This window comes from Serratia sp. C2(1) (assembly GCF_036352655.1).
Classification (GTDB): domain Bacteria; phylum Pseudomonadota; class Gammaproteobacteria; order Enterobacterales; family Enterobacteriaceae; genus Serratia; species Serratia inhibens.
Genome location: NZ_JAZFBA010000005.1, coordinates 216527 through 272709, shown reverse-complemented (window position 1 = coordinate 272709; position 56183 = coordinate 216527). Strand labels below are relative to the sequence as shown.

At 58.1% G+C, this 56183-nt stretch carries 53 protein-coding genes (1 of these 53 cut by a window edge); 17 read left to right on the top strand and 36 right to left on the bottom strand.

Annotated elements, in window-relative coordinates:
• Positions 1-100 precede the first annotated feature (100 nt).
• The 11 genes from ugpQ to V2S86_RS22420 form a co-directional block, all read right to left on the bottom strand.
• Positions 101-847, bottom strand: coding sequence for a glycerophosphodiester phosphodiesterase (gene ugpQ / locus V2S86_RS22470; RefSeq protein ID WP_330764199.1), 747 nt, complete (start codon positions 845-847; stop codon positions 101-103).
• Positions 844-1920, bottom strand: coding sequence for a sn-glycerol-3-phosphate import ATP-binding protein UgpC (locus V2S86_RS22465; protein WP_330764198.1), 1077 nt, complete (start codon positions 1918-1920; stop codon positions 844-846). Before V2S86_RS22465 ends, ugpQ begins: the two co-directional genes overlap by 4 nt.
• 16 nt (positions 1921-1936) lie before the next feature.
• Positions 1937-2782, bottom strand: coding sequence for a sn-glycerol-3-phosphate ABC transporter permease UgpE (gene ugpE, locus V2S86_RS22460; RefSeq protein WP_006323078.1), 846 nt, complete (start codon positions 2780-2782; stop codon positions 1937-1939).
• Positions 2779-3666 (bottom strand): sn-glycerol-3-phosphate ABC transporter permease UgpA, encoded by an 888-nt coding sequence (ugpA, locus tag V2S86_RS22455; RefSeq protein WP_004950999.1) that lies wholly within the window; start codon positions 3664-3666, stop codon positions 2779-2781. Before ugpA ends, ugpE begins: the two co-directional genes overlap by 4 nt.
• Positions 3667-3801: 135 nt before the next feature.
• Positions 3802-5121, bottom strand: coding sequence for a sn-glycerol-3-phosphate ABC transporter substrate-binding protein UgpB (ugpB, locus tag V2S86_RS22450; protein WP_330764197.1), 1320 nt, complete (start codon positions 5119-5121; stop codon positions 3802-3804).
• 314 nt (positions 5122-5435) lie between these two features.
• The gene (locus V2S86_RS22445) at positions 5436-6623 is read right to left on the bottom strand and encodes an aminotransferase-like domain-containing protein (protein ID WP_330764196.1); all 1188 of its coding nucleotides are present in this window, start codon (positions 6621-6623) and stop codon (positions 5436-5438) included.
• Positions 6624-6761: 138 nt separating this feature from the next.
• Positions 6762-7463 carry a high-affinity branched-chain amino acid ABC transporter ATP-binding protein LivF gene (gene livF, locus V2S86_RS22440; protein ID WP_330764195.1) on the bottom strand — a complete coding sequence of 234 codons (702 nt, stop codon included), beginning with the start codon at positions 7461-7463 and terminating at the stop codon, positions 6762-6764.
• A gap of 269 nt (positions 7464-7732) precedes the next feature.
• Complete coding sequence (gene livG / locus V2S86_RS22435) at positions 7733-8503, bottom strand: high-affinity branched-chain amino acid ABC transporter ATP-binding protein LivG (protein WP_212556727.1); 771 nt, start codon at positions 8501-8503, stop codon at positions 7733-7735.
• Complete coding sequence (locus V2S86_RS22430; protein ID WP_330764194.1) at positions 8500-9771, bottom strand: high-affinity branched-chain amino acid ABC transporter permease LivM; 1272 nt, start codon at positions 9769-9771, stop codon at positions 8500-8502. Before V2S86_RS22430 ends, livG begins: the two co-directional genes overlap by 4 nt.
• Positions 9768-10694, bottom strand: coding sequence for a high-affinity branched-chain amino acid ABC transporter permease LivH (gene livH / locus V2S86_RS22425; RefSeq protein ID WP_065505711.1), 927 nt, complete (start codon positions 10692-10694; stop codon positions 9768-9770). Before livH ends, V2S86_RS22430 begins: the two co-directional genes overlap by 4 nt.
• A 115-nt stretch (positions 10695-10809) precedes the next feature.
• Complete coding sequence (locus V2S86_RS22420) at positions 10810-11925, bottom strand: branched-chain amino acid ABC transporter substrate-binding protein (protein WP_330764193.1); 1116 nt, start codon at positions 11923-11925, stop codon at positions 10810-10812.
• A 406-nt stretch (positions 11926-12331) separates the two neighbouring features.
• Here V2S86_RS22420 and panM point away from each other — a divergent pair, with 406 nt between their 5' ends.
• From panM to V2S86_RS22405, 3 genes are read left to right on the top strand one after another with little or no spacing between them, the layout of a single operon-like run.
• Entirely contained in the window at positions 12332-12724 is a 393-nt protein-coding gene (gene panM / locus V2S86_RS22415; protein WP_330764192.1) for an aspartate 1-decarboxylase autocleavage activator PanM, read from the top strand.
• Positions 12721-13938 (top strand): DUF3142 domain-containing protein, encoded by a 1218-nt coding sequence (locus tag V2S86_RS22410; RefSeq protein WP_330764191.1) that lies wholly within the window; start codon positions 12721-12723, stop codon positions 13936-13938. Before panM ends, V2S86_RS22410 begins: the two co-directional genes overlap by 4 nt.
• On the top strand, positions 13925-16003 hold the full coding sequence (locus tag V2S86_RS22405; RefSeq protein ID WP_330764190.1) for a hypothetical protein: 2079 nt from the start codon (positions 13925-13927) through the stop codon (positions 16001-16003). The genes V2S86_RS22410 and V2S86_RS22405 overlap by 14 nt, the downstream gene beginning before the upstream one ends.
• 65 nt (positions 16004-16068) lie before the next feature.
• On the opposite strand, the gene rpoH is transcribed toward V2S86_RS22405, so the two are convergent.
• The 4 genes from rpoH to ftsY form a co-directional block, all read right to left on the bottom strand.
• A complete protein-coding gene (gene rpoH, locus V2S86_RS22400) occupies positions 16069-16926 on the bottom strand; it encodes an RNA polymerase sigma factor RpoH (protein WP_004950979.1) in 858 nt (285 codons plus the stop codon).
• Positions 16927-17242: 316 nt separating this feature from the next.
• The gene (gene ftsX / locus V2S86_RS22395) at positions 17243-18196 is read right to left on the bottom strand and encodes a permease-like cell division protein FtsX (RefSeq protein WP_330764189.1); all 954 of its coding nucleotides are present in this window, start codon (positions 18194-18196) and stop codon (positions 17243-17245) included.
• Positions 18186-18857, bottom strand: a complete 672-nt coding sequence (gene ftsE / locus V2S86_RS22390; RefSeq protein ID WP_004950974.1) for a cell division ATP-binding protein FtsE — start codon at positions 18855-18857, stop codon at positions 18186-18188. Before ftsE ends, ftsX begins: the two co-directional genes overlap by 11 nt.
• Positions 18858-18862: 5 nt before the next feature.
• Positions 18863-20431, bottom strand: coding sequence for a signal recognition particle-docking protein FtsY (ftsY, locus tag V2S86_RS22385; protein ID WP_330764188.1), 1569 nt, complete (start codon positions 20429-20431; stop codon positions 18863-18865).
• 221 nt (positions 20432-20652) lie between these two features.
• Here ftsY and rsmD point away from each other — a divergent pair, with 221 nt between their 5' ends.
• Together rsmD and V2S86_RS22375 are read left to right on the top strand one after the other, a co-directional pair.
• Positions 20653-21273: a 16S rRNA (guanine(966)-N(2))-methyltransferase gene (gene rsmD, locus V2S86_RS22380; RefSeq protein WP_006317224.1), complete on the top strand. Its 621-nt coding sequence runs from the start codon at positions 20653-20655 to the stop codon at positions 21271-21273.
• Complete coding sequence (locus V2S86_RS22375) at positions 21263-21535, top strand: DUF1145 family protein (RefSeq protein ID WP_006317223.1); 273 nt, start codon at positions 21263-21265, stop codon at positions 21533-21535. Before rsmD ends, V2S86_RS22375 begins: the two co-directional genes overlap by 11 nt.
• A 29-nt stretch (positions 21536-21564) precedes the next feature.
• Here the strand turns inward: V2S86_RS22375 and V2S86_RS22370 are convergent, their stop codons facing one another.
• Complete coding sequence (locus V2S86_RS22370; protein ID WP_330764187.1) at positions 21565-21933, bottom strand: DUF2500 domain-containing protein; 369 nt, start codon at positions 21931-21933, stop codon at positions 21565-21567.
• 161 nt (positions 21934-22094) lie between these two features.
• Here V2S86_RS22370 and V2S86_RS22365 point away from each other — a divergent pair, with 161 nt between their 5' ends.
• On the top strand, positions 22095-22721 hold the full coding sequence (locus V2S86_RS22365) for a lysoplasmalogenase (RefSeq protein ID WP_330764186.1): 627 nt from the start codon (positions 22095-22097) through the stop codon (positions 22719-22721).
• A gap of 37 nt (positions 22722-22758) precedes the next feature.
• On the opposite strand, the gene V2S86_RS22360 is transcribed toward V2S86_RS22365, so the two are convergent.
• Both V2S86_RS22360 and V2S86_RS22355 read right to left on the bottom strand, forming a co-directional pair.
• Positions 22759-23136 carry an AprI/Inh family metalloprotease inhibitor gene (locus V2S86_RS22360; RefSeq protein WP_330764185.1) on the bottom strand — a complete coding sequence of 126 codons (378 nt, stop codon included), beginning with the start codon at positions 23134-23136 and terminating at the stop codon, positions 22759-22761.
• Positions 23137-23191: 55 nt separating this feature from the next.
• The gene (locus tag V2S86_RS22355) at positions 23192-24655 is read right to left on the bottom strand and encodes a serralysin family metalloprotease (protein ID WP_330764184.1); all 1464 of its coding nucleotides are present in this window, start codon (positions 24653-24655) and stop codon (positions 23192-23194) included.
• A gap of 693 nt (positions 24656-25348) precedes the next feature.
• Here V2S86_RS22355 and V2S86_RS22350 point away from each other — a divergent pair.
• Entirely contained in the window at positions 25349-27664 is a 2316-nt protein-coding gene (locus V2S86_RS22350; RefSeq protein ID WP_330764183.1) for a zinc/cadmium/mercury/lead-transporting ATPase, read from the top strand.
• A gap of 56 nt (positions 27665-27720) precedes the next feature.
• On the opposite strand, the gene tusA is transcribed toward V2S86_RS22350, so the two are convergent.
• Positions 27721-27966, bottom strand: a complete 246-nt coding sequence (gene tusA, locus V2S86_RS22345) for a sulfurtransferase TusA (RefSeq protein ID WP_004950955.1) — start codon at positions 27964-27966, stop codon at positions 27721-27723.
• A gap of 220 nt (positions 27967-28186) precedes the next feature.
• Here tusA and V2S86_RS22340 point away from each other — a divergent pair, with 220 nt between their 5' ends.
• The 3 genes from V2S86_RS22340 to V2S86_RS22330 all read left to right on the top strand — a co-directional run bounded on the left by V2S86_RS22340 (position 28187) and on the right by V2S86_RS22330 (position 29973).
• Complete coding sequence (locus tag V2S86_RS22340; protein ID WP_004950952.1) at positions 28187-28852, top strand: 7-cyano-7-deazaguanine/7-aminomethyl-7-deazaguanine transporter; 666 nt, start codon at positions 28187-28189, stop codon at positions 28850-28852.
• A gap of 42 nt (positions 28853-28894) precedes the next feature.
• Positions 28895-29329: a GNAT family N-acetyltransferase gene (locus V2S86_RS22335; RefSeq protein WP_330764182.1), complete on the top strand. Its 435-nt coding sequence runs from the start codon at positions 28895-28897 to the stop codon at positions 29327-29329.
• 80 nt (positions 29330-29409) lie between these two features.
• Positions 29410-29973, top strand: a complete 564-nt coding sequence (locus tag V2S86_RS22330) for a DcrB family lipoprotein (protein ID WP_330764181.1) — start codon at positions 29410-29412, stop codon at positions 29971-29973.
• Positions 29974-30021: 48 nt separating this feature from the next.
• Here the strand turns inward: V2S86_RS22330 and glpC are convergent, their stop codons facing one another.
• The 3 genes from glpC to glpA are packed head-to-tail and all read right to left on the bottom strand — an operon-like array spanning position 30022 to position 34122.
• Positions 30022-31221, bottom strand: a complete 1200-nt coding sequence (gene glpC, locus V2S86_RS22325; protein ID WP_330764180.1) for an anaerobic glycerol-3-phosphate dehydrogenase subunit GlpC — start codon at positions 31219-31221, stop codon at positions 30022-30024.
• Positions 31218-32489, bottom strand: a complete 1272-nt coding sequence (gene glpB / locus V2S86_RS22320) for a glycerol-3-phosphate dehydrogenase subunit GlpB (RefSeq protein ID WP_330764233.1) — start codon at positions 32487-32489, stop codon at positions 31218-31220. The genes glpC and glpB overlap by 4 nt, the downstream gene beginning before the upstream one ends.
• Positions 32479-34122 carry an anaerobic glycerol-3-phosphate dehydrogenase subunit A gene (glpA, locus tag V2S86_RS22315; RefSeq protein ID WP_330764179.1) on the bottom strand — a complete coding sequence of 548 codons (1644 nt, stop codon included), beginning with the start codon at positions 34120-34122 and terminating at the stop codon, positions 32479-32481. Before glpA ends, glpB begins: the two co-directional genes overlap by 11 nt.
• Before the next feature lie 362 nt (positions 34123-34484).
• Here glpA and glpT point away from each other — a divergent pair, with 362 nt between their 5' ends.
• Both glpT and glpQ read left to right on the top strand, forming a co-directional pair.
• Entirely contained in the window at positions 34485-35840 is a 1356-nt protein-coding gene (gene glpT, locus V2S86_RS22310; RefSeq protein ID WP_004950940.1) for a glycerol-3-phosphate transporter, read from the top strand.
• Positions 35841-35930: 90 nt separating this feature from the next.
• Entirely contained in the window at positions 35931-37010 is a 1080-nt protein-coding gene (glpQ, locus tag V2S86_RS22305) for a glycerophosphodiester phosphodiesterase (RefSeq protein WP_330764178.1), read from the top strand.
• Positions 37011-37045: 35 nt separating this feature from the next.
• Here glpQ and yigL read toward each other — a convergent pair whose 3' ends face one another.
• Complete coding sequence (gene yigL / locus V2S86_RS22300) at positions 37046-37846, bottom strand: sugar/pyridoxal phosphate phosphatase YigL (RefSeq protein ID WP_330764177.1); 801 nt, start codon at positions 37844-37846, stop codon at positions 37046-37048.
• An 11-nt stretch (positions 37847-37857) separates the two neighbouring features.
• Positions 37858-38895, bottom strand: a complete 1038-nt coding sequence (gene pldB, locus V2S86_RS22295) for a lysophospholipase L2 (protein ID WP_330764176.1) — start codon at positions 38893-38895, stop codon at positions 37858-37860.
• A 136-nt stretch (positions 38896-39031) separates the two neighbouring features.
• Between pldB and rhtB the strand changes: the two genes are divergently transcribed.
• Positions 39032-39652, top strand: a complete 621-nt coding sequence (rhtB, locus tag V2S86_RS22290; RefSeq protein WP_330764175.1) for a homoserine/homoserine lactone efflux protein — start codon at positions 39032-39034, stop codon at positions 39650-39652.
• A 126-nt stretch (positions 39653-39778) separates the two neighbouring features.
• On the opposite strand, the gene rhtC is transcribed toward rhtB, so the two are convergent.
• From rhtC to pldA, 3 genes are read right to left on the bottom strand one after another with little or no spacing between them, the layout of a single operon-like run.
• Positions 39779-40405, bottom strand: a complete 627-nt coding sequence (gene rhtC, locus V2S86_RS22285) for a threonine export protein RhtC (protein ID WP_330764174.1) — start codon at positions 40403-40405, stop codon at positions 39779-39781.
• Between the two features lie 12 nt (positions 40406-40417).
• A complete protein-coding gene (gene recQ, locus V2S86_RS22280; RefSeq protein ID WP_330764173.1) occupies positions 40418-42250 on the bottom strand; it encodes an ATP-dependent DNA helicase RecQ in 1833 nt (610 codons plus the stop codon).
• A gap of 48 nt (positions 42251-42298) precedes the next feature.
• Positions 42299-43177, bottom strand: coding sequence for a phospholipase A (gene pldA, locus V2S86_RS22275; protein ID WP_004950930.1), 879 nt, complete (start codon positions 43175-43177; stop codon positions 42299-42301).
• Positions 43178-43381: 204 nt separating this feature from the next.
• On the opposite strand from pldA, the gene V2S86_RS22270 reads away from it, so the two are divergent.
• Positions 43382-43852: a thioesterase family protein gene (locus V2S86_RS22270; RefSeq protein ID WP_330764172.1), complete on the top strand. Its 471-nt coding sequence runs from the start codon at positions 43382-43384 to the stop codon at positions 43850-43852.
• 64 nt (positions 43853-43916) lie between these two features.
• The gene (gene rarD, locus V2S86_RS22265) at positions 43917-44804 is read left to right on the top strand and encodes an EamA family transporter RarD (RefSeq protein ID WP_330764171.1); all 888 of its coding nucleotides are present in this window, start codon (positions 43917-43919) and stop codon (positions 44802-44804) included.
• Here rarD and V2S86_RS22260 read toward each other — a convergent pair.
• Both V2S86_RS22260 and corA read right to left on the bottom strand, forming a co-directional pair.
• Entirely contained in the window at positions 44796-45854 is a 1059-nt protein-coding gene (locus tag V2S86_RS22260; protein WP_330764170.1) for an AbrB family transcriptional regulator, read from the bottom strand. The two genes, rarD and V2S86_RS22260, sit on opposite strands and share 9 nt — an antisense overlap.
• A 202-nt stretch (positions 45855-46056) precedes the next feature.
• Complete coding sequence (gene corA / locus V2S86_RS22255; RefSeq protein WP_004950926.1) at positions 46057-47007, bottom strand: magnesium/cobalt transporter CorA; 951 nt, start codon at positions 47005-47007, stop codon at positions 46057-46059.
• Positions 47008-47455: 448 nt separating this feature from the next.
• On the opposite strand from corA, the gene V2S86_RS22250 reads away from it, so the two are divergent.
• The gene (locus V2S86_RS22250) at positions 47456-47929 is read left to right on the top strand and encodes a WbuC family cupin fold metalloprotein (protein WP_330764169.1); all 474 of its coding nucleotides are present in this window, start codon (positions 47456-47458) and stop codon (positions 47927-47929) included.
• A 228-nt stretch (positions 47930-48157) separates the two neighbouring features.
• Here the strand turns inward: V2S86_RS22250 and uvrD are convergent, their stop codons facing one another.
• The 6 genes from uvrD to lptM form a co-directional block, all read right to left on the bottom strand.
• Complete coding sequence (gene uvrD / locus V2S86_RS22245) at positions 48158-50320, bottom strand: DNA helicase II (RefSeq protein WP_330764168.1); 2163 nt, start codon at positions 50318-50320, stop codon at positions 48158-48160.
• Between the two features lie 78 nt (positions 50321-50398).
• Positions 50399-51115, bottom strand: coding sequence for a 5-amino-6-(5-phospho-D-ribitylamino)uracil phosphatase YigB (gene yigB, locus V2S86_RS22240; RefSeq protein WP_330764167.1), 717 nt, complete (start codon positions 51113-51115; stop codon positions 50399-50401).
• Positions 51115-52026 (bottom strand): tyrosine recombinase XerC, encoded by a 912-nt coding sequence (xerC, locus tag V2S86_RS22235; protein WP_330764166.1) that lies wholly within the window; start codon positions 52024-52026, stop codon positions 51115-51117. Before xerC ends, yigB begins: the two co-directional genes overlap by 1 nt.
• Positions 52023-52727: a DUF484 domain-containing protein gene (locus V2S86_RS22230; RefSeq protein WP_311994930.1), complete on the bottom strand. Its 705-nt coding sequence runs from the start codon at positions 52725-52727 to the stop codon at positions 52023-52025. The genes xerC and V2S86_RS22230 overlap by 4 nt, the downstream gene beginning before the upstream one ends.
• Positions 52724-53548: a diaminopimelate epimerase gene (dapF, locus tag V2S86_RS22225; protein WP_004950915.1), complete on the bottom strand. Its 825-nt coding sequence runs from the start codon at positions 53546-53548 to the stop codon at positions 52724-52726. Before dapF ends, V2S86_RS22230 begins: the two co-directional genes overlap by 4 nt.
• Positions 53549-53620: 72 nt before the next feature.
• Positions 53621-53824: an LPS translocon maturation chaperone LptM gene (gene lptM / locus V2S86_RS22220; protein ID WP_330764165.1), complete on the bottom strand. Its 204-nt coding sequence runs from the start codon at positions 53822-53824 to the stop codon at positions 53621-53623.
• A gap of 78 nt (positions 53825-53902) precedes the next feature.
• Here lptM and cyaY point away from each other — a divergent pair, with 78 nt between their 5' ends.
• The gene (gene cyaY / locus V2S86_RS22215; protein ID WP_006318320.1) at positions 53903-54223 is read left to right on the top strand and encodes an iron donor protein CyaY; all 321 of its coding nucleotides are present in this window, start codon (positions 53903-53905) and stop codon (positions 54221-54223) included.
• 35 nt (positions 54224-54258) lie between these two features.
• Here cyaY and V2S86_RS22210 read toward each other — a convergent pair whose 3' ends face one another.
• Positions 54259-56183 carry the 3' portion of a class I adenylate cyclase gene (locus V2S86_RS22210; protein WP_063202470.1) on the bottom strand. It continues 628 nt past the right edge of the window, so the window shows 1925 of its 2553 coding nt (coding positions 629-2553); the start codon falls outside the window, past its right edge — the gene reads right to left on this strand; its stop codon occupies positions 54259-54261.

Below are 56183 nucleotides of genomic sequence, written 5' to 3'. Positions count from 1 at the left end.
ATCCCTTCCGTTAGCGCGGCGGCAAGGGGCTGACGTCGCAAGAATCAACAGGCGCCGGCGAATTCACGGGCGCAGCAGACTGCGCCCGTAACAACGGAGATTATTCGTTGGGAAAATCCGGGCCGATCAAATCTATCCGGTCGGTACAAATACAGTCAACGCCCCAGTTCAACAACAGGCGCGCACGCGCCGGCTGGTTAACGGTATACACCAGAATGCGCAGGCCGGCGGCCTTCAGCGCCGCGACCCGCTCAGCGGTCAGCTCTTTGTGGTTGATATGCAGCGACACGCAGCCCAGCCGCTCTGTCAGCGCCTGCCAGTTGTCATCCCATTCATCCAGCAACAGGCCGCGCGGCAGGTCCGGCACCGTACGCTGTGCCGCCTCAAGCGCCTCAACCGAGAACGAAGAAAGCAGCGGTTCGGTCTGGCCTTGCCACAACAGCCGTGCCGCTAGCGCCACCACGCGGCCGGTTTCATCGTCAGCGCCGGTGGTAGGTTTGATTTCGATATTCGCCATCATGCCGTGCTGCCGGCAGCGCTCTGCGACCTCCAACAACAACGGCAGACGCTCGCCCTTGTAGGCGGAGTTGTACCAGTTGCCGGCATCCAACTGCACCAGTTTGTCCCAAGGCAGCTCGCCCGCCACGCCCCAACCGTCGCTGGTGCGATCGAGGGTATCGTCATGCAACAAAAAGATCTGCCCGTCCTGCGCCAGCTTGACGTCGAACTCAATCATTTTGTGGCCGTGTCGCGCGCCAACGTCGATCGCCGCCAGGGTATTTTCCGGTGCCAGTGAACCGCCGCCGCGGTGGGCGACGATATGAGGATAAGGCCAGGCTGTGGTCATTGTTCCATCCGTAATCCGCTGTTTGAATCAAAAAAGTGCAGCGCCTGTGCAGGCAGTTGCAAATATAGCGTGCTGCCCGCCGTCGGCATAGTTTCATGCGACAACCGCGCAATCACGCCGTGGCCGCCCCACTGCCCGTGCGCCAGGTTATCTGCGCCCAGCAGCTCCAGCGTTTGCAGTTCCAGCGGCACGCCGCCTTGCTCAAGGGTGGTCAGTTGAATATGCTCCGGGCGGATGCCGAGCGTCAACGGGCGGCCGCCCCACTGCGCTTTGGCCTGCGGTAAATTCAGCGTCATGCCACCGGCCAGCAACAGTTGGCTGCCGTCGGCGCTCAAGGTGCCGGGCAGCAGGTTCATCGCCGGAGAGCCGATAAAGCTGGCGACAAACAACGACGCCGGGCGCTGGTAGACCTCGCTCGGGGTGCCAATCTGTTCCGCTACGCCCTTGTTCATCACAATCACCCGCTGCGCCAACGTCATCGCCTCAACCTGATCGTGCGTGACGTACAGGCTGGTGGTTTTCAGCCGGCGATGCAATTGCTGCAATTCCAGGCGCATCTGCACGCGCAGCTTGGCATCCAGATTGGAAAGCGGTTCATCGAACAGAAACACTGCCGGTTCGCGCACGATAGCGCGCCCCATCGCCACCCGCTGGCGCTGCCCGCCGGAAAGCTCGCGCGGCTTGCGCTGCAACAACGGCTCCAGCTCCAGAATGCGCGCGGCTTCTTCCACCCGCTGCTGGATATGCTGTTTGCCGAAGCCGCGAATTTTCAGGCCGTAGGCCATGTTGTCGTACACGCTCATGTGCGGATACAGTGCGTAGTTCTGAAACACCATCGCGATGCCGCGATCTTTCGGTTCCATATCGGTCACGCGCTGACTGTCGATATAAATATCGCCGCTGGTGGTGCGTTCCAGCCCGGCGACCATACGCAGCAGCGTCGATTTTCCGCAGCCTGAAGGGCCGACCATCACGATAAACTCGCCGTCCGCCACGTCGAGATCGATTTGCTTAATCACCGGCGTTTTACCGTCGTAGGATTTGGTGACTGCCTGTAGTTTTAAACCTGCCATGTGAACATTTCTCTCGTTACTTCTCGCTGTCGACGAGACCGCGCACAAACCAGCGCTGCATCAGAAGAACCACCGTCAGCGGTGGAATTAAGGTCAGAATCATCGCCGCCATTACCTGATTCCACTGGGTCGGTGCACCGGAGGTGGAGATCATGCTCTTGATGCCCGCCACCGCGGTCCCCATCGAGGCGTCGCTGGTGATCAGGATCGGCCACAGGTACTGGTTCCAGCCGTAGATAAAGGTGATGACAAACAGCGCCGCCAGATTGGTTTTCGACAGCGGCAGCACGATGTCCCAGAAAAAGCGCATCGGGCCGGCACCATCGATGCGCGCCGCTTCCAGCAGCTCATCCGGCAGCGTCATGAAGAACTGGCGCAGCAGGAAGGTCGCGGTCGCCGAGGCCATCAGCGGCAGCGTCAGGCCGGTGTAGCTGTCCAGCAGGTTCAGGGTGGAGATCACCTCCACCGTCGGGAAAATACGCACCTCGACCGGCAGCATCAGGGTGAGAAAAATCAGCCAGAAAAACAGGCTGCGCAGCGGGAAACGGAAATACACGATGGCGTAGGCCGACAACACCGACACCACAATTTTGCCGAAGGTAATCGCCAGCGCCATGATCACGCTGTTCAGCAGCAGCAGCGAGAACGGCACCTTGAGGTTGCCCACGCCGCCCTGCCAGATATTGCGGATGTTTTCCCACAGATGGCCGCCCGGTATCAGGGTCATCGGCACCTGAAATACCTGCTTGTCGTCCAGCGTGGCGGCGACAAAGGCTACGTACAGCGGGAACAGCACCACCAGCACGCCGATAATCAGCATTACGTGGCTGAAGATATCCAGCCCGCGTCGGTTCTCAATCATTGGTAGCGCACCTTACGTTCGACGAAGCGGAACTGGATCACCGTCAGGCCAATCACCAGCAGCATCAGGATCACCGACTGCGCCGCTGAGCTGGACAGATCCAGGCCGGCAAAGCCTTCGCGGTAAATCTTGTAGATCAGCGTGGTGGTGGACTGAACCGGGCCACCGCCGGTAGCGGCATCAATCACCGGGAAAGTATCGAAGAAGGCGTACACCAGGTTAACCACCAGCAGGAAGAAGCTCACCGGGGTGATCAGCGGTAACACCAGGTTGAAGAAACGCCGCACCGGGCCGGCGCCGTCGATAGCCGCCGCTTCCACCAGCGAACGCGGAATCGATTGCAGCGCCGCCAGGAAAAACAGGAAGTTATAGCTGATTTGCTGCCACACCGAAGCCAGCACCACCAGGAACATCGCCTGCCCGCTGTTCTGCGCGTGGTTCCAGTTGTAGCCCAGTCCGCCAAGGAAATGGGTGATCAGCCCCAGGCCGGGGTTAAACAGGAAGATCCACAATACCGCCGCCACAGCGGGGGCCACGGCGTAAGGCAAGATCATCAGCGTCTGGTAAATCCGGCTGCCGCGCAGCACGTAATCCACCAACGCGGCGAAGAACAGCGACACCACCAATCCGATACCTGCCACCAGGAAGCTGAAAACCAGCGTGGTGTAAAAAGAATCGAGGTAGTACGGATCCTGGAACAATTGGCTAAAGTTATCCAACCCGACGAACTGGCTGGACAGACCAAAGGGATCGAGGCTCTGCACCGAATACCACAGCGCCTCGCCGGCGGGCCACAGGAAGAATATTGCGGTTATCAGCAACTGCGGCAGCACCAGCGCATAGGGCAGCCAGCTGCAGCCGAAACCGGGACGATGTGAGCTCATAATCAGGGACTCATGAAGACGAAAGACGGGTAAGCCAGTCTGTGCGGACAGCGCACGGCCCCCGGAACGGACACAAAGTCCATGAGGAGAGCGAACACTGCCCCATCCCAGACTGACGAAGCGCAGTAACCGTTATTACTTGGTCTGGGACTCGAAGCGACGCAGCAACACATCACCGCGTTGTACGGCAGCGTCCAGCGCCTGCTGTGGCGTTTTCTTGCCGGTCCACACGCCTTCCAGCTCTTCGTCCACCACGCTGCGGATCTGCGGCATATTGCCCAGACGCAGGCCCTTGGTGAACGGCAACGGCGGCTTGTTCAGCATTTGACGCGTCGCAACATCGGCGCCCGGGTTCTTGTCATAGAAGCCCTGTTGCTTGGTCAGATCGTACGCGGCGGTGGTAATGGGCAGGTAACCGGTTTTCTGATGCCATTCGGCGGCAATTTCCGGTTGCGCCAAATACTGCAGGAACTCGGCCACACCCTTGTAGGTGGCGGCATCTTTGCCGTTCATCACCCACAAGCTGGCACCGCCGATGATGGCGTTCTGCGGCGCATTCTTGGCGTCGGCATCGTAAGGCATCATGCCTACGCCATAGTTGAATTTGGCATAGTGTTTGATATCCGCCAGCGAACCGGAAGAGGCGGTAGTGATGGCGCAGTCGCCGCTGTAGAACTTCTCGGTCGATTCGTCCTTACGACCGAAATAGGTGAAATCACCCTTCTTGTTCATGTCCGCCAGCAGTTGGATATGCTTGACCTGCAACGCTTTGTTGAACTCCAGCTTGGCATTCGCACCGCCGAAACCGTTGTTTTCGGTAGCGAAAGGCACGCCGTGCCAGGCGCTGAAGTTCTCGAGTTGGATCCAGCCCTGCCAGCCGCTGGCGTAGCCGCACTTCATGCCGGCCTCACGCAGTTTGGCGGTGTCCGCCGCCAGCTCTTGCCAGGTTTTTGGCGGCTGATCCGGGTTCAGGCCGGCTTTTTTGAAGGCATCTTTGTTGTAATACAGCACCGGGGTGGAGCTGTTGAACGGCTGGGACAGCAGATGGCCGCTCTTGTTGTCGGTATAGTAACCGGCCACCGTCGGCACGAACACCGATTCGTCAAAGTTGATGCCGGCGTCTTTAAACACCTGATACACCGGTTTGATCGCTTTGCTCGCCATCATGGTGGCGGTGCCCACTTCGTAAACTTGCAAAATCGCCGGTGCCTTGCCGGAGCGGTAAGCCGCAATGCCCGCCGCCAGGCTCTGTTCGTAGTTGCCTTTATAAGCCGGAACGATTTTGACGTCGCTGTGCGACTGGTTAAAGCGGTCCGCCAGGGAGTCCACTTCTTTCCCCAGTTCACCTTCCATCGAATGCCAGAACGGGATCTCGGTCGCCGCCAGTGCCTGAGTGCTGACCGCCAGGGTCAACGCGACGCACAGCGTACTTTTGCGAATAGCGTAGGTGAGCATGCCTAACTCCTGAAAAAAGCTGGTGTATCCCCTGTATCTTTCAAGCCGCAGCTGCGTTGGTTTCCCTTCATCACCCCAGTCACTTACCCATGTAAGCTCCCGGGATTCTGGCGGTCGCCGCCTTGCTGCAACGTGAAATCTATTGGGGCAATAAGCGCGTGAGCGAAAAGAATCAGTTTTTTGTTCGGAAGCTAACATGCCATGCTCGGATGACAGAAAAATAACCGTTAGATGACAGCCATATGACGGGAGAGTGAAGTGCAGATTGCGGTTTGATGTCGGCGGCGGGGGAAAGTACCCCGCCGCAGCGGGGATTACAGTGAACGACGCAGGCGGGCGACCGCTTCCTGCATCTGTTGCTCAGTGGCGGTGGCGAACGACAGGCGGAAGGTTGAACGATCCGGGTTATCGGAGAAGAAATATTCCCCCGGCACGAACACCACCCCCTGCTGCAGGGTGGTTTTCAGCCATTCGGTGGCGTTGAACGGCTGACGGAAACGCGCCCACAGGAACATGCCGCCCTTCGGCATATCGAAGGTGATGTGTTCACCCAACTCTTTCTCCACCAGCTCGGCCAGGATCTCGCCCTTTTGCTTGTAGGCGGCACGGATCTTTTCGATCTGCCCCGGCAGACGATCCAGACCCAGGTAGCATTCGACGATGCTCTGCGACAGCGCGCTGGCGTGCAGATCCGCCGCCTGTTTGATGATCGCCACTTTATGCAGCAGGAACTCAGGCAAAATAGCCCAGCCCAGGCGCAAGCCCGGCGCCAGGATCTTGGAGAAGGTCGAGGTGTAGATAATGTTATCGGTATGGCCCAGCACCCGCTGCGAAACCTGATGCAGCGTGGCATTGCGCTCTTCGGTAAAGCGCAGCTCGCCGTACGGATCATCTTCGATAATCAGGAAGTTGTGCTCGGCCGCCAGTTTCACCAGCAGTTCGCGGCGCGGTGCGCTCAGCGTGAGGCCGCTTGGGTTGCCAAAGTTCGGCACCACGTACACGCCCTTGATACGCTGAGTTTTCAGCAGCTCGGCAAGCTCTTCAACCACCATGCCGTCGCTGTCGGATGACACCGACATGATATTGGCTTCCGCCAATTCCAGCGTCTGCAACGCCGCCAGATAGGTCGGGCGCTCCACCACAAACACGTCGCCTGGGTTGACGATAGCGCGCATCACCAGATCCAGCGCCTGCTGGGAACCGGCGGTCACCATCACCTCTTCGGCCGTGGCGGACACGCCACGCTGGGCGCACAGCTCGCAAATGCGTTCACGCAGCAACGGGCTGCCTTCGGTCAGGCCGTACTGGAAGGCGCTTTTTGGTTGTTCGGTGATCGCCTGGTGGGTGGCAATGCTCAGCCCTTCGAAATCAAACAGGGCATCAGAGGGGATGCCGCCCGCCAGCGAAATGACGTTTTCCATCTTACTGTGCTTGAGCAATTCACGGATTGCCGAGCTTTTTACGTTGACGATGCGCTGTGCGAGTAACCCTTCTGTCTTCATTTCTTATTCTCGTAATCGTTATACATTTTGTAGGGGCGCGGTACACGGCGACCAGGCTACTTGGGGCGACTCTATATTCGCCCCCCACAGGAAAGTGAGTGCAGCCAACAATGCTGTAGCCTGAAAGACGACGGGTATTTAGCCGCCCAGATACGCCGACCTTACTGCTTCGTTTGCTAACAATGCGGCTCCCGTATCTTCCAACACCACGCGCCCGTTTTCCAGTACATAACCGCGATCCGCCAATTTCAGCGCCTGATTGGCATTTTGCTCCACCAGGAAGATGGTCATGCCCTCTTCGCGCAGTTGCTGAATGATGTCGAAAATCTGCTGGATGATGATCGGCGCCAGCCCCAGAGAGGGCTCGTCGAGCAACAATAGCTTCGGCTGGCTCATCAGCGCGCGGCCGATCGCCAGCATCTGCTGTTCACCGCCGGACATGGTGCCGGAGCGCTGGTTGCGGCGTTCCAGCAGGCGCGGGAACAGGCTGAACACCCGCTCGATACGCTGCTGATACTGGTGACGATCGGCAAAAAAGCCGCCCATCGCCAGATTCTCTTCCACCGTCATGCGCGAAAATACCCGGCGCCCTTCCGGCACTATCGCCACTGCCTCACGCATAATGCGCGAGGTCTGCCACTGGGTAATGTCCTGATCGAGGAAGGTAACGCTGCCTTCGGTGGCGCGCGGCTCACCGCACAGCGTGCCGAGCAGCGTGGTTTTACCGGCACCGTTGGCACCGATCAGGGTGACTATCTCACCCTGCCTGATGTTGAGGCTGACCTGATGCAGCGCCTGGATTTTGCCGTAATGGGCGGAAACCTGATTAAATGACAACATTAAAGACTGTGCCCCATCATTGTGCGTGAGCATCGCTGGTGGTTATTTCGCTGCGCAGCAAGGCGCGAGCCGTGAGGTTTGGTGGGCCAAATAAACGGTGAGTAACACAGCGGCGCGGCGAAATAGCCCCAGCCCTGCGGGTCGCGCCCAAAAAACCCGCTCTCTGCGTTGTCAGATTCGAACATAATCCCGCTATGTTCTTCATCTTCCGCCTTGATAGCGGACTTTTGGGTCTGCGACGATGCCACGAACAATGATGGGACACAGTCTTAAGCCTCACCCAGATAGGCCCGGATGACGTCCGGGTTGTTACGAATTTCTGCCGGGGTGCCCTGCGCCAGCGGCGTGCCCTGATTCACCACGTAGATACGATCGGAAATGCCCATCACCAGCTTCATGTCGTGCTCGATCAACAATACCGACACTTTATGCTGGTTGCGCAGCTCGACGATCAAATGGTCCAGCTCGTCGGTTTCCTTCGGGTTCAGGCCCGCGGCGGGTTCGTCCAGCATCAGCAGTTCCGGGCGGGTCACCATGCAGCGCGCAATCTCCAGCCGCCGCTGCTGGCCGTAGGCCAGATTGCCCGCCGAACGGTTAGCCATCTCAAGCAGGCCAACGCGTTGCAGCCACACGGAAGCACGTTCCAGTGCGTCGGCTTCGGCACGGCGGAAGGCTGGGGTTTTCAGCAGCCCGGCGAATACGCCGCTTTTCAGGTGCTGATGCTGGGCGACCAGCAGGTTCTCAATCACCGTCATTTCGCGGAACAGCCGCACATGCTGGAAAGTGCGCACCACGCCCATGCGGGCAATCGTCTGACCAGGCAGCCCTTCCAGATGGCGATCGCGCAGTTTGATGGTGCCGCCGGTAGGGCGGTAAAAGCCGGTCAGGCAGTTAAACACCGTGGTTTTTCCCGCGCCGTTCGGGCCGATCAGCGAAACAATTTCGCCTTCGTTCAACTCGAGCGCCACATTATTTACCGCCAGCAGGCCGCCGAAACGCATCGACAGTCCTTCTACTTTCAGCAGAGGTTGCATGCTCATGCCTGTTCCCCCTTGCCGGCCGTTTTCAACTTCAACTGCGGGCGCTTCATCGGCAGCAGCCCTTGCGGCCGCCAGATCATCATCAACACCATCAACGCGCCCAGCAACAGCATGCTGTATTCGTTCAGATCACGCATCATCTCGCGCGAGACCACCAGCAGGATAGCCGCCAGGATCACCGCGAACTGCGACCCCATGCCGCCCAACACCACAATCGCCAGCACGAAGGCCGACTCGACGAAGGTGAAGGACTCAGGGCTCACGAAGCCCTGACGCGCGGCGAACAGCGTGCCGGCAAAACCGGCGAAGGCGGCGCTGATGGTAAAAGCGGTCAGTTTGATTTTGGTCGGGCTCAGCCCCAGCGAGCGGCAGGCGATTTCATCTTCACGCAGCGCTTCCCAGGCACGGCCCAATGGCATGCGCAGCAAGCGGTTGATCACAAACAGCGTCACCACCACCAGCAGCAACGCCACCAGATACAGGAACACGATGCGATCGCTCGGATCGTATTGCAGGCCGAAGAAATTATGGAAAGTATCCCAACCGCCGTCACGCGCGCTGCGGTTGAATTCCAGGCCGAAAAAGGTCGGTTTCGGGATCTGGCTGATGCCGTTCGGCCCGCCGGTGATCTCGGTGTTGTTCAGCAACAGGATCCGCACGATCTCACCAAAGCCCAGCGTCACAATCGCCAGGTAGTCCCCGCGCAAACGCAGCACCGGGAAACCGAGCAGGAAACCGAAGATGGCGGTGACGATACCCGCCAGCGGCAGGCTTTCCCAGAAGCCAAGGCCGTAATAGTGATTCAGCAGCGCGTAGGTATAGGCGCCGATGGCGTAGAAACCGCCGTAACCCAGCACCAGCAGGCCGGACAGCCCTACCACCACGTTCAGGCCCAGGCCGAGCATCACGTAGATCAACGTCAGGGTGGCGATATCCACCGAGCCGCGCGACACCAGAAATGGCCAGGCGATCGCAGCGACAATCATCGCCGCAGCCAACAGCTTCTGGCGCGGGGTGGTGCCGTCAAAACTCGGTAATACAAAAGAGGGGCCGGACAGTTTTTTCAGCCCCTGCTGCATCAGCGGGCGCAACAGTTGGAAGAAGAAAACGATGACGCAGCCGATGCCGATCCACATCCAGCGCACTTCCGCCGCGCCGTGGACCACCAGCTTGGTACCGTCCAGGCTCAGTTGCATCCCCATCAGGAACGACGCCATGACAAACAGCACAACCGAGGCTATCAGCGCGTTAAGCAGATTGAGTTTCATACCTTCTCAACCTCCGGCCGCCCAAGGATGCCGGTTGGCATGATCAGCAACACCACGATCAGCAACGCGAACGACACCACGTCTTTATATTCGGTGCTCAGATAGGCCGAGGTCAGCGCTTCTGCCACTCCCAGCACCAGCCCGCCGATCATTGCGCCGGGAATACTGCCGATGCCGCCCAATACTGCCGCAGTAAAGGCTTTCATGCCGGCCATAAAGCCGATGTACGGGTTGATTACGCCGTAGAACTGGCCAAGCAGCACGCCGGCCACCGCCGCCATCACTGCACCGATCACGAAGGTCAGTGAAATCACCCGGTCGGTATTGATGCCCAACAGGCTGGCCATCTTCAAATCTTCCGCACAGGCACGGCAGGCGCGCCCCATGCGGGAATAACGGATAAACAGCGTCAACGCCAGCATCGCCAGGAAGGTGACGCCCCAGATAATCAGCTGCATGGTGCTGATGGTAGCGGCGAAGCCATTGCTTTCGCCCAGCACCCACTGGCCGGTGACCAGGCTTGGCAACGCCAGATCGCGCGAACCCTGCGTCAGGCTGACGTAGTTTTGCAGGAATATCGACATGCCGATGGCGGAAATCAGCGCTATCAGGCGCTTGGAGTTGCGCACCGGCTTGTAGGCCACCCGCTCGATGCTCCAGCCGTAGGCGCTGGCGATCACGATCGACACCAAAAACGCGGCGCCAATCAGTAGCCAGCCGACGTCGATGCCAAGCATCATCAGGGCGGCGATAACAATAAAGGAGACATAGCTGCCGATCATATACACCTCGCCGTGGGCGAAGTTGATCATGCCGATAATGCCGTAGACCATGGTGTAACCGATGGCGATCAATGCATAGGTGCTGCCCAACGTGACGCCGTTGAACATCTGCTGCAGAAAATAGAGAACCTGCTCTGACATACTCGAACCCTTGGCTGCGCTTATAGCAAACCTGAAAAAACTCAGGTAAAGGGGTACGGGCCGGCTTAGCGGCCCGCGGGCGCAGCATGCTGCGCCCTACCCTGATTATTATGGCTTATTTAATCGGTGTTGATGTGCCGTCGGCATGCCACTCGAACACGCCGAATTCGAAACCTTTCAGATCGCCCTTATCATCCCAGCTCAGCGGCCCCATCACGGTGTCCACCGGCTTGCCGGTTTTCAGATCCTTGACGATGTCGGCCGGCTCCTGGCTGCCGCTGCGCTCCATCCCGGTAGTCAGAGATTGAAGCGCTGCGTAAGTGGTCCAGACGAACGGCCCGGTCGGATCCAACTTCTTGGCTTTCAGTGCATCCACGATAGGTTTATTGGCGGGTACCTGATCGTAGCGTTTAGGCAGGGTCACCAGCATGCCTTCTGAGGCGGCACCGGCAATGTTGGACAGCGAGGAGTTGCCCACGCCCTCTGGCCCCATAAAGCGGGTAGTCAGGCCGGCCTGTTTTGCCTGGCGCAGGATCTGCCCCATTTCCGGGTAGTAGCCGCCGAAGTAAACGAAATCGACGTTTTCTTTCTTCAGGCGCGCCACCAGAGTGGAGAAATCTTTATCGCCGGCGGTGATGCCTTCAAACATCACCACGTCGGTACCCTGCTTTTTCAGGCTGTCGCGCACCGAGCGCGCCAGGCCTTCACCATACTGCTGCTTGTCGTGAACCACGGCGATGCGCTTGGGTTTGATTTCGCTGAGGATGTATTTCGCCGCGGTCGGGCCCTGATCGGAATCCAGCCCGGTGGTGCGCATGATCATCTTGTAACCACGGGTGGTCAGATCGGCGTTGGTAGCCGCCGGGGTAATCATGATCACGCCTTCGTCTTCATAAATATCGGAAGCCGGTTGAGTCGAGGACGAGCACAGGTGGCCGATCACATAGCGAATACCGTCGTTAATCACCTTGTTGGCAACCGCAACCGCCTGTTTCGGGTCACAGGCGTCGTCATATTCCACGGCAACCAGTTTATCGCCCTTGATGCCGCCTTTGGCGTTGATATCGGCAATCGCCTGACGGGCACCGGTAAACTCCATATCGCCATACTGCGCGACCGGGCCGGACATGGCGCCCACGATCGCCACCTTGATATCTTTCGCCATTGCCGAATGGCCGATCGCCATCGCGATACAACCCGCCAACAGCGCCTTACCTTTTGTTAATTTCATCCGCAAATCCCCATCTGTCGTTGTGAACGTACCTGTTGTGTTTGCCTGCACCTGACCCTTATTTACTGCTTTTATTCATAAGTAATAATGATTTAGGTGTTTTCGTGGCAATATTTTCTAATAAGACTTTATTTTTCATACCATTAAACAGGAATTTTCTGCTGCAAATCAACTTGAACAATCAGAAACAAGCGGTGTAAACAGGATAAAATCCGGATTAAATCTGCGCTGTTTTGCATCAGGCGCAGCGCGTTATGCTGGTTATCGATCCATTAACAATCTATTTACTCGGAAAATGCGTCCTGCAAAAAACATTTTGCGCAGTAATCGTACAGAAAAACTTACACAACGCTCTGTGCAAGATCTATTACACTGTCGGCATCGATTAGCCGTTCGGAAATTCTGCATGAAACTGACTATTGAGCGATTAACCTCGCTGTCCCCGCAAGACCTTATCGATCTCGGTAAAATCTGGCCGCAACAGCAGCCGCAGCAGTGGCAGAGCTGGCTGGACGGCGATAAGGCCCTGTTCGCCGCCCGTTTTAACGAACGGTTGCTGGGTGCGGTGAAAATTGTGCTGGATGGCGATAACGCTCAACTGCAGGATTTGCTGGTGCGCGAAGTGACGCGCCGCCGCGGCGTCGGGCTGTATCTGGTGCAGGATGCGCAGCGCCAACTGACCCAGGTAGCGCATTGGCAGCTTTCTACCGCCGGCCTGGCACCGCGCGAACGCGGTGAAGTGGATAACTTTATGCGCGCCTGCGGTTTCACCCAGCAAGGCGATCTCTGGCAAAAATGAAACGCGGGCTGATGGCGTTGCTGCTGTTGGCGCTGGCGTTGACGGCCTGGTTCGGCGGCCGTCACCAGGCGCTGCGGCTACCAGCGCCCCGGGACAGCCAGGTTTATATCTGGCAACGGGTCTGGACACCGCAACACGCCACTGCGCTGGCGCAAAGCCGTGACCTGTTCTCCACCCTGCGCGTGTTGGGTTCGCAGGCGCATCCGCGCGAAGGCTGGCGCGAAATCCCGGTCAATCTGCCGCTGCTGCAACAGGATGGCCGCCCGCTGTGGCTGGTAGCCCGTTTGGATGGGCAATTGGCGCAGCTCGATGAATCGACTATTCGTCAACGCCTGGTAAAACAGGTTTTGCAATGGCAGGCCGCAGGGTTGCAGGTGATCGGCATCGAAATAGATCATGACGCCGCCACCGCTCGCCTGCCTGACTATCACGATTTCTTGCAACAACTGCGCCGACAACTGCCTTCTTCCTTGCAACTCGGCATTACCGCGTTACCGGCCTGGATCGGCTCACCGGCGCTGCCCGGCGTGTTGCAACAGGCAGACAGCTCGGTGTTGCAGGTGCATGCGGTGCTCTCACCGCAGCAGGGGCTGTTCGCCGCCCCGCTGGCGCTGCGCTGGGTAAAACAGTACGCAAACATCACGTCCAAACCTTTCAGGGTGGCGCTGCCGGCCTACGGTATGGGCCTGCTGGGCGTTGATGCACAGGGCGCACAGGTCGAGAGCGAAGCCTCGTTGCGCGTGGCGGGCAATCCTCGCGAACTGACGGTAGCGCCGCAACAGGTGGCCGATTTTCTGCAGCAACTGGATACCCAGGCGGTACCGCATCTGCGCGGCGTTATCTGGTTCCGGCTGCCGCTGGCGGACGATCGCCGCGCCTGGTCGCTCGATACGCTGCGGGCAGTGATCGAGCGGCAGCCGCTTAATGTCAGCTGGCAGGTAAAATTTAGCCCTCAGCCACAGCAAAGTGGGCTGTATGATCTGATAATTCATAATAACGGGCCGGTTGATGCCCCGTTGCCTCGTGAAATAATCATCGCCGCCACGGACTGTCTGGCGGCGGACGCGGCGGGCAACTACCGGTTGGAAAGCGGGCCTCAGCGCCAGCGCTTTGTCCTTATCAGCGGCGATCAGCTGCGCGCCGGGCAATCCCGGCCGCTGGGCTGGCTGCGCTGCCAACAATTGACGCCAGGAGGCACTCTTGTCATACCCTGATGCACGCGCGGTACGCAACCGCCACGGCCGGTATCTCCCACTCGCCGCTCTGATCGGCTCCGCGCTGGCGATGCCCATTAACGGTTTCGCCTGCGGGCCGGATTTTCCCAACCGTTTGCTGACCGATCGTAACGGCACCCTGCTGTATATGCCGGAAGGCAATTTCGCCTTTGAGGCCAGTCGCCTGGTCGCGGTCGATAACCAACTGCCGCGGTGGAAAGCGCCTCCACCGGCAACGCCGCCGAAACCGATGCCGCTTTCGCCGGAGACAATCATTATCGGTAAAATGCGCGCCGCCAAGACCGTCGAGGAGGCCGATGCGGTCAATTCTCAGGGGTTGTCGGACGCCGCACGCCTTTATCAACTGGGTGCCGTGGCCTTTGCCGGTGCCGATCCGCGTGCCGCAGAGTATTTCCAGCAGGTCCTGGCGCTACCCGCAGCACAGCAGAGCGACTGGGGACTGCGGGCGCAGTATTCACTCGGACGGCTTCTGATGGGTGACCACGGCACACCGGAAAATGAGTCCGGCGCAGCTCCAGCGGTTAAACGCCCGGCGAAGCCGCAGTTAGAGCAGGCGCTGGCGGCTTTCCAGCAGGTGATTGACCGGGTAAAAGCCGGCGCGACCGATCCTGATCAACTGGCGCTGAGCAGCCTGGGGCAGCAAGCGCGCATCCAACTGTGGCTGGGCAACATCGCCCCGGCGGCACAGTTGTACGCCCAACAGGCGGCGCAGGGCGATCAAAACGGTGGGCTGTCGTTACAGTACGTCTCCAGCTATCTGGTCAATCCTGACCACTTTGAAGTGCTGAAACAAGCCATTAGCGATCCGTTGATCCAACAGTTGGTGACCATCGAACTCTTTGCGCGCGGCAGCAATTTGCAAATGTCGGATACCGATGCCACCGGTACCCGTTCGAAACAGATCATCAGCCAAATTCTGACGCTGCTGAACGCCTCGGTGAAAAGTGGTTTCAGCGGCAGCGACCGGCTTGCGGCGCTGGCTTATCGCGCCGGGCAATATCCCATGGCGGCCAGCCTGCTAAAACATGCCGGTGACAGTGGGCTGGCGTGGTGGCTGCGCGCCAAGATGGCGTTACGTGATGGGGATGTTAAGGCCGCTACCGCTGCCTATGCCAAAGCGGCTGCAGCCTTCCCTTCCAGTGAAAGCTGGGGCGAGCAGCGCAATGCGGACTTTACGCCGGAAACCATCGTGCCCGAATGCCGGGTGGCCGGGGAACAGGCGATCCTTGCGTTGGATCGCGGCGACTACCTGCAGGCGATGGATTTTCTGTATCGCGGCAAAGAGATTTATTGGGCAGATGTCGCCGATGTGGCCGAGCGGGTGCTGACGATCGACGAACTGAAAGGCTTCGTTGATAAACATGTGCCGGCACCGGCAACGCCGCTGAAACCCGTCAATCCCGATGAATACAACGGCCAGCAAATCACGCCGGATATCCAATTGCGGGAATTGCTGGCGCGGCGGCTGATGCGCGCCGGGCGGGCCCAGGAGGCGATGGGTTACTTTGATATTCCGAACTACCGCCAGGTGGCGCAAGGGTATGCCGATACGCTGAAAACCGCGCAGGACAAAACCGCCGACAAACGGGTGCGGGCCAAAGCCTATTATCAGGCGGCGACGCTGCTGCGCGCGCAGGGGCTGACCTTCACCGGCTACGAGATGACGCCGGATTACGCCATTTATGACGCGGGTTATTCGTATCTGGGGGATGCCTTTGATACCCGCGAGCTGAAACACAAGAGTTGGATCAGCAGCGCCGAGGCGGCGCGGGCCAAAGCGGCGCTGCCGGCACAAGACCATCGCTTCCTGCATTATCGCTGGCAGGCGGTTGATCTTGCCCAGCAGGCCGCCGATTTGTTGCCTCCCAAAAGCCAGGCGTATGCTGCCGTGCTGTGTAATGCCGCCGGCTGGGTTATTAAACGCGACGCGAAAACCGGCCAGGCGCTGTATCAGCGCTATATCAACACCGGCACTCGTTATCCCTGGGCCAGCAAGTTTGGCTACGACTGCCCTGCACCGGATTTTGCCGCGGCAGGCCAGTAACGCCGAATTTCAGGCACAAAAAAACCCGTTCAGCAGTGAACGGGTTTTTTAACGCTTCAGCGGGATCAGGCTTCGATCGCCATTTTCAGTTTCTTCATGGCGTTCTTTTCCAACTGGCGCACACGCTCGGCGGAAACGCCGTACTGATCGGCCAGTTCCTGCAAGGTGGATTTGTTGTCGTCATCCAACCAGCGGGCGCGGATGATATGCTGGCTGCGCTCGTCCAGGCCTTCCAGCGCGTAGGCCAGTTTGTCTGCGGCGTTGCTTTCCCAGTTATCTTCCTCGATGCCTTCGGCGAAGTCAGAGCTTTTGTCCTGCAGGTAGAGAACCGGCGCCATCGACTGACCGTCGCGCGCGTCGTCGTCCGGCGTAGGATCGAAAGTCATATCCTGCGCCGCCATGCGAGACTCCATCTCACGCACGTCTTTGCTGGTCACGCCCAACTCGCGAGCCACCAGTTCCACCTCGTCCTGATTGAACCAGCCCAGACGCTGCTTGGTTTTACGCAGGTTAAAGAACAGCTTGCGCTGTGCTTTGGTGGTAGCGACTTTGACGATACGCCAGTTGCGCAGTACGTATTCATGAATTTCTGCCTTGATCCAATGCACCGCAAAGGACACCAGGCGCACCCCAACTTCCGGATTGAAGCGGCGTACAGCTTTCATCAGGCCAATATTACCTTCCTGAATCAGGTCTGCCTGCGGCAGGCCGTAACCAGAGTAATTACGGGCAATATGAGCGACAAAGCGCAGGTGAGACAGGATCAGCTGCTTAGCGGCCTCCAGATCGCCCTGATAATGCAGCCGTTCAGCCAGCTCCCGCTCTTCCTCTGCCGTCAGCATCGGATAGGTGTTGGCGGCCCGGATATAGGCTTCCAAACTGCCCTGGGGCACTAAAGCTAAAGTTTGCATTTCTTTGGTCATTCAAACCCTCTCTTGAGAAAACAGGTCATGCAGGTGATTATTTACGGCGGGGAAAAGATTGATTTTACGGCAGTTGCTGTTGCAAAAGCGGTCCGCACGCCGGGCACCCTAACATTTTGCTGCAAATTTTGACCGTGTTCCGCCCTATAAGTTCACTGTTTTTCGATCGCATTGCAAATGACAATACGTGACGAAGGTGGAGACCGATAGGGAATTTGTGCGCTAAGAAGAAACTGAATGGTGCTTGCTTTACTGCCGGTAGCTCTTCTCCCGCAACACGCTCGGAGCAGCAGGAGAAGAGTATACCAAAAAAAATTTATTGTGGTGTAAATCGGCGTAAATGTTGCACCGTCGCCAGCCAGGCGGCGATCCAGCCAATCATCGCGGAGATAATCAGCAGCAACAGCGCCTCATCCCACCCCAACCCATGCAGGGTGAAGGTGGTGCCGAACACTTTTGCCACGCCGGTCACCACCGACTCCAATTTCCACACCAGCGCCCCGGAGAGCAGCAGCGACAGCAGCGCACCGAAGAAGCCGAGCATCGCCCCGCCGTTCAGGAACGGCCGCAGAATGAAGCCGTCGGTCGCGCCAATCAACTTCATCACATTGATGGTGTCGCGGCGGCTGAAAATACTCAGACGCACGCTGTTGCCGATCACCAGGAAGACCGCCACAATCATCAGAATGCCGATCATCGCCGCCACCTGCCCCACCAATCCGGTGAGCGCCGCCAGGCGGGCAAACCAACTGTCATCCATCCGCACTTCGTCCACCCCCTGAACCGCCGCCACGCGATCGCGCAGGGTATTGAGGGTATCCGAGCTCTGGAAGCTCATCTTCGGCGTGATGATGGCCACGGCCGGCAGCGGGTTTTCTTCCAGCATATCCAGCGCACCGCCAAAACCGGACCAGTTGCGGAATTCGCCCCGCGCCTCTTCGCGCGACAGGTAATTCACCTTCTCTACGCCGGCTTCCGCCTTGATGGCGTCGAGCACTTTCACCGCGGCGTCGTCATCGAGAGATTTATCCAGATACACCGTCAACTGCGGCGTCGGATACCACTGGGTGGCCGCAGTGCTGACGTTTTTCCAGACGATATAACACACGCTCGGCAGCGTCAGGGAGATGGCGATCACCATCACCGTCAGCAGCGTCGCCAAAGGTTGACGCAGCATATCCTTGATGGCGTTCATCCAGGCATAGCGCCATTGTTCACGCCAGCCGCCGCGCAGCGCCTTGCTCTTGGCGGTTTTTGCATTATTCGCCATGATGCGCTCCTCCAGCCATACGGCCCTGGCTCAGGCTCAGAATGCGGTAATTGCGACGAGCGATAAGCCCGGTATCGTGAGTGGCCATCAGCACGGTAACGCCAACACGGTTAAATTCTTCAAACAGGCGCAAAATACCTTCCGACAACGCATCATCCAGGTTACCGGTGGGTTCATCCGCCAGCAGCACCGCCGGTTTGTTCACCACCGCACGGGCGATGCCCACGCGCTGCTGTTCACCGCCGGACAGCTGAATCGGGAAGTTTTTCGCTTTATCCAGCAGCCCGACCTTGTCCAGCGCGGCGGAAACGCGGCGGCGGATGTCTTCGGTGCTGGCGCCGGCGATGATCAGCGGCATCGCCACGTTGTCATAGACCGTGCGATCCAGCAGCAGGTGGTGATCCTGAAAAATCATGCCGATCTGGCGGCGCAGAAACGGCACCTCGCTGTTTTTCAACCGGCTGATGTCGTGGCCACCAAACCAGATATGGCCGGCGCTTGGTCGTTCGATACCACAAATCAGTTTCAGCAGGGTACTCTTCCCCGCGCCGGAATGGCCGGTCAGAAACGCCATCTCCGCCGGGCGCAGATGGAAATCTACCCCCTGCAGCGCTTGCCGTCCGCCCAGATAAGCTTTACTGACCTGTTCAAAGCGAATCATCCGTATTAATCCTCTCGGGCAAAAAGTGCCTCAATAAAATCGTCAGCCTTAAATGGCCGCAAATCTTCGATACCTTCCCCAACGCCAATATAGCGAATCGGGATTTCGAACTGATCGGCAATGGCGAAGATCACCCCGCCCTTGGCGGTACCGTCCAGTTTAGTCAGCGTGATGCCGGTTAAGCCCACGGCTTCGTTAAATAATTTCGCCTGGCTGACAGCATTCTGTCCGGTGCTGGCATCCAGAGTCAGCATAACCTCATGGGGGGCCTGGTCGTCCAGTTTTTTCATGACGCGGACGATCTTCTTCAGCTCTTCCATCAGGTGCGCCTTGTTCTGCAAGCGGCCGGCGGTATCCGCAAGCAGCACGTCAATACCGCGCGCCTTGGCAGCCTGCACCGCATCGTAGATCACCGAAGCGGAATCTGCGCCGGTATGCTGCGCCACCACCGGAATACGGTTGCGCTCGCCCCACACCTGCAATTGCTCCACCGCCGCCGCACGGAAGGTATCCCCCGCCGCCAGCATCACCGATTTGCCTTCCGCCTGGAACTGACGAGCCAGCTTGCCGATGGTAGTGGTTTTACCCACGCCGTTCACCCCAACCATCAGAATGACATAGGGGTTTTTACCGCCAACATCCAGCGGTTGTTCAACTTTAGTCAGAATTTCAGACATTTCCTCCTTCAGCTTGCCATACAGCGCCTCGGCGTCTTTCAACTGCTTGCGGCTGGCGTGCTGGGTTAGGGAGGTAATGATTTTACTGGTGGTTTCCACGCCGACGTCGGCAATCAGCAACTGTTCTTCCAGCTCTTCAAACAGATCGTCGTCGATTTTCTTGCCACGGAACAGGCCGATAAAACCGGAGCCCAGGTTTTGCTTGGTTTTCACCAGGCTGCGCTTCAGACGGGCAAAGAAGCCTTCTTTGGTCGGACGCTCCTGCTCTTGAGTTACCGCCGGGACCGGCAGTTCGCCTTCCGCCGATTCGGGCTCTTGTTCTTCTCTTTCAACAACGGCTGGGGCAATGATAATCGGCTCCAGCGCAACGCTGGCCGGCAGAGGCTCTGCTTCTGGCTCTGCTTCTGGCTCTGGCTCTGGCTCTGGCTCTGGCTCAACCAGCGCCTCAATCATTTCCGGTTCAGGTTCAACGATCGGCTCAGGCTCGACGGCAGGCGCGATGAGTTCAGGTTCAGGCTCCGGCGCAATGACCGCAACCGGCTCAAGGATCTCTTCAGCCTCAGGCTGCTGTTGCGCCGCCACCTGTTCGGTGAGGGTGACAATCTCTTCCGCCAACGCTTGCGCCGGGGTGGAATGCTCAGCGACGGCAGGTACGCTTTCGGCGATGTGTTCGCCGGTCAGGCTGCCGTCCCATTCCCCTGGGGTATCGACGGAGGCGGCAGGTTCAGATTCCTGGGCGGGGAGCTTGTCGTCCAGCGGGGCGACAACCGGCTCGGCCGGCGTCTCCACGGCCTGATTTTCCGTCTGCTCTACCGACGGTTCAGGTTGCGATTGCTCTTCTTCCTTCTGGCCGAAGCCCAGCCAGGAGAAAAACCCACGTTTCTTATCTTTTGCCATGTGATGACTCTACTCCGTACCTAAGGCTTGCTTATGCTGACAATAATCCGCCGAGTCTATCACTTTCCCTCGCGCAGCAACACGCATCCGGTATGCTTTCCACTGTGAAATCAGGCAACAAAGTTTTACCGTTCCCCCCGGGGCGTCTCACCGGTAGAATAGAGGCAACTTTTCGTTAACTCGTGCGGCCTCGCGGCCAGAGAAAGAAATAAAGCAAACCTATGACAAGACTATCGCCACGGGCGACGGCAAAAAAACCGCCCCAGGCCGCGGCCGGGCAGATCCGCATCATCGGCGGCCAATGGCGCGGGCGTAAGCTGCCGGTACCTAACAGCCCGGGGCTGCGCCCGACCACCGATCGCGTCCGCGAAACCCTGTTCAATTGGCTGGCGCCGGTCATTCAGGGCGCGCGCTGCCTGGACTGTTTTGCCGGCAGCGGTGCACTGGGGTTGGAGGCGCTGTCACGCTATGCCGGCAGCGCAACGCTACTGGAGTTTGAACGCCCGGTGGCCCAACAGTTGGAGAAAAACCTGGCACTGCTGCAGGGTAAAGGCACGGTGGTCAACACCAACACGCTGAATTGGCTGGCGGGCAACGGCCAGCCGTTTGACGTGGTGTTTCTCGATCCGCCGTTTCGCAAAGGGTTGCTGGCAGAAACCGTCACCTTGCTGGAACAGCAGGGCTGGCTGGCCGATGAGGCCTGGATTTACGTAGAGGCCGAGGCGGAAAGCGCCGCGGCTGACGTGCCGGCCAACTGGCAATTACACCGGGAAAAAGTCGCCGGTCAGGTCGCTTACCGGCTTTATATTCGTTCGCAAGAGAAAACCGACAATGCTGATTAATCTGGGCCGCCTGCTGATGCTGTGCGTATGGGGCTTTCTGCTCTCCAATCTGTTCCACCCTTTTCCCAAGCCGCTGAAGTATTTCATCGACGTGGCGCTGTTCTTTATGGTGGTGATGCACGGGCTGCAACTGGTGTTACTGAAGTCCACCCAACCGAAAGATCAGCCGATAAGCTACTGGCAGGAAGCCAAGATCTTCATCTTTGGCGTATTCGAACTGCTGGCCTGGCAGAAAAAGCAGCCGCCCATTAAAAGGAAATAACCCGGTAGGGCGCAGCATCCGATGCCCCGTTATTGCGGTTGCTGAGCGGTAGCGGTAAAGGAGACGTATCTTGTGCCCTGCATGCTCAGCGTGCCTTGCACGCCCTTTTCGATCGGGTTGTACTGCCACTGTTTCAACCGCAGCCGGATGTCCTCACCGCCGCGCAGCGGGCTGAACACCACCTCATAATGCATCGGCTCATTGACCCCCTGCTCGCGCTGGCGCGAACGGGTGGTCGCCACGGGAAACTCGCGCTTGTCGCTCACCTTGACCTGTAAACTGCGCACCGGCGCGCGGTCATTTTCCGCCTCGGCCCGGCGCTGGTTGAAGTAACGGTGCGTCGCCAGTATGGCGATCAGCGCAATCACGGCGACAAAAAACAGCGGCGGCTTACTCATCTTTATTCCCATTCCTTTCGCGGCTAAATCGGCGTAAACATAGCATTCTCAAGAAAGCATTGTCGATTGCAGGCGCGCTGCCTACACTGCACATAGGAAGTGACACTGGTGACAATTTGGAGCCGTGATCTGCGGCTCCCATAATGAATAAGGAAGACACAATGAGTTGGCCGTTCCTTGCCGTATTCTTTTCCGGTTGGCTGTTCGTAGACGCCTCCTATCGCGGACCACGCTGGCAACGTTGGGTATTTAAACCGCTTACTCTGCTGCTGCTGTTGCTGCTGGCCTGGCAGGCGCCGGTGCTGGGCGCCGCAGGCTATCTGATCGTCCTCGGGCTGGTCGCGACGCTGATCGCCGACGCTTTGCTGCTGCTGCCGCGTGAGCGTGTATTGTACGCCATCGGCGCATTTTTCCTTTCGCACCTGCTTTATACCCTGAGCTTCGCCAGCCAGATGACTTTCAGCCTGTTTTGGCCGCTGCCGTTGGCGCTGCTGATTATCGGCGCGTTGCTGTTGGCGACGATCTGGACCCGGCTGGAGGAAATGCGCTGGCCAATCGCCACTTACGTAGCGATGACGTTGCTGATGGTGTGGCTGGCGGGTGAACATTACTTCATGCGCAGCACCGATTTCAGCTTCTCGCTGTTGGCGGGCACCTCGCTGCTGCTGTTAGCCAACGTGGTGTGGCTGCTTAACCGCTACCGCTTTAGCTTCAGGGCAGCGGATGCGGTGGTGGCGTTTTGTTACTTCTCCGGCCATTTCCTGATCGTCCGCTCGTTGTACCTGTAAATGTCCAGGGCGGGTTCGGGCTACCGAACCCGTTTTATTATCTCAGCGCCTTCAGAGTCAGGCCACCCTCCGCCCCGGATTGATTGCGGTAGCTCTCGCCGTCACGCGAAAAGAACGCCAACGTACTGCCATCGGCCTGCAACAGCGCGATGCCATCCGGCGCCGGGCGCCAACCAACGACCTCTGCCGAAAACACCTTTTGCAGACAGTGCTGAGGATCCACCAGCCGATAGCCATTGATTTCGCTTTGTTCACCGGCCAAAAATTCAATCTGACACTGCTGTTCGGCATCGGCGATCAACCATTGCCCCGCCAGCGACCTCGCGGAAGGAAGAACCAAACTGCCGGCCATAACTGCTCCCGTCACCATCATGCCCCCCGCCATCACGGCGGCCCACGCTAAACTGCCTTTCATGTTAACTCCTGCATAACGCCCGGCCAGGCTGCACCGGGCGTTATGATGTTCATTGTTACACGATAAAGTCAGTGGCAACGTCCGCCTGCCCGACAATTTTCACCAGGAAGTCCGGTGTCTGATGCCCGCCAATGTTCAGCGCCAAATCGCTGACGTTGCTCGAGCTATCGTAGGTCAACAATGCCTCACCCGCCGCACCGCTGAAATGATCGACGAAGTGGATCGCATCGCCGCCCTGCGCTCCTTGATTAAAGAACGACAGGTCAATTTTATCGGTACCTTTCTGGAAATCGCGGATCCAGTCAGAAGCGCCCGGCTTGGAATCGCTGACGGCGGCGAAAACAAAGGTATCTTTGCCGACGCCACCCCACAGTTCATCGGCACCTGCGCCACCGAACAGGATGTCGTTGCCCGCCCCGCCCTTCAACACGTTGTTGGCCGCATTACCGACGATCACGTCGTTGCCTGAACCGCCAATGGCGTTCTCAATGGTGACGCCCGCCGCGATCGACACATTGCCTTTCAGCCCGCCTACGTCCGAGAAAGATTTCTCGTTCAGATTGATACGCTGATTGGCGGTATAGCCGGAGAAATCGAAGGTATCATTGCCGCCCGCATCCCAGGCCGCAAAGATCACTTTCTGCGCGTTGCCGGCGGTGCTGAGGAAATCGCGGCCGGTATTGGAGTTGAAGCCATACACTGTGTCGCCGGTGCGGGTGGACAGGTTAGCGCCATACAGGTGCTGAATGGCGGAAATGTCATCCAGCAACGGCGCCGCGGCATAGTGGCCGCCGTTGTCGCCGCCGGTATTGGTTTCACTCCAGTAGCTCATCAGGCTGAACTCGCGAGTGTCTTCGGCATAGCTGGCGTCGTTGTAGGTTGGGTTGCCTTCCCCGGCGTTGTAATCGCCCGGGTGGCTCAAGCCCAGCGCGTGGCCAATTTCATGAGTGAACGTCTGGCGACCGTAATCTTCGCTTGCCGGATGTTGAACATTGGACTGATTGACGTTGTACCAGGTTTGGCCGCCCAGATTCTGCCCCTGATAAATCGTGTTCGGCAGGAAAGCGTAAGCCTGAGTATCGTAATCGTAATGGCCGGGGCGATCCTGGCTGTAATTGCCGAAAGTGATATTGGCCTTCTGGTTGGCGGCAACTTCGGTGAAGGTAATATTCGCCACGTCAGACCAGGATTGCAGCGACAGTTTAGCCTGCTGCTGCTGTTCGGCGCTGAACTTGCTCAGCCCGGTATCGCCGGCGACGTTGGTAGATGAGAATTTATAATCGGGGAAAGAGAAAGTTAATTTAACCGGTTGACCAAAAACCTTATAACCGTTCCAGGTTTGGTTCTCGCGGGTAATAAACAGCCCAGCTTGTTCGGTAGAAAATGAGTCCTTGCCATTAACCTGAATCCCGTTGCCACGCTCGTGGTAATGCAACAGATCCTCTACAGCATTATAGCCGGATCCGGTAGCGGCGAGGCTGGACTCAGTAACTTCAATTGCCTTTTTAGTAGATTGCATTGGTTCGATTCCACTCATTAGCTGATTGTTATCAATCAGACAGATAGACATAACCTGCCAGAAAGCCGCGATGGACGAACCACCGGCTTACGGGAAGGGGTTTATGCGCCGTTACCGGCAGTGTGTTAGATAGAATTAATGCATAGATATCAGTAAATAATATTACCAACAGAAATGGTAATCGATTCCAATTATAGGCACGGACTCAAAACTGAACATAAAATAATCAACTATATATTTCAATAACGAAAGATATTTATGCTGCTTTTTGATCTTATTTACAAATCAAAGGCAACCAATACCCGATAAGTTGGTTACAAACTTCAATAAAAATGCGACCTGCAGACACAAGCGGATCATGCTGGCTGTTTTGAACAAAAGAGTTAAATTTAACTAAACAGTTATAGATTAATAACTCTTTATTATTAGTCGGCGGGATTTTTTAGTTCGCTTGGAAATAACATCTTCTTATATCGACTAACGACCTGAGGGTGCATTGTCGAAAAACACCTTCTTGCATCGCCAATATATTAATATTTGCATTATTATCCTGCTATCAAACGCTTTTTATCGTTCGCCCCCTCTCCGCATGACAGTTAGCAATAATTCTCATCCCGGCGCTTGACTCTGGAGTTGACTCCAGGGTGTAGAGTCGGCGCAATGAACATCATTAACTGCCCGGAGGGGGACGTTATGCATACCCATCAAAACCATAATCATCAGGAACATAACCCTGCAGAAGGTACCTGCGGCTGCAATCACAGCCACGGTAAAACCCAACACGGTTGCAGCAGCGAGCAAAAAAACCTGGCCGTTGAAACCGATCACGCTCACCCGCACGATCATGGCGCCAGCTGTTGCAGCACGGACGATCATGAGGATCAGGATGAGGAAAGCGACAGGCTGGCTGCCGCCCCTCCTTCCGGTAGCCGGCGTTACAGTTGGAAAGTCACCGGCATGGACTGCCCAAGCTGCGCCAAAAAAATAGAGAACGCCGTGACGGGCATTCCCGGTGTAGAAAACGCTCGCGTACTGTTCGCCACTGAAAAACTGGTGGTCGACGCCCAATCCGATCTCAGTCTGCGCATCCAGGATGCGGTGCAACAGGCCGGCTTTACCCTGCTCGGCATCCAGGCAACCAAAGCCGAGTCGCCCAAGGCATCACACCTGAAGGAGTTTGGCCCGCTGCTGCTGCTCACCGCACTGATGGTGGTCAGTTGGGCACTCGATAAGGTCAACCCTGAGCTGGGGCGCATTGCGTTTATCGCCACCACGCTGGTCGGTCTGGCGCCGGTCGCGACCAAGGCGCTACGGCTGATCCGCTCCGGTACGCCGTTTGCCATTGAAACGCTGATGAGCGTGGCGGCAATAGGCGCGCTGTTTATCGGCGCCACCGCCGAGGCGGCTATGGTGTTGCTGCTGTTTATGGTTGGCGAACTCTTGGAATCCTACGCCGCCAACCGCGCTCGCCGTGGCGTGAAGGCGCTGATGGAACTGGTGCCGGAAGATGCTTTGCTGGTCCGGGGCTCGGAGCGCAAACGCGTACCGGTCTCCGATCTGCGCCCCGGCGATGTGATTGAAATTGCCCCCGGCGGCCGCCTGCCGGCCGATGCCGAACTGCTCAATCCGTTCGCCAGTTTTGACGAAAGCGCCCTGACCGGCGAATCGGTGCCGGTCGAACGCCTGCAGGGCCAGAAAGTGGCGGCGGGCAGCCTGTCGGTCGATCAGGCCGCGCAAATGAAGGTGATTTCCGAACCGGGCAAAAACGCCATCGACCGCATTCTGCAACTGATTGAAGAGGCCGAAGAGCGCCGCGCACCTATCGAACGTTTTCTTGACCGGTTCAGCAGTTACTACACGCCAGCGATTATGCTGCTGGCCGTTGCGGTGATCCTGGTGCCGCCGCTGCTGCTGTCACAGCCCTGGGATATCTGGATTTACCGCGGCCTGACCCTGCTGCTGATCGGTTGTCCTTGTGCGCTGGTCATATCTACTCCGGCAGCGATTACTTCCGGGCTGGCGGCGGCCACTCGACGCGGCGCCCTGATTAAAGGCGGTGCAGCGCTGGAACAGCTGGGCCAGGTACAAACCATCGCTTTCGATAAGACCGGCACGTTGACGGAAGGTAAACCCAGGATCACGGATGTGCTGCCGAGCAACGGCTTCAGCGAGCGGCAGTTGCTGACCCTGGCGGCGGCGGTAGAAACCGGCTCCCACCATCCACTGGCGCAGGCAATTATCAAACGGGCCGAGCAGTATGGCACCCCTCTGCCACCGGCTCAGAGCCGTCGCGCTCTGGCAGGGGTCGGGGTGGAGGGCAAGGTTGACGGCAAAACCTTGTTGATCAGCGCACCTGCCAAACTGGCGGCAGGCCAGCTCGACGCACAGTTGCAAAACCAGGTGGAAAAGCTGGAAAACGCAGGGAAAACGGTGGTGGTGGTGTTGGAAGACGGCGTGGCGATCGGCCTGCTGGCGCTGCGTGATACGCTGCGCAGCGACGCCAAACAGGCCATTGCCGAACTGAATGCCCTGGGGATCCACGGGGTGATGCTGACCGGGGATAACCCGCGGGCGGCGGCGGCGATTGCCGCTGAACTGGGGATCGATTACCGTGCCGGGCTGCTGCCGGAGGATAAAGTGAAGGCGGTGATCGGACTGAGTGAACTGCGCCCGACGGCGATGATCGGTGACGGCATCAACGATGCGCCGGCGATGAAAGCCTCAAGCATCGGTATCGCCATGGGCAGCGGCACCGACGTGGCGCTGGAAACCGCGGACGCGGCGCTGACCCATAACCGGCTGGTCGGTGTGGCGGAGATGATCCGCATCTCGCGCGCCACGCACGCCAATATTCGGCAAAACATCACCATTGCGCTGGGGCTGAAAGGGGTATTCCTGATCACCACCCTGCTGGGGATGACCGGGTTGTGGCTGGCAGTGCTGGCGGACTCGGGCGCTACCGCGCTGGTCACCGCAAACGCCCTGCGCTTGTTGAAGAAACGCAACTAGACAACGGCATACCTCAGGGGCGAATCAAGTCGCCCCTGAGGTGCAACTCACCTCGCTCAGACGCCCTTGCGTAACAGGTAGCGGTACGGTGCCTTGTCGGTTTCCTGCGCCACCAACGTGTGCTCCATAAAGCGGCAGAAGCCCGGAATATCGCGGGTGGTGGCCGGATCATCGGCAATAATCAGCAGGGTTTGACCGTCATCCATATGGCGTACGGTCTTGCGCACCATCATCACCGGTTCCGGACAGCGCAGCCCCAGCGCATCAAGCGTCTGGTCTGCCTGGGCAAATAAGTCAGTCATGCAATTTTTCTCGATCAAAAGCGATCGGCGAACACCCGCCGCATCTCATTGGCGCCTAGTTTACGCCGGTAGTTTTTCTGCGCAAGATGCGTTAACGTTTGCGTTAAATTTAACCATTGCATTGGTTGCGCAAACGCGTATCATGCCGCCGCGCAGCGCATTTTGCTGTTGCGACAAGAAACTCTGGGTTCCCTCACCCCACGACTAAAAAGGCTACAACATGTATTCGTTTACCGCTCAGCAGCGCCTCACCGCGTTGGTCTGGCTATCGCTGTTCCATATTGTCATCATTACCTCCAGTAACTACCTGGTGCAGTTGCCGATTACCGTTTTCGGCTTCCATACCACCTGGGGAGCCTTTACCTTTCCGTTCATCTTCCTGGCAACCGATCTGACGGTGCGTATTTTCGGCGCCCCGCTGGCGCGGCGTATCATTCTTTCGGTAATGGTCCCGGCGCTGTTCATCTCGTACGTGATTTCTACCGTAACCTATCAGGGCGAATGGCAGGGCTTTGCCGCGTTGGGCAGCTTTAACCTGTTTGTGGCGCGTATCGCCATCGCCAGCTTTATGGCTTACGTGCTCGGTCAGATCCTCGACGTACACGTTTTCAACCGCCTGCGCCAACGCAGTGCCTGGTGGGTTGCTCCTGCCGCGGCAATGTTCCTCGGCAATATCAGCGATACTCTGTCGTTCTTCTTTATTGCGTTCTATAAGAGCAGCGATGCCTTTATGGCCAATAACTGGGTAGAGATCGCCCTGGTGGATTACAGCTTCAAGGTTTTGATCTGCCTGCTGTTCTTCCTGCCGATGTATGGCGTACTGCTGAATATGCTGCTTAAGCGCATTGCCGTCCGCCGCAATGACGGCGGCCTGCAAGCGAACTGACCCGTGTTATCATTGGCGGCCTGCATCCTACGGAGGCCGCCAATGACAGTCATGACCCGCCACGCCACCCTCAAAGAAATCCACGCCCTGTACCGGCAAATCCCCGAATTCGGTGGCCTGCATAGCCTGGCCGATTTACAGCGACGCATCGGGCCGTCCGCCTGTCACCTGCTGCTCGCAGAAATTGACGGCCAACCCGCCGGTTTCAAACTGGGCTATCAGACGCAAGAGAAGGTATTTTACAGCTGGCTGGGCGGCGTGCTGCCGGCGTTTCGCCGCCACGGCGTGGCGCAGGCCTTATTGGCTGAACAGGAGCGCTGGGCACAGGCTCAGGGCTATCGCCAGGTGAGGGTGAAAACACGCAATCAGTTCCAGGCGATGCTGATGATGCTCATCGGCAATCACTATCAGATTGTTCAGCTGGAAAAGAAAGGCGAAGTGGCTGATTATCGGCTATTACTTGAAAAAACCTTGTGACAACATCTGCCTTGCATTTCAACGTGGAATAGGTTGCGATACGGCAGTAAAAACCTACCTGAAAGGAAGAAGGAAGCCCAATGCGTAAAGTAGCAAAATTGATGGGTATCAGCCTGTTAGTGCTTGGCCTGGCGGCCTGTGACGGCGACACCAAAGACACCAAGGCGCCGGCGGACGGTACTGCGGCCAGCGCACCGGCTGGGCAACAGGTGAGTTTACTGGACGGTAAACTGGCGTTCACCCTGCCGGTCGGCATGGCGGACCAGAGCGGTAAGCTGGGCAACCAGGCGAACAACATGCACGTTTACGCCGACAGCACCGGCCAGCGCGCAGTGATCGTGATCCTCGGCGACAAGACCGCCGACAACCTGGAAACGCTGGCCAAGCGTCTGGAAGACACCCAGCGCTCGCGTGACGCCAATCTGCAGGTGATTACCAACAAAGCCATCGAGGTTAACGGCGTCCCTCTGCGCCAATTGGACAGCATCATCACCAGCGGCGGCGAGAAAGCCTACTCTTCGATCCTGATCGGCACACTGGATAACAATATGCTGACCATTCAGGTAACGCTGCCGGCGGATAACCAGCAGCAGGCGCAAAGTGAAGCCGAAGGCATCATCAACACCTTGAAACTGAAGCCGTAATCCCAAGGGGCCGGCACGCCGGCCCCCGTTTCGCCACCTCATTACCGATTACGCCAATGCCTGCGCCAGCAGGGTGATCGGATGTTCGCAACGCTTGCTGGTCGACATCTCGATTTGCCACTTGCAGGTTTCGCAGTCGGTCACCACCAGATCCACACCGCTTTCCTCTATCTGGCGAAACAACGACGCGCCGATCCCCTGCGAAGTCGCATAGTTCTCCGATTTAAACCCGTAGGTGCCGGCAATGCCGCAACACTGCGAATCCAGCACGACCAGCTCCAGCCCCGGAATTTGCCGCAACAGCTCCAGCGTATAGGCGGTCCAGCCCATTTTCTCCATATGACAGGGCGTATGATACGCCACCCGCAACGGCGTGCGTTTCAGCGGCAACGTGCGGCCCTGGTTGAGCAAGCGATACAAATAACGCGTCGCCAACTCTACCCGCTCGCGCACCGCCGAGGTATCCACCTCCAGCAGGTGCGGATATTCATCGCGCAGGGTAAAGGTACAGCTCGACGAGGTGGCCACCACAGAAATACCGCGCTCCAGTACCGACTCATGCAAGGATTCGGCATTCACTTCGGCCTGCTTTTTGGCCTGGGCGATAAAGCCGTTGGCGATCAAAGGCACGCCGCAACATTTCTCGCGCTTCAGCAGTTGCACGCCGATATCCATCGCGTTAAAGACCTTGATCAGATCCTTGCCCAACTGCGGATGGTTGTAATTGACGAAGCAGCCGTGAAAAAACGCCACCTGTTCGGTATAGCGCTGCTGGGCCTGCGCCTGCCGGCGATACCAGCGGCGGAAGGTGCCGAACGAATATTTTGGCAACGCGCGGCGATGGTCAATTTTCAGCGCTTTGTCCAGCAGCGCACGCACAGGTTTCAGACCGGTGGCGGCGTTGACTATGGGCGCAAAGGGTGTCGACAGCGACCCCATGAGGTCGGTATGGCTGAGGATGGCGTCGCGCAGCGTCGGTTTGTTCTGGGCGTAATCGGCGCGGGCGCGCTGAATGATATCGCCGATTTTGACGTCGGACGGGCAGGCGACCTCACAGCGCTTGCAGTTGGTGCAATACTTCAGCGCTTCATCGTACAGAGCCGGATCTTTCAACCGCAGGCGTTCGCCGTCTGGCCCCGCCTGTTTTGGCCCCGGATAGAGCGGGTTGGCTTTGGCGACCGGGCAATAGGTGGTGCAGACGGTGCATTTGATGCAGTTTTCAAAGCTGTTGTCTTTCTGCAGACTCATGGTCGCTCCTCCTCTGCGGCAATCTGTTGCGCGACATGCAGCGCCCCGATCAGCGAAACGCCGGCACCGCAGCCTTGCCGTAGCGGATCGTACCCGCCGGTGACCGCCCCGATGGCATACAGGTTGGTCAGCGCCTCCCCGTGCCTTAACGCACGCAGCCGGCCATCGGTGCGTACGCCGAACTGCAAATAAGGTTGCGGAGCAAACAGATCGCTGCGGCTCCAGTCGGCGCGCTCCGTACGGCTTGCTACGTCCAGCCCAAACACCGGCTCACGCACGCCGTCAAAATCCGCCACCAGCCCATTACTGAAAAAGCTGCCGCTGGCCAGCACCACATGCTGCGCCTGCAACGGAATATCGCCGTGGTTGCGAGTGTAGAGGCCGGTAACACGCCCGGCGTCGATATCCGCTCGCTGCACGCTGTCACCCGGCATAAAAACACCGCCCAACTGTTGCAAGCGCCGGTGCAATGCCTGGTGCAAGCGCATGCCCAGCACCGAAGGCGGTAGCGTCGGCAACAGACGTACCGGCTTGCCTACCGCCGCCTGCAGTGCCACCAGCGGGGCATCTTCCTCCAGCCCCAGACAGGCCGGCAGGAAAATCGCCCCGGCATCGCCGGCCAGCCGGCGCAGCTCGTCCGCCATCGGTTTCAGGTTTTCCGGCAAATCCAGCACTCTGGCGATATTCACCGCCCGGAACTCGCTGGGGTTGTTGCGCAACCGATCCAGTGCAGGCAAATGCAACCAGCCGACCCCGGTGCGCACGCCCAGCGTCTGCATGAGTGAATCGGCAGCCAACTGCGGCTGAAAATCCAAAAAACCCTCAATGCCAATCACCGCAACGCTTTCCCACGGCAGTTCACCGACCAGCGGCGTCACCGGAATAGCCTGTGGGCTGAGCCAGGTGGCCCGGCGCGTACCGAGCGGCGTAACGCGCAGATGATTCCTTTCATTGCTGCCTTGCAGGTTCAAGCCGCAGCGCTGCAACAGTTGGGCTGCCTCATCAGACAACTGCGCCACCCGGCCTGCGCCAATCAGGGAATAAGGATGCTGCGGCGCCTGTCGCGTCAGTTCAGGCAACGTAATCAGCGGTGCGCCAACCGGCGTGCCGTCGGGCAGTTGCGCCAGCAAATCGAGCGATCCGGAGGAGAAATACAATGCACTCTGCCCGGCGCTGACCACGGCGCAGCGCTTGCCCTGTTCCGCCAGCCCGATGGCGCAGGCCATGCCCGCCAGTCCGCCGCCAATCACCACCACGTCAAATCGCATCATCCGCCCCCTGTTTCTCCCGGGCATCCAGCCCGCACAATCCCTGATAGACCCAGTTGGTGAACTCGCTTTCGCGCAGTGCGTCACCCCAGGCGATCGGGCGTATCCCCTTCCAGCGCTCATTGAGAAAATGCGACAACTGCTCGATCGACTGCTGCGGGGTGACGACGTTAAAGCGCGTCAATAGCCCGGCCGCACGGCAGGCGCACAGCTCGCCCTGGCAGGTGCCCATGCCAACACGGGTGCGGCGGCGCAGATCCACCAGATTATTGACGGTGAGGAAGTTCACCGCATAGCGCACCTCGCCGGCGGTGACCGCCTCGCATTCGCAGACCAGGCTGTTGTCCAGCCGATCGCCGGCCGGCACCTGGCTGGCGCGATCGCCGTGGCGGTACACCGCCGAGCCGCGAATACTGGCCGGCAACGCCACCAGGCTGCGCACCCTTTCCTCCGTCGTCTGCCGGGAGCCGGGCAACGGTGCGAGCGCGGTGGTGCATGGGCTATCCAGCCCAAGCTTTTCACACACTTTATCGGTCGCCCACTGCGCCATCAGGCGGTAGGTCATCAACTTGCCGCCGGTGATGGTGATAAATCCCTCCAGCCCATCGCGGCTGGCGTGATCGAGCAGCACGATGCCACGGCTGACGTTGCGGCCGCTGGGGTCGTCGTCACTGGCCACCAGCGGCCGCACCCCGGCATAGGCACGCAAAATGCGGGTTTGCGCCAGTTCCGGCGCCAGCAGCGCACCTTCGCGGATCAGAATGTCCACTTCCTGCGGCGTCACCACCATATTGTCTATCTGGTCATAGTCGATGTGGGTGGAGGTGGTGCCAATCAGCGAGATGGTGTCCCCCGGCACCAGAATGTCGGCGTCTGCCGGTTTGCGGCAACGGTTGATCACCATGTTGTTGATGCGATGGCCGAGGATCAGCAATGCGCCCTTGGCCGGGAACATGCGGATACGCAGATCGGCGTATTCCGCAATCTGTTGGCCCCAGATGCCGGCGGCGTTGACCACCACCTCGGCGTGGATATCGTAGCGGCGCGCAGTTTGATGGTCGAAAACGCGCACGCCGGTCACGCGGTCACCCACTCGCAACAAACCGACCACCTGATGATAAGTCAGGATCTGTGCGCCATGCTCGCGGGCATCGAGCATATTGGCGGCGGTCAGGCGGAATGGGTCGACGGTGCCATCCGGTACCCGCACGGCGCCGATCAGCGCCGGGTTCGCCGCCGGCTCCAGGCGCAACGCCAGTTGCGGCTCAATGGCTTCGGCGTTGATGCCGGCACGGTGGCACGAGGCGATAAACTGTTGCTGGTAGGCCAACGAATCCTGCGGCAGGGTAATGAACAACCCATCGGTGCGCTCGATGCAGTGAGGCGCGATGCGTTTGAGGATACGGTTCTCTTCTATGCACTCACGCGCCGATTCGCCGTCGGTTACCGCATAGCGCGCTCCGCTGTGCAACAAACCGTGGTTACGGCCTGTGGCGCCGGTGGCGATATCATGGCGCTCCAGCAGTATGCAACGCAGGCCACGGCGCGCGCAGTCGCGGGCAATTCCCGCCCCGGTTGCACCGCCGCCAATGATTATCACATCCGTTTCGCTGTCCGGTGAATGGCTGCTCATTACGCTCCCTCAGGATCCGTGGTTTTTACCCTATTGGGCCACAGTTACTGGGGACTTTGTTTGATAAGGAACAATAACGAACTCAAAACGAAAACAAAATGTCCACAAAAAGCCATGAATGTGATCAGAATCACGATTTTTGGTCGTTTTTCTATTTCATATCGTTAACTAATCGCTCAAAATCCGCCTGAGTTTCATAAAAGTGTAACATTTGCGCCATTCATCACAGTGACACCAGGCTGTTTTGACTAGGATGACGCTCGTTATGGAACAAAAAAACACCACATTCGATATCCGCTCAATCATCAAATGAACGTAAAAAGTCATATTGATGTGATAACTAAAAGCCATCGGAGGCGCTCATGTTGAGTATTTTTAAGCCGGCAGCACACATTTCCCGTGTGCCGGTCGACAAAGTCGACCCGCTGTACCGTAAATTGCGCTGGCAAATATTTATGGGGATTTTCTTCGGTTACGCCGCCTACTATTTGGTGCGTAAGAACTTCACCCTGGCCATGCCTTATTTGATCGACCAGGGTTTCAGCCGCGGCGACCTCGGTTTCGCGCTGTCGGGTATTTCCATCGCCTACGGTTTTTCCAAATTCATCATGGGGTCGGTTTCTGACCGCTCCAACCCACGCGTGTTCCTGCCCGCCGGCTTGATTCTGGCTGCCGCAGTGATGTTGTTCATGGGCTTCGTGCCTTGGGCGACATCGAGCATCGCGGTCATGTTCGTGTTGCTGTTCCTGTGCGGTTGGTTCCAGGGCATGGGCTGGCCGCCTTGCGGCCGTACCATGGTGCACTGGTGGTCGCAGAAGGAGCGTGGCGGTATCGTTTCGGTCTGGAACTGCGCCCATAACGTGGGTGGCGGCCTGCCGCCGCTGCTGTTTCTGCTGGGCATGGCCTGGTTCAACGACTGGCACGCGGCGCTGTATATGCCGGCCTTCGGCGCCATTCTGGTGGCCCTGATCGCCTTTGCGCTGATGCGCGATACCCCGCAATCCTGTGGCCTGCCGCCGATCGAAGAATACAAAAACGATTACCCGGACGACTACAGCGAGAAAGCGGAAGAAGAACTGACCGCCAAGCAGATCTTCATGCAGTACATTCTACCGAACAAACTGCTGTGGTACATCGCCGTGGCCAACGTGTTCGTTTACCTGCTGCGTTACGGCATTCTGGACTGGTCACCGACTTACCTGAAAGAAGTGAAACACTTCGCGCTGGATAAATCCTCCTGGGCCTACTTCCTGTACGAATATGCCGGTATCCCGGGCACCCTGCTGTGCGGCTGGATGTCGGACAAAGTGTTCAAAGGCAATCGCGGCGCCACCGGCGTGTTCTTTATGACGCTGGTGACTATCGCTACCGTCGTTTATTGGCTTAACCCGGTCGGTAATCCTGGCATCGATATGGCCTGCATGATCACCATCGGCTTCCTGATTTACGGCCCGGTGATGTTGATCGGCCTGCACGCGCTGGAACTGGCACCGAAGAAAGCGGCCGGTACCGCAGCGGGCTTCACCGGTCTGTTCGGCTACCTGGGCGGTTCCGTTGCGGCCAGCGCCATCGTCGGTTACACCGTGGACTACTTCGGTTGGGACGGCGGCTTTATGGTGATGATTGGCGGCAGTATCGGCGCGGTAGTGCTGCTGTTGCTGACCATGCTGAGCGAGAAAAAGCACCACGCAGAAATCGCAGCCAACAAACGCGGTTAAGCGTCATACACATTTCGCATTATTTGAAGGCCGCGCTGCGGCCTTTTTACTACTTTATTGCCCTGCACCTACAACATGGAGAATTACGGAATGCGGACTCAAGTCAAAGCCCTGCTGACAGGGATCATCCTGGCCACCTCAATGGTCAGCGCCGTACAGGCTGCGGACAAGGTGGTGATCGCCCACCGTGGCGCCAGTGGCTATCTGCCGGAACACACGCTGCCGGCGAAGGCTATGGCCTACGCGCAGGGTGCGGACTTCCTCGAGCAGGATCTGGTGATGACCAAAGACAACGAGCTGGTGGTACTGCATGACCATTACCTCGATCGCGTGACCGACGTAGCCGAGCGCTTCCCGAGCCGGGCACGCCAAGACGGCCGTTATTACGCCATCGACTTTACCCTGGCGGAAATCAAGTCGCTGAAGTTCACGGAAGGCTTTGAGATCGAAAACGGCAAAAAGGTGCAGGGCTACCCTGGCCGCTTCCCGATGGGCAAATCGGACTTCCGCGTCCATACCTTCCAGGAAGAGATCGAGTTTGTTCAGGGGCTGAACCATTCAACCGGCAAAAACATCGGTATTTACCCGGAAATCAAGGCGCCGTGGTTCCACAAGCAGGAAGGCAAGGATATCTCCAGCAAAGTGCTGGCGGTGTTGAAACAGTATGGTTACACCGGCAAGGGCGACAACGTTTATCTGCAATGCTTCGACGCCAACGAACTGAAGCGGATTAAAACCGAGCTGGAACCGAAGATGGGCATGGATCTGAAGCTGATCCAACTGATCGCCTATAACAAGTGGCAGGAAACCTATGAGCAGAAAGCCGACGGCAAATGGGTGGAATACGACTATGACTGGATGTTCAAACCGGGCGCGATGAAGCAGATTGCCCAGTACGCCGACGGTATCGGGCCGGACTACCACATGCTGGTGGAAGCGGAGAAGTCCAAACCGGGCCACGTGGTGCTGACCGATATGGTGAAAGAAGCCCATGCCAACAAGCTGGCGGTGCATCCGTTCACCATCCGCGCCGATGCGCTGCCAAACTACGTGACCGACGTGAATCAGCTGTATGACGTGATTTACAATCAGGCAGGCGTTGACGGCGTGTTCACCGACTTCCCTGACAAGGGCGTGCAGTTCCTGCAAAAGCAGGGCCAGCACAAGTAACCCGGATAAGGGCGCCGCAAGGCGCCCTTGTTGCCTCAGGCCAGGAACATCTTGCGCAGGTAATGCGGCACCGCGTCGTCAACGTTGGAGCCAATCACTTCCAGCTCCGGCAACTTGTCTTTCAGGCGCTGGTGCGCATCGCGCATAATGCAGCCCTTGCCGGCCATCGCCAGCATTTCCAGATCATTCATGCCGTCACCGAAGGCGATGCACTCTTTCAGCGAATAGCCGATGATTTTGGCCACTTCTTCCAGTGCATGACCTTTGGATACGCCGCCCGCCATCACTTCCAGACAGGTCGGGAACGAGAAACTGACGTTAACCCGATCGCCCCAGCGCGCATTGATGGCATCTTCCAGCGGCAGCAGCTTTTCATGGTCGTCACAGGTGAAGTACACCTTGCACACGCCGTCGGTTTCCAGCAGGCCCGGCTCATACAGCTGATACTGGAAGACCGATTCCTGGAAGAACTCTTTCTGCTCCGGGCTTTCCCGGTTGATAAACCAGTCGTCGTTGCGATAGACATTGGTGGTGATGTCCGCATCGTCATGCAGCATGCCGTAGAGATCGCGGGCAATGTCTTCCGCCAGGTTGTGGCTGAAAATCAGCTCGCCGGCGGTGTTATGCACACGCGCACCGTTGGAGGTGATCATAAAGGCGCTGATATCGAGGTTATCGCGGATCTGCGAAACGTCGATATGATGCCGGCCAGTGGCAAACACAAAGTGCACGTCACGCTGGGTCAGCAGCTTCAACGTCTCTTTGGCATAAGGCGACAGGGTGTGGTCAGGTGATAGCAGCGTGCCATCTAAATCGGAAGCGACGACGTGATACATAAGGATATGTTCTAACCTCTGATGGAGTGGTCGGCGGCAGGGGCGCCACCTAAATGTCGAGCAAAGAAACGCAGGATTGCGTTCAATGCTTCGGCGCGCATCGCGTCCCGCTCGAACAGGATCTCATGGCGTGCGCCTTTGATAACCCGCGGTTTCCCCCCTTCACAAGGGTGCCCCGCGTCTGACAGTGCCTGACAAAAAGCCTGCTGGGAACGGTTGTCGACTACCCGTTCCTCACCGGCCTGCAATAATAACAGCGGTGTGGTGATTTTAGCCGCCTGCGCGACAATCTGCCGCCCGGCCTGAATGCTTTCTCTTACCCAGTGGTAGGTAGGGCCCCCCACCTGTAACTCGGGGTAATCGGCATAATAACGCAAACAGCGACGATAGCGTTCACGGCTGTGGGTCAATACGTTGACCACATAGGGCAGCGGCCGCCACTGCCCGGTGCCTATCGCATAGTAATCGCGCACCCTCGGGTGTTTCTCCACCCAATTAAGGATACGGTCCGCCATCCAGCCCGGCATCGGCAGATGAATGCCGAACATCGGCGCGCAAAACGCAGCGGCATCAAACGCCTGCGGCTGACGCGCCAAAAACTGCGCCAGTATCGCGCCGCCCATCGAATGCGACAGCGCAAAGTGGTGTCGGTAGCCGCGCGGCGCCACTTGCTGCTGATAAAACTGGGCGAAATCGTCAATATAATCGGCAAAGTTTATCACATGACCGCGATGCGTATCAGCCAACAAGCGGCCAGAACGGCCTTGCCCGCGATGGTCGAGAATCATCACATCAAAACCGCAATGGAACAGATCGTAGGCAACTTCCGGATATTTAACGTAACTTTCGATACGGCCGGGGCTGATCACCACCACCCGCTGATGGCGCGATGAGCTAAAGCGCACGAAGCGGATCGGCACGCCGCCCACGCCACTGAACTCGCCCTCTTCCCGCCGCCGCCAAAAGTCCAGCAGCGGGCCGGTAGCGAAAGCAGCGAACTGCGTTTCACGCATTAACCAGTCATCGGTGCTGTGGGTGAACGACGTCATTGAGAGCTTTTCCCTGAGCCGCCAGCGGCAAAAATGTGGCCTCTGGCACAAGAAATAATACTAGCGTATTGTGATTGAATTCTTACAAGAACCGGGCCCATTTTGGCACAAATTGGTACTTTCAGGGAGCCTTACGATGACCTTGGACTGGTGGTTAACCTATCTGCTGACAACCCTTATCCTCAGCCTGTCACCCGGCTCAGGCGCAATCAACACCATGAGCACAGGTATCAGCCACGGGTATCGCGGCGCGGTGGCATCCATCGCCGGGCTACAGGTCGGGTTGAGTCTGCATATTGTGCTGGTAGGGATCGGCCTCGGTGCGCTGGTCTCACAGTCGCTGATGGCGTTTGAATTGCTGAAATGGCTCGGCGCCGCCTATCTGGTGTGGCTCGGTATCCAACAGTGGCGCGCCGCCGGTTCGTTGGACCTGCATACGCTGGCGGGTACCATGCCGCGCCGCCGTTTGTTCCGCCGTGCCGTCCTGGTGAATCTGACCAACCCGAAGAGCATCGTGTTTCTGGCCGCGCTGTTCCCGCAGTTTATTTTACCTAACCAGCCGCAGGCCGAGCAGTATCTGGTACTCGGCGTGACCACCGTGGCGGTGGATATTGTGGTGATGATTGGCTACGCCACGCTGGCGACCCGCATTGCCGGCTGGCTGAAGACGCCGCGCCAAATGCAGTTGCTGAACCGCATCTTCGGTTCGCTGTTTATTCTGGTGGCCGGGTTATTGGCTACGGCCAGAAAGGCCTGAGAATGCAATTTTAGGCGTTATTGTCGCAGGCAGGTTGGACTCGACCAGCGCACAGGACCCGGAGCGTACATAAAGTACGTGAGGAGTCCGAGCACTGCCCGGGTTCAACCTGGCAAGTAAAATAGCCTAACGGGTAAAGATCAGGTGCAGGCCGAAACCGGTGAACAGCACGCCCGCCAGCCCGTCGATCCATTTCGCCAAACGCTGATAGCCGCGGCGCATGGCCGGCAGCGCAAACACTACCGCCACCAGGCTGAACCAGACAAAGGTCTCGGCGATAATCAGCAGGAACAAGCCCCAGCGCGCGCCGGCACCCACATCGTCACCGACAAACAGCGAGAACACGCTGCCGAAATAGATAACCGCTTTCGGGTTTGAAAGGTTGGTCAGGAAACCGCGAATAAAGCTGCGACCGGCCTTTGGCAACGCCACTGTCACTTCTTCCGCCGGCACCGATTGGGCGCTTTGGGAGCGTGCGGAACGCAGCAACTGCCAGCCCATCCAGCATAAGTAAATCCCACCGCCGACCATGATGATCTGGTGCAGCCAGGCCATTTTCTGCAAGATCAGATGCAGGCCCATCAGTGCAACCCCCGCCCACACCACGATACCCAGTGAAATGCCCACTACGCCCATCATCGCCTCGCGGCGCGAACGGCTGGCGGCGGTTTGCGAAACAAAAAAGAAGTCCGGCCCCGGGCTCATCAGCGCGATCAAGTGCACCAGCGCCACGGTCAGAAACAGCATCAGCATGATTTATTGCCCTTATTCTTCGTCATTGTCGAGGTGATCGCGGATCATCGCCATAAACGGGGCGCCGAAACGCTCCAGTTTGCGCTGGCCAACGCCGTTAACGCTAAGCAGGTCGCCGGCCTTGATCGGCATCTGCTCCGCCATTTCCAACAGCGTGGCATCGTTAAACACCACGTAAGGGGGAATATTTTCTTCGTCGGCAATCGACTTACGCAGCTTGCGCAGTTTGGCAAACAGCTTGCGATCGTAATTGCCGCCGTAGGATTTCTGATTGGTGCTGCCCCGCGACTTCAGGCTCTGGATACGCGGCACCGCCAATTGCAGCGCAAGCTCACCACGCAGCACCGGGCGCGCAGCCTCGGTCAATTGCAACGCCGAATGCATGGCGATGTTCTGGGTAATAAACCCCAGGTGGATCAACTGACGCAGTACGCTGGTCCAGTGTTCGGTCGTTTGCTCGCGGCCGATGCCGTACACCGGCAACTTGTCGTGCCCGTATTCGCGGATGCGCTGGTTATTGGAACCGCGCAGCACTTCGACAATATAACCCAGGCCGAACCGCTGGCCGACGCGATACACGCAAGACAGCGCCTTGCGTGCGTCTTCCAGCCCGTCATAGCGTTTGGGAGGATCGAGGCAGATATCGCAGTTACCGCAATTTTGCTGCTTGCCCTCGCCAAAGTAATTGAGCAACACCAAACGACGGCAGGTTTGCGCTTCGGCGAAAGCCCCCATGGCGTTCAGCTTGTGGCGCTCGATATCCAACTGTTGTCCGGCCGGTTTCTCTTCCAGACAGCGGCGCAGCCAGGCCATGTCGGCCGGGTCATACAACAGGATCGCTTCGGCCGGCAGGCCATCACGCCCGGCACGGCCGGTTTCCTGATAGTAGGACTCGATATTGCGCGGAATATCAAAGTGCACAACGAAACGCACGTTGGGTTTGTTGATGCCCATGCCAAAGGCGACGGTGGCTACCACCACCTGCAAATCGTCACGCTGGAACGCTTCCTGCACCTGCGCGCGGCGATCGTTGTCCAGCCCGGCATGATAGGCGCCCACGCTCAGCCCGCGGCTCTGCAAACGCGCGGTGGTGTCTTCCACCTTGGCGCGGCTGTTGCAGTAAATGATACCGCTCTTGCCGCGCTGGTCCTGCACGAAGCGCCACAGTTGATCGAGCGGCTTGAACTTCTCCACCAGCGTATAGCGAATGTTTGGGCGGTCGAAGCTGCTGACCTGCACCAGCGGATCGTGCAGCGCCAACAGGCGCACGATGTCGCCACGGGTAGACTCATCGGCGGTAGCGGTCAGGGCAATCACCGGCATCGTCGGGAAGCGCTGCTTCAACTGACCCAATGCGCGGTACTCAGGACGGAAATCATGGCCCCACTGCGAAATGCAGTGCGCCTCGTCCACCGCCAATAGCGCCGGCGGACAGTGGTCGAGCAAATCGAGGAAGCTGTCCATCATCAGCCGTTCAGGAGCGATGTACAGCATTTTGATCTGGCCGCTGCGGCAACCCGCCATGACCTCCAGCTGCTGCTCGCGCGTCTGCGTCGAGTTATAGCAGGCGGCGGAAACGCCATAAGCCAGCAGTTGATCGACCTGATCTTTCATCAGCGAGATCAGCGGTGAAACCACTAACGTCAGGCCATCCATCACCAGCGCCGGGATTTGATAGCACAAGGATTTACCGCCGCCGGTCGGCATGACCACCAGACAATCCAGCCCGCCGATCGCCGCGTTGATAATCGTTTGTTGACCCGGTCGGAATTGCTGGTAGCCAAAGGTATCGCGCAATACCTGCTCTGCCAGCAACTCTTTGTTTATCACTGCTGCGGTTGACACACACATCCCCACTTTTTGCTGCATAGCGCCGCCATCATGACGGCCGTATTACATAATATCGTTAAGCATGACACCAACGCCAACCCGTGTCTGCCGGAAGTTGTAATCAATCAGCGATTCGCCGTAGCCGCTGAACACCTGAGTGTAGAAACGCACGTGTTTGGAGATTGGGTAACTCCAGCCCAACTCCGCTCCGCCGTAGCCGCTGTTCCAGTTGTAATGGCTGTCGACGCTGAACACGCTGTCGCCCCAGGCGTAACCGACTTTCAGACGGTAATACCCCATATATTTGGTGATATCCGGGTTGTCGTCGCTGCTGTCGCTTTCCGAGAAGCGGAACCAGGGCTTCAGATCCACCTGCCAATTACCGTTCTGCGCCATAAAACGCGCATAGCCGCGGTTCCAACTGCGGGAGGTGGGATCAGAACGCCCGTTGGACTGATGGTTGAGACCCACTTCAACGTCGCGCAACGTCCAGCCGGCAAAACGGTAATCCGTCGCCCAGCCGAGGAATACCTGAGGTTCGTAGTTGGTTTCGCGAAACGGTGACGATTCCCCGTGGTTGGAAAGCTGCCACCAGGAACGCTGAGTATAAGAGGCACCCAGCACCGAGTTGTCGCCCAGAATGCCACGCCACAGCGGGAAGGCCAGGCTGAGCTGGTATTTCACTTCATCCTTGCGCGCCTTCTCGGCCCAGTTATAGGTCTTGATGGCCTCTTTGTTGATATTGCTGGTATCGGTGTACAACACATAGTTGGTGTCGTACGGATATAGCGTGAAGGGGTTGTCGTGATCCTGCAGCATGTTGGCGATAATGCTGCCGCGCACTGCGGGTTTATCATGAATTTGCTGCTCTTTGGCTTCTTCCGCCTGCACCAGCAATGGCGCCGCCAACATGGCCAAAACGATCCCTGACAAAATGCGCATAACGTTCCTCACTCCAACAAAAATGACAAACTCTGAAATCAAAACAGGCCATTTTACACACAAAGACGGTTTTGCAGCAGTGCGGTGCGCATTTATTGGATTAGTCTGGTAAGCAACAAAATATAGGCATAAAATCAACAAAGGATTAACCTGGACTGACCAGTTAATAACCTCCTCACTCTATTGAATAAAGAACGGGTATTTATGTCCACTACACCACTGACACTCGATGCTGCACGCCAGAAAATCGGCGAAATCTTTGTTTATCACATGCCGTTTAACCGCGAGCTGGGACTTGAGTTGCGCCGTTTTGAAGATGACTACGTTGAACTGAGCTTCACCAATCAGCCCAAACTGGTGGGCAACGCCGCCCAGAAGATCCTGCATGGCGGCGTGATCGCTTCAGTGCTGGACGTTGCCGCCGGGTTGGCCTGCGCCGGTAGCGTGCTGATGCGTATGGATCCGCTGATCGAAGAGGAAGTGGCCTCGCGCCTGTCGCGCATGGGAACCATAGATCTGCGCGTTGACTACCTGCGCCCCGGCCGCGGCGAGCATTTCGTCGCCTCCGCCAGCGTCTTGCGCAGCGGCAATAAAGTGGCGGTCGCCCGCGTCGAGCTGCATAACCACGATGGCCTGCATATCGCCAGCGCCACCGCCACCTACCTGGTCGGGTGATTGTGCACGGTGAGCGTCTTAAGTACACTCACCGCATCTCCGTTTTACCCATCCGAGTACCGTCATGGACGCACAGCAAACGCGGCAGGGCATCTTCTTTGCTCTGGCCGCCTATTTTATTTGGGGCATCGCCCCGGCCTATTTCAAACTGATTCAACAGGTCCCCGCCGATGAGATCCTCACTCATCGGGTCATTTGGTCCTTCTTCTTTATGCTGGCGCTGATCACGCTGGGCCGCAACTGGCCGCAGGTTCGTGCCGCCTGCAGCAACCGCAAACGGCTGCTGCTGTTGGCGGTAACCGCAGTGTTGATCGGCGGCAACTGGCTGCTGTTTATCTGGGCGGTAAATAACCACCATATGCTGGAAGCCAGTCTGGGCTATTTCATTAACCCGCTGGTTAACGTGCTGTTGGGAATGCTGTTCCTGGGCGAGCGTTTTCGCCGCATGCAGTGGTTGGCGGTCGTGTTGGCGTTTGCCGGCGTATTGATTCAGCTATGGCAATTCGGGTCACTGCCGATTATCGGCCTGGGGCTGGCGTTCAGCTTTGCCTTCTACGGCCTGCTGCGCAAGAAGATCGCCATCGACGCGCAGACCGGCATGCTGATTGAAACCCTGTGGTTACTGCCGGTAGCGGCGGCATACCTGTTTCTGTTCGCCGAAAGCCCGACCAGCCATCTGAGCGCCAACCCGTGGTCGCTGAACCTGATGCTGGTCGCGGCCGGCATCGTCACCACCATACCGCTGCTGTTCTTTACCGCCGCGGCGACCCGCCTGCGCCTGTCGACACTCGGCTTTTTCCAGTACCTCGGCCCGACGCTGATGTTCCTGCTGGCCGTCACTTTCTATGGGGAGACCATCGGCCAGGACAAACTGGTGACCTTCGGCTTTATCTGGGCGGCGCTGCTGCTGTTTATCCTCGACGCACTCTACACCCAGCGCAAATTACGTTGACGCAGGCGAGGCTCGATTGGAAATGAAGCGGGCCATCGCCGGGCCGGTCAGCAGGATGGTGAACAGCCGCAACGTTTGCATCGCCATCACGAAGGACATATCCACCCGGCTGCCCGCCGCAATGATCGCCACGGTGTCCAGCCCGCCCGGGCTGGTCGCCAGATAGGCGGTCATCAGATCCACCGGCAGGAAGCGGGTCAGCATCCACGCCAGCAGCCCGCAAAACAGCATCAGCGCCACTATCGACGCCACCATCTGCGGCAAAGTACGCAACGCCAGCAAAAATATCGGCCGGGTGAAACGTAGCCCGACGCTCCAGCCAATCAGGGTATAAGCCAGCGCCAGCAGCCATTCGGGTACCTGCAACGCCATCGCGCCGCTGGAGTGAAGCGTTGCGCCGATAATCATCGGTAAAAGCAGCGCGCCGGAAGGAATGCGCAGCCGGGGGCCGAGCCAGGCACCGACAACGGCGATACCCAGCGTTGCGAGAAAACGCCAATCCAGCGGCGGAAACCATTCCAGTGCGGCGCTGCCGTGGCCCGCCTCATCACCCAATCCAATCCGCGCCACCATGGCCGCCGCAGTGGCGACAAACAGCACCCGCAGATACTGCATGAACGCCACTAACCGGACATCTGCACCGAAATCCCCCGCCATCGCCACCATCGCCGAAGCGCCGCCGGGCGATGAACCCCAGGCACCGGTCGGCCCCGGCAGCCCGCTGAAACGCACCAGACACCAGCCGGAAACGCCGCTGGCCGCCAGCGTGGCAAAGAGTACCAACAGCACCAGTGGCCAGTCGTCGAGTAACGGCGTGAGGATAGCGGGAGAGAGACTTTGCGCGATCATGCAGCCGAGCACCGCCTGCGCGACGATAAACAGACGAGTGGGAATACGCACTGTAGCGCCCGACAGCCCCATCGCCACGCCGACGATCATCGGCCCCAGCAACAGCGCAGCGGGAATATGAAATGTTTGCAGGCCAAACCCCAGCGCCAGCGAAGCCAGCAGCAGGAACAGCCATTGAGACCAGCGGGGCAACTTCTCCATCAAAACTCACGCCTTACGGGCAGATGAGACGAGGCGTCATTGTACCCCTATTTAGCAAGCTAAGGGATCATGAACCCTGATTCTTTAAACGTAGCGCGCACAGTCAAATTGAGTGCGGACAGCGCGCAGGCCCCGGAGCATACACGCAGTATGTGAGGAGGGCGAGCACTGCCCAAGCTCAAGTTGGCAAAGCGCGTTTCGTTTAAAGCCAGTTCTTGCGCTTGAAATACAGGTAAGGGGCCAGCCCCGCGAGGATCATCAGGCTGATGGCCCCCGGATAACCGAACGACCATTTCAGTTCCGGCATAAACTCAAAGTTCATCCCGTAGCTGGAAGCCACCAGCGTGGGCGGCAGGAACACCACCGACACCACCGAGAAAATCTTGATGATGCGGTTCTGTTCGATATTGATAAAACCCATCGCCGCCTGCATCAGGAAGTTCACCTTCTGGAACAGCGACTCGTTATGCGGCAACAGGGATTCGATGTCGCGCAGCACTTCACGCGCCTGTTCCAACTGGCCGGTCGGCAGGCGCGCCTTGCGCACCAGGAAGTTAAGCGCGCGTTGGGTATCCATCAGACACAGGCGCACTTTCCAGCCGATATCTTCCAGTTCCGCCAAGGTTGACAGCGCTTCGTCGTATTCGTCGCCCTGATGGCCTTCCATGATCACCCGGCTGAGCTTTTCCAGATCGCTATAGATATTTTCGATCTCGTCCGCCAACTGCTCAATCTTGGTCTCGAACAGATCCAGCAACAGCTCATAGGCATTGCCGTCAACCATCGTCAGATTGCGGGCGCGCATGCGGTACAAGCGAAACGCCGGCAGTTCGCGCTCACGCAGGGTATATAACCGGCCGTCGCGAATGGTGAAGGCCACGGTCGAGTTGCCGGCGTGATCTTCCGCATCTTCAAAATAGAAGAAGGAGTGAATATGCAAGCCATCTTCATCTTCGAAGAAACGCGCGGAGGCTTCGATGTCGTCCAGCTCCGGGCGCGTCGCCAGGCTCTGGCCCAGCTCATTTTGCACACGCTCACGCTCGCCCTCTTCCGGTTCAACCAGATCAACCCACAGTGACGAGGTGAGATCATCCGAGTCATCCAACTCCAGACGGGACAGGCGACTATTATCTAATTTAAACGCGCTTAGCATGTGCCAAAACTCCCTATTGGTGACGGGTGCAGACAACGCGTGGAAGCACAGAAACAGAGGGGTGTTGCATCACCAGCTTGTTTCAGACCATGAAGGATCTGACTCGTAGCGACGCTTTGCGAGGTCGCCGACAACCACGAAGGCCATCAGCTCAATGGGATAGCCTTAGAAGTTGTACCTGGTGTTGTCCAGGTCAGTGAGCCAGTATCTACTGGGTGTGTCCAAGGCGTATGTCCTCATTGATAATCGTGCGCGCATGTTACGCCGAGAAGAAAAAGCCTGTCAACACGTTAGACAGGATAATTGCGCAACAATTCAGCATGCTGTCGCGGGTTTAAAAAACGCGCTTAACCCGAGGTAAACCGTGCAGAAAAAGTCTGCGGCGATCTCTGACCGCCTCCGGGAAAGTTGCTAAGATTAGGCCACTATAAGCCTGCGGATTTAGCCGATGAAACAGATTACCGCCCACGACCTGACCGCGATGAGCGAACAGGCCGCCAAAGTGGCGCGCCTGCGCGCGCACCGTACATTACACGAAGAGTTAAGCGATCCGGTACAGCGCCTGGCGATTGCCATGGAGCCGGGCACCTATATCCGTCCGCACCGCCATCCGCAAACCTGGGAGCTGCTGATGCCGCTGCGTGGCCGCTTCGTGGTGCTGCAATTTGACCAGGATGGCGTCGTCACCCAGCGCACGCTACTCGGCGAAGAGACCAAAGTGCTGGAGATGCCGGCGTTTACCTGGCATGCGGTGTTGTCGGTCGATGCGGGCGGCGTGGTGTTTGAAGTGAAACAGGGGCCGTATCAACCGCTGGCGGAAGAAGATTGCATGTCATGGGCGCCGGCGGAAGGCGGTGAGGGTACCGAAGCGGTGATGCGCTGGTACGCCACCGCGCAGATTGGTGACCATTTCGCTCACTGAGGTGGTTCCTCAAACAGCACCCGATATACTCTAAATAATTCGAGTTGCATGAAGGCGGCAAGGCCGTGAGTCCCCAGGCGCTTATCAGGTAAGTGGCTGGGGTGAGCGACAAATCAGCCGGGAGCAGATTTGAACGCTGCTTGCAGCGGCCCCGTCAGGGGTGAGGCCCAGGGATGGGCCGAATAACGCAGCCAACACGCATGCGGCTTGAAGTATGACGAGTATAAGTTATACCGTTTCCAACCGGGCGTAGGCCGCCACCAGCCACTTGATGCCTTCGCCCGGAAACGCAATTTGCAAGCGGCTATGTTCGCCGCTGCCTTCCAGATTGACGATGGTGCCTTCACCAAACTTGGGATGGCGTACCCGCTGGCCAAGCTTGTAGCCGGTGTCGTTTTCACTGATTGGCGTGCCCATGCGGCGATGATTCACCGGCCGCGATACGCTGGCGCGCAGCCGCACTTCTTCCACACAGTCTTCCGGCAGTTCGCCGATAAAACGCGAAGGCCGGTGATAAACTTCTTTGCCGTACAAACGACGCGTTTCGGCATAGGTCAGCGTCAGTTTCTGCATGGCTCGCGTCAGGCCAACGTAGGCCAGCCGGCGCTCTTCCTCCAATCGCCCGCCTTCGTCCAGCGACATCTGGCTCGGGAACATCCCCTCTTCCATCCCGACGATAAACACCAGCGGAAACTCCAGCCCCTTGGCGGAGTGCAGGGTCATCAGTTGCACCGCATCCTGATAAGCATCTGCCTGCCCCTCGCCCGCCTCCAGCGCGGCATGTGACAGAAACGCCTGCAGCGGCATCAGATCCTGATCTTCATCCTGATAGCTGTACTGCCGCGTCGCCGTCACCAGTTCCTCAAGGTTTTCGATACGCGCCTGGCCTTTTTCACCCTTTTCCTGCTCATACATGATGAACAGCCCCGAGTCACGGATCACCCGGTCAGTCTGCACATGCAGCGGCATGTCGGCAGTTTCGTGCGCCAGGGAATCCACCAATTCGGTAAAACGTTGCAGTGCGGACGCCGCACGCCCGGCCAGCACTTTGTCCTGCAACAGCGCACGGGTGGCTTGCCACAGCGTCAATTGGCGATCGCGCGCCGTACGGCGCACTTCATCCAGCGTTCGGTCGCCAATGCCGCGCGTCGGGGTATTGACTACGCGCTCAAACGCCGCGTCGTCGTTACGGTTGGCGATCAGCCGCAAATAGGCCAGCGCATCCTTGATTTCCTGACGTTCGAAGAAGCGCTGCCCGCCATAAATGCGATACGGCATGGCGGTTTGCAACAGCGCCTCTTCCAGCACGCGCGACTGGGCGTTGCTGCGATAGAGTATTGCGCAATCATTCAGCGCACCGCCGTTTTCCTGCCAGGTCTTGATGCGGCCGACGACAAAACGCGCCTCGTCGAGTTCATTGAACGCACAGTAGATGGAGATAGGTTCGCCTTCGGCCCCCTCGGTCCACAGGTTTTTACCCATGCGCCCGCCGTTGTTGGCGATCAGGGTATTGGCGGCCTTCAGGATATTGCTGGTCGAACGGTAGTTCTGTTCCAGACGGACGGTTTGCGCGCCGGGGAAATCCTTCAGGAAACGCTGGATGTTTTCCACCTGAGCGCCGCGCCAGCCGTAAATGGACTGGTCGTCGTCACCCACGATCATCACGTTGCTGTTATTGCCGGACAGCAGGCGGATCCAGGCGTACTGGATGCTGTTGGTATCCTGGAACTCGTCCACCAATACGTTGGTGAAGCGCTCGCGGTAGTGATTGAGGATATGCGGCTTGTTCAGCCACAGCTCGTGGGCGCGCAGCAGCAGTTCGGCAAAATCCACCAGCCCGGCACGGTCGCAGGCTTCCTGATAGGCCTGATAGATACGCAACCAGGTCGCTTCCACCGGGTTGTTATAGGTTTCAACGTGCTGCGGGCGCAAGCCTTCGTCTTTTTTGCCGTTGATGTACCACATCGCCTGACGCGGCGGCCATTGTTTTTCGTCGATATTCAGCGCTTTGACGATGCGCTTCAGCAGGCGAAACTGGTCGTCGCTGTCGAGGATCTGGAAATCCTGCGGCAGATTGGCGTCCATATGGTGGGCGCGCAGCAGCCGGTGAGCCAGGCCGTGGAAAGTACCGATCCACATGCCGCCCTGACTGGTGCCAATCAGGTGTTCGATACGGTGGCGCATCTCCGCCGCCGCTTTGTTGGTGAACGTCACCGCCATAATCGAATACGGCGAGCAGTTCTCTACCGACAGCAGCCAGGCGATGCGATGTACCAGCACCCGGGTTTTACCGCTGCCCGCGCCGGCCAGCACCAACAGGTTGCAGCGTGGCGCCGCCACGGCTTCGCGTTGTTTTTCATTCAGGCTGTCGAGCAGATCGGAAACGTCCATAGGCACCATTAATTGGTAAGGGAAATCGCGCCTGAGACGCGTTTTCCACTGGGAATTTATACAGAGTTCTGGCAGGGATTATAACAATGCTGTCAGCGATGCCAACTGCGAAATCTCAATATGTGGCAGCAGGCGGCTGTCCGCGACCTGCATCAGGTTACGCTGGCGGTCGTTGATCCAGCAGGCCTGCAGGCCTGAACGCAGCGCCCCGGCGACGTCGGTGGTCAAATCATCGCCAACGTGCAGCATGCGCTCGGCGGGAACCCCTAACCGTTCCGCGGCCAACCGGTACATGTCCTGATAGGGTTTGGCGCGGCCATCCGGCCCGGAACGCAGCACAAACTGGAAGTAACCGTCCAACCCGCACTGCGCCGGATCGGCATTCCCGTTGGTGATCGCCACCAGCGGGAAACGCGCTCCCAGCGCTTTCAACGTAGCGTGAGTCGTCTCCGGCACCTCGATGCGGCTGCGCCACAGCGCAAAGTTCTGCATCGCCGCATCGGCGCCGAGGGCGGCCTCGGCATCCCGCAGCCCCTGGCGGCTCAGCGCCAGATGAATGGCGCGCCAGCGCCACTGGGTGACGTCGTGATAAATCTCCGGATCCTGCTCGCGCAGCTCCTGGCGCAGGCGGTGAAAATCCGCCGACTGAAAGCGATTCAGCCCAGGATGATAATTCTGCAGAAAGGCGACCGACTGCAGCTCGGTCTGCCTGATCACCGGGCGGTTGTCGTACAGCGTGTCGTCCAGATCGAAGGTCAGCGCCGCCAGCGGGCGCAGCGGGCGATAAAAATGCATCAGGATTTCCCCCGTTTGGCGCGCGGATGCGCAGCATCGTACACGTTCGCCAGATGTTGAAAGTCGAGGTGGGTATAGATTTGAGTGGTGGTGAGATTGGCGTGGCCGAGCAGTTCCTGCACTGCACGCAGATCGCCGCTCGACTCCAGCATATGGGTCGCAAACGAGTGGCGCAGCTTGTGCGGATGAATATGGCTGTTAACGCCCTGCTTGACGCCCCACTCGGCAAAACGCTTTTGCACGTTGCGGGTCGAGATACGTTTACCCTGATTGGACAGGAACATCGCGTCGTCTGTCGGGCCGAACAGATCACGCATCGCCAACCAGTGTTCCAGCCAGGTAACGGCGGTGCGGCCCACCGGCAGCTTGCGTTCTTTGCTGCCCTTGCCCAGCACCCAAATTTCGCCGGCAGCCAGATCGACATGGCGGCAATCCAGCCCCACCAGCTCCGAAAGGCGCAGCCCAGCGCCGTACATTACCTCCAGCATGGCGCGATCGCGCACCGCCAGCGGATCGTTAAGATCGATATTCAACAGCTGGTTTATTTCATCGACATCGATATTTTTCGGTAGATGACGACCGCTGCGCGGCGTTCGGATGCCTTTGGCGGGATTGGCGATCAACGCACCCTGGCTGACCTGCCAGTCGAGAAAGCTGCGCAGCGCCGACAAGCGCAGCGCAAGGCTGGAAGATTGCAGGCCCGCGCGTTTGCTGCGCGCCGCCAGCATGCGGACTTGAGCGGCGGAAAGCATAGGCCATTCGGTCACGCCCATCTCCTGCGCCAGCACCATCAGCGCCTGCAGTTGGCGTGAATAGCTGAGCTGAGTGAGCGGGCTGAGCTGACGCTCAACCTTCAGATAGCGCAGGAAAGCGTCCACCGGCTGTTGCAGGCTGGCCGCTACCGGGGTCATGCTCGTTCTATCCAGCGTTCCAGCAGTTCAGGCAGCATGCGCGCCAGCTGATTGAGCATCACGGTACCCATGCCCTGCTGATAGTGTTGCGTATCGCGGCTGCTGAAAATCACCATGCCCAGTTCGCCATCTTCGCCCAACATCGACAGCGCGACCGAGCCGACCAGCTTGGCCTGCGGCAGCAGCAGCAGCAGCTCGGGACCATTCAGGCTGCCGAGAAAATGCTGTTGATCACCCAGACGCTGAATCCGCAGCGGTTCAAACGACGAACGCGTCAGGGCAAGATGGGTGAAGTCGGAAGGTGCACCGATCTTCCAGCTTTCGGAAAACAGGCGGATATTAGCGCCGGCCAAACCGAAGCCACGCGCCCAGCGCTGCAAGCGATTGAGCATATCCTGCAGGCTGCCGGCGGTGGCCAGATTGGCCTGCAGATGCAGCAAGCTGGCAAACAGCGTTTCGTTGGCGCTGGCCTGCTCCATCAATAGGGTGATCTCTTCTTCGAGCCGACCAATATGGTTGCGCTGGCGGGCCAAATGCCACTCGACCAGCGACACGGTCCCGCGGACGGGATGGGGGACGCGCATCTGTTCAACCAAACGCGCGTTGCGGATAAAGAAATCCGGGTTTTGCAGCAAAAACTGCATTACGGCGTCGTCATCAAGCTCAATGCCTGCGACAGCCTGGTCCTCAACACTCTTCATAGATGAATAAATCCGTCATATACATGGGTTGCCGGACCGGTCATAAACAGCGGATTGCCTGGCCCTTTCCAGCGAATATGCAGGCTGCCGCCCGGCAGTTCTACGTGCACCTCTTCTGACAGCAATTCCTGTTGAATCCCCACGGCCACTGCCGCACAGGCTCCGCTGCCGCAGGCCTGCGTTTCACCGGCACCGCGCTCATAGACCCGCAGCTTGATATGTTCACGACTGACGATTTGCATAAAACCGATATTGGCCCGTTCCGGGAAGCGCTCGTGCCCTTCCAGCACCGGCCCAAGCAGCTCTACCTTGGCGGTTTTTACATCATCCACCTGTAAAACACAATGTGGATTACCCATCGACACCACGCCGCACAGCACGGTATGTTCCGCCGCACGCATGATGTAGGTCCTTTCCTCTTTGGTGGCGCGAAACGGCACCGCCTGAGGATCAAAATTCGGTTCGCCCATATTCACGCACACCAGATCGTCGTCGGTGACGCTGAGCACCATGCGCCCGGTTTGGGTGCTGACGCGGATGTCGCGTTTGTTGGTCAGCCCTTTCAGCCGCACGAAACGGGCGAAACAGCGGGCGCCATTACCGCACTGCGCCACTTCACTGCCGTCGGCGTTGAAAATGCGGTAGTGGAAATCAAGTTCCGGATCGTAAGGCGGTTCTACCACCAGCATCTGGTCAAAGCCAACGCCCAAGTGCCGATCGGCCAATCGGCGGATCAGTTCAGGTGAAAAATAGACATTCTGTGTAACGGCATCGACCACCATAAAGTCGTTGCCCAGACCGTGCATTTTGGAGAACTGCATATCATACTCCGCTATCTGGACGCGCTATCCGTCTTGGGTTTGCGGCGACGCCCCGCCACCGCAAAACAGGTGTTACTGGTCGCTCATCGACGGTTTTTGCTGAGAGACAGAGGTTTCCTGCTGATTTTTCTGTACCTGATCGCCGGTTTGAACCTGAGTGGCAGGTTTCTTAGTACCCTGTTCGTCCGAAGGGAAATACAGCGGGCCTTTCAGACCGCAGCCAGTGAGCCCGGCAAGCAGAACTGCCATCAGCGCATAGCGTAGTTGTTTTTTCATTTGCATTAATGCCTGTAATTCATGCGTCCAAGATCTCTATAATCGCAGGTGGATCATGAAAAGCAATAGGAATTGATTATGAACGACAGTGAGTTTCACCAGTTGGCTGACCAACTGATGCTTAATATCGAAGAGACACTGGACGATTTTGACGGCGATGCGGACATCGATTACGAAACTAACGGCGGCGTAATGACGTTGAGCTTCGAAAATGGCACCAAAATTGTGATCAACCGGCAGGAACCGCTGCATCAGGTGTGGCTGGCAACCAAAACCGGCGGCTATCACTTTAACTACCGAGACGGTGCCTGGTTCTGCGATCGCAGCGATCGCGGGTTCTACCCATTGCTTAGCGAAGCGGCCAGCGCACAGGCCGGCGAAGACGTGCATTTTGCCTGATAAGCGGCTGATTCCGTAGGGCTTGCCCTACGGAATCAATGCAACTGAAATTGCTGCTTCAGCGGCTGAGCGGCACCATCGGCCAGGGTAACGCACAGGCTCGACAGGACATTGCTGCGGAACGGGATCACCTGAGTGCGGCCATCCAGCTGTACTATCTGGTAAAACTGCGGCAGGTTGAAGTTGATAAAACTGGAACCGTAAGTGAAGCGATCGTGCGAAGAGGAGTAGAAACGACTGACGTCGCGCACCAGTTCCTCTTTACTGCCTTCACAATGGTGATAAACCTCAACCCGGTTAGATTCATCCAAAATATAGATGTTAAAGCCTTTATCGTCCGACGTGTCTTCGAAGAAGAACTGAATGATCCCCTCACTGGCGAAACCATCCACTACCGGCGGCAAGTGCACCTGATCGGTTTCCACTTTGATCGACAGACCGTGCAATTTGTTGTTGGAAATGGCGCCGTAGAATTCCACCGCGTTCTCCAGCTTTTGCACCGACACGCTCAGGCGCTCAAAGAACAGGCCCCAGGTCTGGCCGGCGACGCGCACCGCTTTGAAACGGCCCGGCTCCAGGCGGGTGCTGGACAGGCGCAACTCTATGCATTCCGACACCAGTTGCTGAATGCGTGTGCGGATAAGGCCGCGCAAATGCTGGCTGTAGCAGAACACTTCCACCGATTCCGGTGGCGCGGCGTCCTGATGCATTTTACCGAGAATGGTTTTCAGCGCTTCCAGCACCGATTGCTCACCGCTGAAATGCAGGGTTCGCACTTCATTCCATGAGTTGCGGTACAAGAGATCGATACTGCCTACCAGGCACTGCTGCTGCTGGCCGAAACTGAACACGTCGAGCTTGCGGAAATCGAAATGCACCACCTGATTGCGGAAGGCGGCGGTCGGATCGTTTTCCAGATTGACGATAATCGCCAAATGGCGGATTTCACACGGGCTGTACAAGGCTTTTGGCGTCGGGGCCGCCAGGCGCAGCGGAAAATGGTGCGACACATCCGCCACCAGTTCCTGCAGTTTGGCCGTGTCGCACAGGTTGCCGCTCTTGATGTGCAGGCGGGTCTGCGGTGTCAGCAGACCGTTGAAATAGGCCCAGGCTACCAGCTTGTTCAGGTAGCGGTTATATTCCAGCGGTTGATGGCTGACGATGGAATCCATCGCCGGTGCCTGATTGTACAGATACCAACCGGTGCGGTTGGCGCGGCCAATCGGCACATGAATAAAGGTTAAGTCGTTTTCCGACAGGTCCGGTGAGATCTGCGGGTTGACCAGCGTGACCTTGCCGGGCAGAGCTTCAAACGCCGCATACAGTTTGCGGGTGAGCACACCGATATCCTGCGGGCTGGCACTGACGCTGAGGTTGTTGCGGCGCGCGAAGCGGATCAGGTTGCGATAGCTCTGCATCATCGCATCCAGCAGTTCGTTGTGCGCTTCACGTACCCGTTCGATCTTCCAGTTGGCGCGGTTATCCAGGATAGCCAGGCGCTCTTCGTCCCAGCCCCATTCGCTGACCAACTGGCTAAGGATTTCGCGGCGCCAACCGACGCAAGCATTAGCGCGCGACAGTTTTTCACAGACTTTCAGATAGAAACAGCGGCGGACGAGATCGAGGCGGGTGGTATCGTTGATTTGGTTCAGATAATGCGTGACGCGTTCGAGCATCATGCAGTAGGAGTCGAGACCGAAACAGACGATTTCGCCTTCATGCAGGCGATGTTTAATGTCCATCGCCAACAGTTGGGTATTCGGGTATTCCCAGGAATAGGCTTCCAGCAGCAAGGTTTTCAGCACCGCCTTGTAAGGCGAATCGATGCTCTTGTACAACTGCCACAGGCTGGCGCCAAAATACTCCTCCGCCGACAGCGTGCTCAGGCCACCGAGATCCAGCCATTCGTTCGGCGTCAACGCGCCTTGCGAATACAGCGACAGCACATACTCATCGTAAT

Bases quoted from the DNA above. Each gene is read 5' to 3' on its own strand.
- ugpQ (WP_330764199.1), bottom strand. From the start codon at position 847: ATGACCACAGCCTGGCCTTATCCTCATATCGTCGCCCACCGCGGCGGC.
- V2S86_RS22465 (WP_330764198.1), bottom strand. From the start codon at position 1,920: ATGGCAGGTTTAAAACTACAGGCAGTCACCAAATCCTACGACGGTAAA.
- ugpE (WP_006323078.1), bottom strand. From the start codon at position 2,782: ATGATTGAGAACCGACGCGGGCTGGATATCTTCAGCCACGTAATGCTG.
- ugpA (WP_004950999.1), bottom strand. From the start codon at position 3,666: ATGAGCTCACATCGTCCCGGTTTCGGCTGCAGCTGGCTGCCCTATGCG.
- ugpB (WP_330764197.1), bottom strand. From the start codon at position 5,121: ATGCTCACCTACGCTATTCGCAAAAGTACGCTGTGCGTCGCGTTGACC.
- V2S86_RS22445 (WP_330764196.1), bottom strand. From the start codon at position 6,623: ATGAAGACAGAAGGGTTACTCGCACAGCGCATCGTCAACGTAAAAAGC.
- livF (WP_330764195.1), bottom strand. From the start codon at position 7,463: ATGTTGTCATTTAATCAGGTTTCCGCCCATTACGGCAAAATCCAGGCG.
- livG (WP_212556727.1), bottom strand. From the start codon at position 8,503: ATGAGCATGCAACCTCTGCTGAAAGTAGAAGGACTGTCGATGCGTTTC.
- V2S86_RS22430 (WP_330764194.1), bottom strand. From the start codon at position 9,771: ATGAAACTCAATCTGCTTAACGCGCTGATAGCCTCGGTTGTGCTGTTT.
- livH (WP_065505711.1), bottom strand. From the start codon at position 10,694: ATGTCAGAGCAGGTTCTCTATTTTCTGCAGCAGATGTTCAACGGCGTC.
- V2S86_RS22420 (WP_330764193.1), bottom strand. From the start codon at position 11,925: ATGAAATTAACAAAAGGTAAGGCGCTGTTGGCGGGTTGTATCGCGATG.
- panM (WP_330764192.1), top strand. From the start codon at position 12,332: ATGAAACTGACTATTGAGCGATTAACCTCGCTGTCCCCGCAAGACCTT.
- V2S86_RS22410 (WP_330764191.1), top strand. From the start codon at position 12,721: ATGAAACGCGGGCTGATGGCGTTGCTGCTGTTGGCGCTGGCGTTGACG.
- rpoH (WP_004950979.1), bottom strand. From the start codon at position 16,926: ATGACCAAAGAAATGCAAACTTTAGCTTTAGTGCCCCAGGGCAGTTTG.
- ftsX (WP_330764189.1), bottom strand. From the start codon at position 18,196: ATGGCGAATAATGCAAAAACCGCCAAGAGCAAGGCGCTGCGCGGCGGC.
- ftsE (WP_004950974.1), bottom strand. From the start codon at position 18,857: ATGATTCGCTTTGAACAGGTCAGTAAAGCTTATCTGGGCGGACGGCAA.
- ftsY (WP_330764188.1), bottom strand. From the start codon at position 20,431: ATGGCAAAAGATAAGAAACGTGGGTTTTTCTCCTGGCTGGGCTTCGGC.
- rsmD (WP_006317224.1), top strand. From the start codon at position 20,653: ATGACAAGACTATCGCCACGGGCGACGGCAAAAAAACCGCCCCAGGCC.
- V2S86_RS22375 (WP_006317223.1), top strand. From the start codon at position 21,263: ATGCTGATTAATCTGGGCCGCCTGCTGATGCTGTGCGTATGGGGCTTT.
- V2S86_RS22370 (WP_330764187.1), bottom strand. From the start codon at position 21,933: ATGAGTAAGCCGCCGCTGTTTTTTGTCGCCGTGATTGCGCTGATCGCC.
- V2S86_RS22365 (WP_330764186.1), top strand. From the start codon at position 22,095: ATGAGTTGGCCGTTCCTTGCCGTATTCTTTTCCGGTTGGCTGTTCGTA.
- V2S86_RS22360 (WP_330764185.1), bottom strand. From the start codon at position 23,136: ATGAAAGGCAGTTTAGCGTGGGCCGCCGTGATGGCGGGGGGCATGATG.
- V2S86_RS22355 (WP_330764184.1), bottom strand. From the start codon at position 24,655: ATGCAATCTACTAAAAAGGCAATTGAAGTTACTGAGTCCAGCCTCGCC.
- V2S86_RS22350 (WP_330764183.1), top strand. From the start codon at position 25,349: ATGCATACCCATCAAAACCATAATCATCAGGAACATAACCCTGCAGAA.
- tusA (WP_004950955.1), bottom strand. From the start codon at position 27,966: ATGACTGACTTATTTGCCCAGGCAGACCAGACGCTTGATGCGCTGGGG.
- V2S86_RS22340 (WP_004950952.1), top strand. From the start codon at position 28,187: ATGTATTCGTTTACCGCTCAGCAGCGCCTCACCGCGTTGGTCTGGCTA.
- V2S86_RS22335 (WP_330764182.1), top strand. From the start codon at position 28,895: ATGACAGTCATGACCCGCCACGCCACCCTCAAAGAAATCCACGCCCTG.
- V2S86_RS22330 (WP_330764181.1), top strand. From the start codon at position 29,410: ATGCGTAAAGTAGCAAAATTGATGGGTATCAGCCTGTTAGTGCTTGGC.
- glpC (WP_330764180.1), bottom strand. From the start codon at position 31,221: ATGAGTCTGCAGAAAGACAACAGCTTTGAAAACTGCATCAAATGCACC.
- glpB (WP_330764233.1), bottom strand. From the start codon at position 32,489: ATGCGATTTGACGTGGTGGTGATTGGCGGCGGACTGGCGGGCATGGCC.
- glpA (WP_330764179.1), bottom strand. From the start codon at position 34,122: ATGAGCAGCCATTCACCGGACAGCGAAACGGATGTGATAATCATTGGC.
- glpT (WP_004950940.1), top strand. From the start codon at position 34,485: ATGTTGAGTATTTTTAAGCCGGCAGCACACATTTCCCGTGTGCCGGTC.
- glpQ (WP_330764178.1), top strand. From the start codon at position 35,931: ATGCGGACTCAAGTCAAAGCCCTGCTGACAGGGATCATCCTGGCCACC.
- yigL (WP_330764177.1), bottom strand. From the start codon at position 37,846: ATGTATCACGTCGTCGCTTCCGATTTAGATGGCACGCTGCTATCACCT.
- pldB (WP_330764176.1), bottom strand. From the start codon at position 38,895: ATGACGTCGTTCACCCACAGCACCGATGACTGGTTAATGCGTGAAACG.
- rhtB (WP_330764175.1), top strand. From the start codon at position 39,032: ATGACCTTGGACTGGTGGTTAACCTATCTGCTGACAACCCTTATCCTC.
- rhtC (WP_330764174.1), bottom strand. From the start codon at position 40,405: ATGCTGATGCTGTTTCTGACCGTGGCGCTGGTGCACTTGATCGCGCTG.
- pldA (WP_004950930.1), bottom strand. From the start codon at position 43,177: ATGCGCATTTTGTCAGGGATCGTTTTGGCCATGTTGGCGGCGCCATTG.
- V2S86_RS22270 (WP_330764172.1), top strand. From the start codon at position 43,382: ATGTCCACTACACCACTGACACTCGATGCTGCACGCCAGAAAATCGGC.
- rarD (WP_330764171.1), top strand. From the start codon at position 43,917: ATGGACGCACAGCAAACGCGGCAGGGCATCTTCTTTGCTCTGGCCGCC.
- V2S86_RS22260 (WP_330764170.1), bottom strand. From the start codon at position 45,854: ATGGAGAAGTTGCCCCGCTGGTCTCAATGGCTGTTCCTGCTGCTGGCT.
- corA (WP_004950926.1), bottom strand. From the start codon at position 47,007: ATGCTAAGCGCGTTTAAATTAGATAATAGTCGCCTGTCCCGTCTGGAG.
- V2S86_RS22250 (WP_330764169.1), top strand. From the start codon at position 47,456: ATGAAACAGATTACCGCCCACGACCTGACCGCGATGAGCGAACAGGCC.
- uvrD (WP_330764168.1), bottom strand. From the start codon at position 50,320: ATGGACGTTTCCGATCTGCTCGACAGCCTGAATGAAAAACAACGCGAA.
- yigB (WP_330764167.1), bottom strand. From the start codon at position 51,115: ATGCATTTTTATCGCCCGCTGCGCCCGCTGGCGGCGCTGACCTTCGAT.
- xerC (WP_330764166.1), bottom strand. From the start codon at position 52,026: ATGACCCCGGTAGCGGCCAGCCTGCAACAGCCGGTGGACGCTTTCCTG.
- V2S86_RS22230 (WP_311994930.1), bottom strand. From the start codon at position 52,727: ATGAAGAGTGTTGAGGACCAGGCTGTCGCAGGCATTGAGCTTGATGAC.
- dapF (WP_004950915.1), bottom strand. From the start codon at position 53,548: ATGCAGTTCTCCAAAATGCACGGTCTGGGCAACGACTTTATGGTGGTC.
- lptM (WP_330764165.1), bottom strand. From the start codon at position 53,824: ATGAAAAAACAACTACGCTATGCGCTGATGGCAGTTCTGCTTGCCGGG.
- cyaY (WP_006318320.1), top strand. From the start codon at position 53,903: ATGAACGACAGTGAGTTTCACCAGTTGGCTGACCAACTGATGCTTAAT.